The sequence below is a fragment of the Streptomyces composti genome (genome assembly GCF_012034205.1).
Classification (GTDB): Bacteria; Actinomycetota; Actinomycetes; order Streptomycetales; family Streptomycetaceae; genus Streptomyces; species Streptomyces composti.
In genome coordinates this window covers 1-54,082 of record NZ_JAATEM010000023.1, presented here as the reverse complement: position 1 = coordinate 54,082, position 54,082 = coordinate 1, and the positions used below count along the sequence as shown (strand labels likewise).

Below are 54,082 nucleotides of genomic sequence, written 5' to 3'. Positions count from 1 at the left end.
TTATGGGCGTCCGGCGGTGATGTCCGGGCGTCCGGACGGCGGCTGACGACCGGTCGGGCGCCCCGATGTTCTTCTCAGGCGCCCGGTGGTCCGCTCATACGCCCGATGGTCTCAGGCGCCCGACGGTCCGCTCAGGCGCCGATGTTCTTGAGTGCCTCCCGCACCGACAGCGGCGCGAGCCGGTCCCGGTGCTCCGTGACGAAGGCGCGCACCGCGTCCGGGTCGGTCTTGGCGTACTCGCGCAGACACCAGCCGACGGCCTTGCGGATGAAGAAGTCGGGGTGGCCGGCCTGGCGCAGGCAGTAGCCGAAGAGCCGTTCGGTGTCGGTGCGCTCCTTGTAGCGCAGCTGGTGGAGCAGGGCGGTGCGAGCGAGCCACAGGTCGTCGTCACCCGCCCACTCGTCCATGACGTCCTTGAGCCCGGCGTCGGCGGCGACCAGCGCGCCGACGACATGGGCGGCGAGCAGGTCGACGGTGTCCCACCAGGGGTCGGTGGTGATCAGATGCCGTACGACGGGCAGGAACCCGGAGGAGCAGTGGCGCACCTGGCGGCGCAGCCAGTCCACCGCGAAGTACCGGTACTCCCGCTCGGGCAGCTCCCAGCAGCGCAGGGCGATCGCGGTGCAGTCGGTCTCGTCGGGCCGGGGCAGCCCCCGCACCACGGTCCGGTCCAGGGCTCGGCGGACCGGTGAGCTCAGCCCCAGGAAGGGTGAGACGTCCTTCATGTAGGCCCGCATCGCCACCGCCCGCTCCGGGTCGGCGGCCGGCACGTAGGCGGCGGTGAGCCGCTCCAGCACGGTGTCCGCGAGCGGGCTGGCCGGAATGCGCGGCGTGCGCTTCCCTGTGACACCCATGAGACGCAGACTACGGCGATCACAGACATATGTCGGTTAGTGTCACCGGATGCTCGATGCCACCACCCGCTCTGGCGGCACCGCCACGGCCTCTCCCCGGGCCGCGGCCACGACAGCGACCACGGCGGCGCAGCTCGCCGTCCCCGAGGGCACGCTCGCCGCGCCTCCTCCTGCGCCCTTCGCCGCGCGCTGCGGCAGAGCTCTGTTCTCGCCCTGGTCACGGCTGGCCCTGCTGGTCGTGCTGCTGGCCTCCGCCGCGGCGACGGTGCTGGTCTTCGAGCCGCAGAGACTGCTGACCAACGGCTGGCCGCCGCATCTGTCCGGAGCGGCGGCCGTGGTGGCCTACGCAGTGGCCTACGGCGCCTGCACGGTGGCGTTCGTGCCGCGCCCGCTGCTGAACCTGGGGGCCGGCGCCCTGTTCGGCACCCAGCTGGGACTGGGTGCGGCGCTGGCGGGCACCGTGCTCGGCGCGGGGATCGCCTTCTGTCTGGGGCGGGCGCTCGGCCAGGACGCGCTGCGCCCGCTGCTGCGCGGGCGGCTGATGACGGCGGCGGACCATCAGTTCAGCCGGCACGGCTTCCGGTCGATGCTGGCCACCCGGCTGTTTCCGGGCGTCCCCTTCGCGGCGGCCAACTACTGCGCCTCGGTCTCCCGGATGGGCCTGACGCCCTTTCTGCTGGCGACGGCGCTCGGCTCGATCCCGAACACCGCCGCCTATGTCGTCGCCGGCGCCCGCGCCTCGGCGCCGACCTCGCCCGCTTTTCTGATCGCGCTGGCCTGCATCGCCGTGCCGGCCATGGCCGGTGCCGTGGTGGCCTGGCGCAAGCGGCACCGGCTGCGCGGTCACTGAGGACGGGTGTCCCGGACCGGTCGGCCGTGCGGGCTCACCGGCCGGCCGTCCGGGGTCCGCTCGTCACACCGACTCGAGGATCATCGCGTTGGCCAGTCCGCCGGCCTCGCACATGGTCTGCAGGCCGTAGCGGGCGCCGCGTTCGCGCATCGCGTGGACCAGGGTGGTGGTGAGCCGGGTGCCGCTGGCGCCCAGCGGATGGCCGAGCGCGATCGCGCCGCCGTGCACGTTGACCTTGGCGAGATCGGCGCCGGTCTCCTGCTGCCAGGCGAGGACGACGCTGGCGAACGCCTCGTTGACCTCGAACAGGTCGATGTCGTCGATGGTCAGGCCGGCGCGGCGCAGGACCTTCTCGGTGGCCGGGACGACGCCGGTGAGCATCAGCAGCGGGTCGGAGCCGGTGACGGCGAAGCTGTGCAGCCGGGCCAGCGGGCGCAGGCCGAGGCGGGCGGCGGTCTCGCTGGAGGTGATCAGCACGGCGGAGGCGCCGTCGTTGACGGGGCTGGCGTTGCCCGCGGTGACGTTCCACTCGATCTGCGGGAAGCGCTCGGCGAACGCCGGGTCGTGGTAGGCGGGCCTGAGACCGGCCAGGACCTCCGGTCCGGTGTCCGGACGGACGCTCTCGTCGCGGGTCAGACCTTCGAGCGGTGCGACCTCGGCGTCGAACAGGCCGGTGTCCCAGGCCGTCGTCGCCTTGCGGTGCGAGGAGACGGCGAAGGCGTCCATCCGCTCCCGGGTGAGGGACCACTTGGCGGCGATCAGCTCGGCGCTGATGCCCTGCGGGACCAGGCCCTCGGGGTAGCGCTCGGCGACACCGGGGCCGAAGGGGTCGGCCCCGGCCGGCACGTTGGACCACATCGGGACCCGGCTCATCGACTCCACGCCGCAGGCGACGACCAGGTCGTACGCCCCCGAGATGACGCCCTGGGCGGCGAAGTGCACGGCCTGCTGGGAGGAGCCGCACTGGCGGTCCACGGTGGTGGCCGGCACCGACTCGGGGAAGCCGGCCGACAGGACGGCGTAGCGGGTGGTGTTCATGGCCTGCTCGCCGACCTGGTCGACGGTGCCGCCGATCACGTCGTCGATCAGTCCGGGGTCGATCCCGGACCGCTCGACGAGGGCGCGCAGGGTGTGGGCGAGGAGTTCGACGGGGTGGACGTGGGCGAGGGCGCCGTTGGGCTTGCCCTTGCCGATCGGGGTGCGTACGGCTTCGACGACGACTGCGTCACGCATGGTGCGGGCCTCCTTGGCCGTCCGGGCGGTGACCGCGGCGATCCGGCATGTGGCGATCCGGCGATTACCAGTGAGTAGGAAATCTGGATCCACCATAACCGGGTGGGTTGGAAAATCCAACCCTCACCTAGACTTGCTGCCATGGCCGCCTCCAAGGAACCGCGCCCCTGCTCGATCGCCGACGCGCTCGCCCTGGTCGGCGAGAAGTACTCCCTGCTCGTGCTGCGCGAGGTGTGCCTCGGCAACGGGCGGTTCGATCAGCTCGCGCGCAACATCGGTGCGCCGCGCGACATCCTGGCCACGCGCCTGAAGCGGCTGGTGGAGGCCGGGATCCTGACCAAACGGCTCTACAGCGAGCGCCCGCAGCGCTTCGAGTACCGGCCCACCGCGGCGGGTATCGAGCTGGAGCCGGTGCTGATGACGCTGATGGACTGGGGCAACCGCCATCTGCGGCCGGACGGCGACCGGCCGATGGTGCTCGAGCACAGCTGCGGCGAGGATCTGGTCCCGGTCGTCACCTGCCGGGCCTGCGGCGAGCCGGTGCGCCACGAGGATCTGACGCCCCGTCCGCAGGCACCCGGCTGGACGGTGAGCGGCCCGACGGCGGCCTGAACCACGGGGCCCCGGCCCGGGCCCGCCCGCCCGGCCTGCCCTTCATCCGCGCGCCCCGGTCCCCCGTTCACCCGCCGTTCACGTCGCCGGCACCCGCCGGACGACGCCGCCCGGGCCGCCGTACCGGGGTTGTTCACCTCGGGGCGCTACGCTGCCCCCGGCACGCCCGATCATCAGTCACCGCGCGAGCGGCAGTCCGGTGTGCCCGTCGCCCGTTCCACGACCGGCACTTGGACTCCGCTACCTCATGTCTTGGTTTGAATCCCTCATCCTCGGACTCGTCCAGGGGCTGACCGAGTTCCTCCCCATCTCCTCCAGCGCGCATCTGCGGCTGACCGCCGCCTTCTCGGGCTGGGAGGACCCCGGCGCCGCCTTCACCGCGATCACCCAGATCGGCACGGAGACGGCGGTGCTGATCTACTTCCGCAAGGACATCGGGCGCATCCTGTCCGCCTGGACGCGGTCGCTGACGGACCAGCAGATGCGGCGGGACGACGACGCGAGAATGGGCTGGCTGGTCATCGTCGGCTCCATCCCCATCGGCGTGCTGGGCGTGACGCTCAAGGACCAGATCGAGGGCCCGTTCCGCGATCTGCGGCTCACCGCCGCCATGCTGATCGGCATGGGCGTCGTCCTCGGTGTCGCCGACCGGCTGGCGGCGCGGGACGAGAACGGGGGCCGGCACCGCGCGGCCAAGCAGCGCAAGGAGCTGACCGACCTGACCGTCAGGGACGGTCTGATCTACGGCGTCTGCCAGGCCATGGCGCTGGTCCCCGGCGTCTCACGCTCGGGCGCCACCATCAGCGGCGGGCTGTTCATGGGCTACCGGCGCGAGGCCGCGGCCCGCTACTCGTTCCTGCTGGCGATCCCGGCGGTGCTGGCCTCCGGCCTGTTCGAACTGAAGGACGCGGCCGGGAACGGCCATGTCTCCTGGGGTCCCACCGTGTTCGCCACGGTGATCGCCTTCGGCACCGGGTACCTGGTGATCGCCTGGTTCATGAAGTTCATCGCCACGAAGAGCTTCATGCCCTTCGTCTGGTACCGCATCGCCCTGGGAATCGTCATCCTCGTGCTGGTCGGCACGGGTGCGCTGAGCCCCGACGCGGGCGAACCGGCGCACTGACCGGACGTTTACGGGCCGGTGACCGTCCGGTAGCGCAGTGTCAGTGCCTGGCCCTAGGCTGGTCCGCATGTCCCCCGAATTAACGACCCCTGGTTCCGTGCGGCCCGCTGCCGAGGTCAACGAGCAGATACGCGCGCTGTGGCTGCGGGCGGGCGGCTCGCTGTCCCCGCAGGAGCGGGCGGAGTACGAGCACCTGGTGATCGAGTGGGCGGCGGCGATCCGCAACCGGGTCGTCGAGGTCGCCTGACCGCCCGCGCGGCCGGGCGCTCATCGTCCGCCGGCCACCCGCAGCACCGCCCCCGTGGTGTACGAGGCCTCCGGTGACAGCAGCCAGGCGACCGCGGCGGCGATCTCGTCGGCCCGCCCCGCGCGGCGCAGCGGCACCGTGGCGCCCATCGTCCGCGCCCGGTCCGGTGCGCCCATCGCGGCGTGCATCTCGGTGTCGATGACGCCCGGCGCGACCGCGTTGACGCGGATCCCGTCCGGCCCCAGCTCCTTGGCCAGCCCCACCGTGAGCGCGTCCACGGCCGCCTTGGTCGCCGCGTAGTGCACGTACTCACCCGGGCTGCCGATGGTGGCGGCCCCGGAGGAGATGTTGACGATCACGCCCGCGCCCCTGGGCGTCATCAGCTGGGCGGCCCGCCGTGCACACAGCAGCGCCCCGACCAGGTTGACGTCCACGACCCGGCGCAGCGTGCCGGTGTCGACGTCGGCGAGCCGGCCCAGCGGCCCGGTCACCGCGGCGTTGTTCACCAGCCCCGTCACCGGCCCCAGCTTGCTCTCGGCCTCGTCGAACAGCCGGTCCACATCCGCCTCGACCGAGGTGTCGCCCTGGACCGCGACCGCCCGCACCCCGGCCGCCCGCGCCTCGACCACCACCTTCTGTGCCGCGTCCGGGTCCCGGACGTACCCGACGACCACGTCGTGCCCCTCGGCCGCGAGCCGCTTGCAGATGGCGGCCCCGATCCCCCGGCTCCCCCCGGTGACCACGGTGACAAGACGCTTCATGACTTCCTCCAGGCGACGCGGCACGTCATCTCAGGCTCGCAGATGACCGGGCACCTCGTCGCTTCGGGGCCGCTCGCCCGGAGCCGGGGTCCCGGCACGTAGCTTCGCACGCTGTCACGCGCCCGTGCCGGGCCCCTCCCCGCGCGCCGCCTTCTCCTGGGCCTCGAGAAGGTCCTCACCGTGCTCGGCCGCCCATCGCCCGAGCGCCGCCATCGGTCCCTCCACCAGGCTCTGCCCCAGGCCGGTCAGGGCGTAGTCGACGCGTGGCGGCCTGTCCGCGCGCGCATGTCGTTCGATCAGTCCGTTCGCCAGCAGACGGCGCAGGGCGTCGGTGAGCACCTTGTCGCTGATGCCGCCGATCGCCGCGCGCAGTTCGCGGCGCCGCCGTGGTCCGGTGCGCAGGGCCGCCAGGACGACCGGATCCCACATGTGGGCGAAGAGATCGGTGGCGGCTCGCAGACGGCAGTCGGCGACGAGCTCGTAGCAGTGGGCGTCGTGAGTCATCTCGCCCCCCATCATCGCGCCGCGGTCGCGCACCGATCGGTGCGCGTCGCCCTCTCTACCGTGACTGCGCAACCTGCCCCTACGGAGAGGACACCGGCAGATGCGCATAGGGATTCTGGGCACGGGAACGATGGCGGCGGCCCTGGGTGAGGGCTGGGTACGCGCCGGGCACGACGTGGCGATCGGCGGACGGTCGCGCAGCAGGGCGGAGAAACTCGCCGGGCGGTTGGGTCGCGAAGTGCTCGCCGTCCCGCCCCGCGAGGCGATCACCGGGCGGGACGCGGTACTCCTGGCCGTGACCTGGAACGGCGTGGCGGAGATGCTGGATTCGGTCGGCGCGCCCGACGGCACGCTCGACGGGGTGACGCTGATCGATCCCACGAACGCCGTCGCGCACGGCGCGGGCACGCTGCTCACCGGCCAGGGCGAATCGGCGGCAGGCCGGATCGCCCGGCTCGCTCCGGGAGCCCGGGTCGTGAAGGCGTTCCACCTCTTCCCTGCCGAGCAGTGGACGTACCCGCGCGGTGAGAAGCCCCGCGTGACGGTGGCCATGTGCGGCGACGACCCGGCGGCACTGAGCGTCGTCGGCGAGCTGGTCCGCGACGTCGGTGGAGTGCCGGCGGTCCTGGGACCGCTGAGCCGCGCCCGCCAGCTGGAGGAGGCGGCCGGATTCGTGATCGGTCTGGCCTTCTCGGGCGTGGACCCCGCCTCCGCCGTTCCTCACGTCCCGGCCGCCGGCGGTCGTGCCGGCTCACCCCGGACGACCGGCGACAGCGCCGCCGGACGGTGACGGAGCGACCTGTGCGGGCGGCGTGCCCCTCGAACCCGGGGACGCAGCCCTCTTGGCTCCGGGCCCGGGATGGCCAACACTGTGCCGATGACGCAGCGTGTGGAGCTCGCGACCGTGAGGGACCGGCTGGCCGTGGACGAGCTGGTGACCGAGTACGCGGTGGCCGTGGACGACGGGGACTGGGCGGCCTACCGAGGACTGTTCACCGAGAGCGGGCGGGCGGACTACCGCTCGGCCGGCGGTGTGGAGGGCGACGCCGGTGCGGTGGCCGCCTGGCTGGCGGAGAGCCTCGCGGCGTTTCCGCTGCGCCAGCATCTGATCGTCAACCGGCGGGTGCGGTTCGGGATCTGGGAGCACGACACCGGGGACACCGCGCAGGTGCAGGCCGACTACGTCACCCCGATGGGGACCGGCACGGGCGGCGACGGCGTCCCGGCCGCGCCCGGCTTCGTGTGCGGCGGCCGGTACGCGTTCGGCATGGTGCGCACCCGGGACGGCTGGCGGCTGAGCGAGGTGGTCGTGCGGGAGAAGTGGCGGAGCCTTCCCGGCCGGCGGGCCGCCGGTGTGGTCGACTGAGCGCACCCCCGCTGATCGAGGCGCTCTGTCGCGGATCACCGCCGGGACGCACACTGGAGGCAGCTCGGGGTAGAGAGGCGCCTATGAAGACGCTCGGCCAGTGGCTGGCTTCCCCGTGGCGGCGTGCGGTCGCCGCCACGCTCGCGGGCGCCCTGCCCGTCCTGGCGTTCCCCGCTCCGGGTCTGTGGTGGTTCGCCTATGTGGCACTGGTGCCGTGGATCCTGCTCGGCCGCGGCGCGCCCACCGGCCGACGGGCGCTGCGGGACGGCTGGTGGGGCGGCTTCGGCTTCATGCTGGCGATGCACCACTGGCTGCTGCCGAATCTGCACGTCTTCACCTTCGTCCTCGCAGCGCTGCTGGGCGCGCTGTGGGCGCCGTGGGGCTGGCTGGTGCGCCGGCTCCTCGGCGGCGTGCCGCCGGGGCGGTCGGTGGCCGCCGCGATGCTCGTGCTTCCCTCGGCCTGGCTGGCGATCGAACTGGTGCGGTCCTGGCAGGGGCTCGGCGGCCCGTGGGGGGTGCTGGGTGCCGGCCAGTGGCAGGTGGAGCCGGCGCTGCGGCTGGCGTCGGTGGGCGGGATATGGCTGCCGAGCTTCCTGATCGTGGCGGTGAACGTGGCCGTGGCCGTGCTGGTGGCCCGGCGCGGGGCGTGGATGCCGGCGGTGGCGGGGCTGGCGCTGGTCGCGGTCGCCGTGTCCGCCGCGTGGGTGTGGTCGCCCCGTCCCGGCACCGACGGCCATGTGTCGGTGGCCGTGGTGCAGCCGGGCGTGGTCACGGCGGGCGCCGAGGTCCGGTTCGCCCGCGAGGAGCGCCTCACCCGTGAGCTGGCCGGCCGGGACGTGGACCTGATCGTCTGGGGCGAGAGCAGCGTCGGCTTCGACCTGGCCGCCCGCCCAGACCTGGCGCGCCGCCTGGCCGCGCTGTCCCGGGAGACGGGCGCGGAGATCCTGGTCAACGTGGACGCGCGGCGGGTCGACCGGCCCGGCATCTACAAGAGTTCGGTGCTCGTCGGGCCGCGGGGACTCACCGGGGACCGCTACGACAAGATGCGCCTCGTCCCGTTCGGCGAGTACATCCCGGCCCGTTCCCTGCTGGGCTGGGCGACCTCCGTCGGCAAGGCGGCGGGCGAGGACCGGATGCGGGGCACCCGGCAGGTGGTGATGGAGTCGGGCGGCGGGCTGCGGTTCGGGCCGATGGTGTGCTTCGAGACCGCCTTCCCCGACATGAGCCGCAGCCTCGCCGCGGACGGCGCCGACCTGCTGCTCGCGCAGTCCTCCACGTCGACGTTCCAGCAGAGCTGGGCGCCCGAGCAGCACGCCTCGCTGGCCGCGCTGCGGGCCGCGGAGACCGGCCGCCCCATGGTGCACGCCACCCTCACCGGTGTCTCGGCCGTGTACGGGCCGAGCGGGCAGCGCATCGGCCCGTGGCTGGGCACGGACGCGAGCACCACCCAGGTGTACGAGGTTCCGCTGGCCCACGGCACCACGCCCTATGTGCGCCTCGGCGACTGGCCGCCGCGGGTGGCCCTGCTGATCCTGGCGTCCTGGGCCGTGACCGCGGCCGTGGTACCTCTCAGGCGGACGGCTCCTGCACCGCCCGGACCACACGCTCGCACAGCTCATGGGTGGCCAGCGCGTCCCGGGCGCTGAGCAGCTTGCCCGCACGCACCGTGTCCAGGAAGGCCAGCACCGCCTGCTCGATGCCCCGCTGCCGGGCCACCGGCACCCAGTCGCCGCGGCGCCGCACGGTCGGCTGGCCCTTGTGGTCGATCACCTCGGCGAGGTTGACCACCTGACGCTTGGTGTCCTGGCCGGACACCTCGAGGATCTCCTCCGACGAGCCGCTGAGCCGGTTCATCACCCCGAGGGCGGTGAAGCCGTCCCCGGCGAGCTGGAGCACCACGTGGTGCAGCAGCCCGTCCACGACGCGGGACCGCACGGTCATGTCGTCGACCGGTCCGGGGACGAGGAAGCGCAGGGTGTCGACGACATGGATGAAGTCGTCGAGGATCATGGTCCGCGGCTCCTCGGGGAGCCCGACCCGGTTCTTCTGCATCACGATCAGCTCGCGCGGATGGTCCGCACACTGCGTGTAGCCGGGGGCGTAGCGCCGGTTGAAGCCGACGGCGAGGCTCACCCCGCGCTCCTCGGCGAGCCGCACCAGCCGCTCGGAGTCGGCGAGTTCGTAGGCGAGCGGCTTGTCCACGTAGGTGGGCACGCCCGCCTCGAGCAGCCTGGTCACGATCTGCGGGTGCACGGCGGTCGGCGTGTGCACGAAGGCGGCGTCGAGGCCTGCCGCGAGCAGGGAGTCGAGGCCGGCATGGCGCTGCCCGTCCGGCAGGTGCAGGCTGTCGGCGACCCGGGTGAGGGTCTCGGGCGTGCGCGTCTGCAGGTGCAGTTCGACGCCCGGCTGGAATCCGAGGACCGGGAGATAGGCCTTCTGCGCGATGTCGCCGAGTCCGATGCAGCCGACCTTCACTGGGTGGTCTCCTCTACGGGGGTTCGTCCGGATCACGGGCGGATCCGGGGCAGGACTTTCCCTGCCCGGCCACACTGATCGCCGGGACGCCGCCGGTCAAGGGCGTCCCCGGGGCGGCTGCCAGTCGGCGATGCCGTCGAATCCGCGCAGGAACAGGGCCGGCCCGGCCTTGGAGAGCAGGGCGAGTGCGGTGTCGCGCACGGCGACGCCGGTCCTGCTGCTCATCAGGTTCAGGCGGGCGACCCGGGCGGCCTTGCGGGCGATGTCCATGGTGCGGGGCAGCCGGGCGGCGGTGTAGGCGGCCAGGTCGTCGTGGTGGTGGGCGAGGGTGACGGCGTCCTCGATGGCCTGGTTGCCGCCCTGGCCGAGGGTCGGCGCCATGGCGTGCGCGGCGTCGCCGAGCAGGGCGACCCGGCCGCGGTGGTAGGCGGGCAGCGGCTCGGTGATGTGGTGGACGTCGTGCCGCAGCACGTCCTCGGGACGGGCGGCGGCCAGGACGGCGGGGATCGGGTCGTGCCAGTCGCCGTAGCGGCGCAGCAGTTCGGCCCGCTCGTCGTCGGGGGCGCGCTCGCCGGCCGGTGCGAGGGCGGCGGCGTAGGCGTAGATCCGGCCGTCCTCGAGGGGGTGGGTGCCCCAGAGGCGGCCGCGGCCCCAGGTCTCGTGCGAGGCGAAGTCGGCGCCGGGCAGCGGGATCACGATTCGCCAGGTGGTGAAGCCCGTGTAGACCGGGCCCGGATGGTCGGGGAAGAGCGTCCGGCGCACCGCCGAGTGGATGCCGTCGGCGGCCACCACGAGGTCGGCCGTCAGCTCTCCTTCGGGTGTCTTGATCCGGGCCGGACGGGAGGGGTCGCCGGGCTCCCCGGGGTCGACGAGGTGCGCGGCGGCGGAGGTGCGCACGGCGTGCGGCGGGAGCTGACCGGCCAGGTGGTCGATGAGGGTGGCCCGATGCAGCAGGACCAGGGGCCCGCCGAAGCGCTTCTCGGCGGCGGCCGCGCTGGACCGGGACAGCCAGCGGCCGCCGGGCGCGCGCAGTCCGCCGTCGCCCTGCCAGGCGGACAGGGCGCGGATCCGGTCGCCCAGCCCGATGACGTCCAGGGCGCGCAGCGCGTTGGGGGCCAGGGAGATGGCCGCCCCGACCGGCTGCAGCGAGCCGGCCCGTTCCAGGACCGTGACCTCCGCCCCGCGCCGGTGCAGGGCCGCGGCGGCGGTGAGACCGCCGATGCCTCCGCCGATCACCACGGCTCGTGTCACGTCAGTCATGGCGCCTCCTGACCCCGACGCGCTCACTACATCTGTAGTGGCGGTATGCCTCGACTGTACTACAGGCGTAGTGCGACGGGTAGGTTGACCACCATGTCCGTACGCTCCGCCGGCAGCGCCCGCGCCGATCTCGTCGCCGACACCGCCCTCGCCCTGCTCGCCGAGCGCGGCATGCGCGGGCTGACCCACCGGGCGGTGGACGTGGCGGCCGGACTGCCGCAGGGCTCCACCTCGAACGTGGCCCGCACTCGTCAGGCGCTGCTCGAGCTGGCCGTGCGCCGGCTCGCCGACCGGGAGGCACGGGTGCTCGCGCTGCACGAGATGCCCGACCCGGCAGCCGGGACGCAGTCCCTGGTGGACGCCCTGGCGCTCGCCACCCACCGGGCGCTGACCCGCAACCGCGAACTCACCCTGGCCCGCTACGAACTGGCCCTGGAGGCGACCCGCCGCCCGGAGCTGCGCGCCTACTTCGACGCGGCCGGGGCCCGCTTCCGCGACCAGGTCGTCGCGCTGGTCACGGCGCTGGGTTCCACCGACCCCCAGCGGCACGCGCTGTCGCTGATCGCCTGGGCGGACGGGCTGATGTTCTCCTGCGTGGCCGGGTCCTACAGCGCCCGCGTGCCCGACCTCGCCGCCTTGCGGGAGAGCCTGCGGGAGCTGCTTGCGGGGATGACCGGGAGCTGAGCCTCCGGCGCCGATCACGCCGGCGGGTCCGAGAGCGGCCGCGAAGGCTCACACGCTCGCACCCGGTTCCGGAAAACGCCCGGAGAGGCGGGGTCGGTGCCGGGAGAGTCCCTCCATGACGACCGAGCGCCGCATACCCGCCGCCCATGCCGACGAACGCATCACGCTGGAGGGCTGGCTGGACTTCCGCCGCCGCACCCTCGGCTGGAAGTGCGAGGGCCTGGCCGACGAGCAGCTGCGCACGGCATCCGTGCCGCCCTCCGGGCTGTCCCTGCTGGGGCTGGTGCGGCACATGGCGGAGGTGGAGCGGATCTGGTTCCGCAAGGTGCTGGTGGACGACGACCCGGGTCCGCTCCGCTTCAGCGAGGCCGACCCGGACGGCGAGTTCCACCTCACGGAAGCGGACACCTGGGAGCAGGCGAACGCGTCCTGGCAGGGTGAGATCGCTGTCGCCCGGCGCAACGCGGCGGGCTTCGCCCTGGACGAGACGTCCAGGGCCGCAACAGACACGCGGGCGGCCCGGTCAGCCTGCGCTGGATCTGCACCCACATGACCGAGGAGTACGCGCGGCACAACGGCCACGCCGACCTGATCCGCGAACGGCTGGACGGCACCACCGGCGACTGACCGTCACCCCGGAGGACCGGCGGGGCCTCCGTCCGGGGGCGGAGATCACCCGTGCGGGGCATCCTGCGCCCGTCCGCCCCGCGCCGGGCCGCGGGAACCAGCAGAGTGACGCGGGTGCATCGAACGACGACCGCAGCGGCGCTCGCAGTGACCGTGGCCCTGTCGGCCCTGACCGGCTGTGTCACGGTGCAGCGTCCCGCCGCACCCGGACCTGCGGCCCCCTCCCAGCCACCGGCGGCCCCATCCGACGGGCGCGCCGGACCCCAGGTCGTGCAGGCACCGGCCCGTGAGGCCCTGGAGATCGCCGGCCCCTCCAGCCGCCCCGCCGAGGATCCCGCCTCCCCGTCCTCCCGCGGCACCCCGGCCGGGCCCGCGCCGGCGGGCCCGGCCCCGTCCGGCGATCACCCCCGGCAGCGGCCCCGCGCCACCCCTCGTCCGGCCCAGTCCTCCCCCCGTCCGCCGGTCGGCCTCTCCGGCCTCCCGGAACAGGTTCGCCGGGACCTGCGCGGTACCCCCGACCTCTGCGGCCTGGGCAAGCGCTACGGCGGTTGGCGCGCGGACAGCCCGGAGGCGGTCATCTGCCAAAACGCCTACGGCAGATAGGCGCGGCCAGCGGTGTCAGAGGCGCTGCCGGGGCGGCCCGACCGGCCCGCCGCCCCCGCCCTCACCGTCCGCCCCGCCCTCACCCTCTCCGAGCCGCAGTTCCAGGCGCCGGATGGCGCTGCGCACGCCCGCGCCGTAGCGGTCGTCGGCGAGGGTGCGGGCCGCCGTGCGGGCGCGGTGCAGGTGGGCGCGGGCTGCGTCGGGGCGGCCGAGGCGGGCGTAGTCGGCGGCGAGGTCCAGGTGCAGGGCCGGGTAGAGGGCGCGCACGGCGGCGGCTTGCTCGCCGGCGGTGGTGCGCCCGCCGCCCGCCTCCTCGGCCGCCGTCAGCGCCCGCAGGTCCCAGGCCAGTTCGGCCTCCGGGTCGTCCTGGGTGTCGGCGAGGCAGCGGGCCAGGGTGCAGCGGTGCACCGGATCGCCGTGCTCGCCCAGTTCGGTCCACAGGCCGAGCAGCCGGTGCCGGGCCTCCTCCCGGTCCCCGGCGTGGTGCAGCATCACGACCTGGCCGATCCGTGTCAGCAGGTTCTCCGCCGCCACCTGCCGCTGTCCTTCGGCCACCGCGCCCTCCGCACCGCTCGCCCGCTGTCCGCTGTCCGCTGTCCGCTGTCCGCTGTCCGCTGTCCGCTGTCCGCTCCGACGCTAACGGCAGCGGACGGCGATGCAGGTCAACCGCACCGTGAGGGCTGGGCCGAATGATCACGCACGCGGTACCGGAGCCGGCCTCCCGCACCCCGGAGCGGCGGCCGGGCCCGGGCCGGCGGCAGCCGCTCAGCCGAGGTTCGGGATGGTCCAGTCGATCGGTTCGTGGCCCTGCGCGGCGACCGCCTCGTTGATCCGGCTGAAGGGGCGCGAGCCGAAGAACTTCTTCGCCGACAGCGGTGAGGGGTGCGCCCCCTTGACCACCACGTGCCGCGTCTGGTCGATCAGCGGCAGCTTCTTCTGCGCGTAGTTGCCCCACAGGACGAACACCGCCGGGTCGGGCCGGGAGGCCACCGCGCGGATCACCGCGTCGGTGAACCTCTCCCAGCCGCGGCCCTTGTGCGAGTTCGCCTCGCCCGCGCGCACCGTGAGCACCGCGTTGAGCAGCAGCACGCCCTGCTCGGCCCACGGCATCAGATAGCCGTTGTCCGGGACCGGCGTGCCCAGATCGGCGTTGAGCTCCTTGTAGATGTTCCGCAGCGACGGGGGGATCTTCACCCCGGGGCGGACCGAGAAGCACAGGCCGTGCCCCTGGCCCTCCCCGTGGTACGGGTCCTGTCCGAGGATCAGGACCTTGACCTTGTCGTACGGCGTGGCGTCCAGCGCCGCGAAGACCTCCTCGCGGGGCGGGTAGACGGGACCCTTCGCCCGCTCCTCCTCGACGAACTCGGTCAGCTCCTTGAAGTAGGGCTGCTGCAGCTCGTCGCCCAGAACCCCGCGCCAGGACTCGGGCAGCATGGCGATGTCGGTCACGTCAACGTCCTCACGGTCGTGGTCACTTGCAGGTCTCAGAACCTACCGGTGACCACTGACACCGCGCCCCGCGAACGCGCCCCGGCGGGCGGCCCCCGCGAACGGGGTCACCCGCTCTACCAGCTGGTCTTCCGGGACAGCTCCCACAGGGTCATGATCGTGGACGGGTCCAGGGACCGCTCGGCGCCCGAGATGTCCCGGCTCACCGCCAGGTACTGCCGGCCCTGCCACAGCGGCAGCAGACGGACGTCGTCCACCAGGATCTGCTGGGCCTCCTCGAACTGCTTCACCACGTTGCCGCGGTCGCTCTCCCTGCGGGAGGTGGGCAGCAGCTTCTCGGTGATCTCGGTGGCCTCGTACGGGGTGCCCAGCGCGTTCTGCTCGCCCACGAACGGGGCGATGTAGTTGTCCGCGTCCGGGAAGTCCGGGAACCAGCCACGGCCGAACACCGGGTACTCGCCCTTCTGGTAGCCGGTGACGTACGTCTTCCACGGCCGGCTCTTGAGCGTGATCTTGAACAGGCCGGAGGAGTCCAGCTGCCGCTTCAGCTCCTTGAACAGCAGGGCCGTCTCCGAGCCGTAGCGGTCGGTGGTGTACCAGAAAGTGAGCGGCACCGGTTCGGTGATGCCGGCCTCGGTGAGGATCTGCCGCGCCTTGTCGACGCTCGGGTCGCCGAAGTCGTCGAAGAAGCCGGTCGTGTGGCCCGTCACGCCCTTGGGAACCATGGAGTACAGCGGGTCGACGGTGTCCTTGTAGACCTTGTGCGCGATGGCCCCGCGGTCCACGACCTGGGCGATGGCCTGGCGGACCGCCTTCTTGCCGACCCAGGGGTGCTTGGGGTTGAACACCAGGTAGCTGATGTCGGCACCGGTGCCCTCGACCAGCTGGAGCTCCTCCTCCTTGGAGGTCTTGCCCTGCAGCTCTATGACGTCGGAGGCGGCCAGACCGCGGTCGGTGAGGTCGATCTCGTCGTCCCGGAGTGCCTTGACCATCGAGGCGGAGTCCTGGAAGTAGCGGATCGTCACCGCGCTGTTCTTGTGCTCCGCGTAGCCCTTGTACTTGTCGTTGCGCACGAGTTGGGCCCGCTTGCCCTCCTCGTAGGCCTCGAGCTTGTACGGCCCGGAGCCGACGATGCTCTGCTCCTTGCGGAGGCTGTTGGCCGGGTAGGCCTTCGGGGAGACGATCGCCATGGCGGGCGTGGAGAGCACGAACGGGAAGGTGGCGTCGGACTGGTTGAGGTGGAAGACGACCTCGCGCTCGTTCGGCGCCTGCACCCGGTCGAGGCTGGTCAGCAGACCGGCCGGGCCACCGTTGACGTTGATCTTGCGGATCCGGTCGATGGAGTGCTTGACCGCCTTGGCGTCGAGGGGGGTGCCGTCCGAGAACTGGAGGCCCTCACGCATCTCGCAGCGGAAGACGCGGTTGGAGTTGTCGGTGAACTCGCAGTTCTCCGCGGCGTCCGGCTTGGGTGTGGACGAGCCGACGGGGTAGCTCAGCAGGGTCTGATAGATGTTGCGGAACAGTTCCCAGGAGCCGTCCCAGGAGGCGGCAGGATCCAGCGTGCTGGGGGCACTGGTCGTTCCGACAACGATCGGTCCCTCGTCCTCCGGGGTGTCGGACGACAGGACGCCACAGCCGGCGACCAGCGCCGATATGGACGCGATGGCCGCCACGCGCCGCAGGCATCGGTTCCGGTTGAACACGCGCACGCTCCTCGATCTGCCATACCAAGGGTCGGCAGACCTTACCGCAGTGTTCCGCCTGGTGGCTGCACTCTGTACGGCCCTTGAGACGAGACGCCCGATGACTACGTTGTCAAAGGCCCTGTGCGGCTCCGATACACCGGCACGGACGCCGTTTTCGTCAAGGGCGTCCGTGCCGGGAGCGCGCCGACGCCGGCACCCGCGGTACCGGCGTCGGCACATGAGGTGCCGTCCTGCTCAGGCGACACCCGCGTTCAGGAAGATGCCACCGTCGACCACCAGGGTCTGGCCGGTGACCCAGTCCGACTGCTCCGAGGTGAGGAAGGCCGCGGCGCCCCCGATGTCGGAGGGCACGCCCAGCCGGCCCAGCGGGTAGGCCGCGGCGGCCTCCGCCTCCCGGCCCTCGTAGAGCGCCTGGGCGAACTTGGTCTTGACCACGGCGGGGGCGATCGCGTTGACCCGCACCTTGGGCGCGAACTCGTGCGCCAGCTGGACGGTCAGGTTGATCATCGCGGCCTTGCTGACGCCGTAGGCGCCGATGAAGGGCGAGGGCGCCAGGCCCGCGATGGAGGCGATGTTGACGATCGCGCCGCCGTTGTCCTTCTGCCAGGCGTGCCAGGTGCGCTGGGCGAAGCCGAGGGCCGAGATCACATTGGTCTCGAACACCTTGCGGGCCACGTTCAGGTCGAGGTCGGCGATCGGCCCGAACACCGGGTTGGTCCCGGCGTTGTTGACCAGGAAGTCGACCCGGCCGAAGGTCTCCATGGTGCGCTCGACGGCGGTGGCCTGGTGCTGCTCGTCGTGCGCCTTGCCGACGACGTACATCGCGCGGTCGGCGCCGAGCCGCTCGACCGCCTCCTTGAGGGTGTCCTCGTTGCGTCCGGTGATGCAGACCCGGTCACCGCGGGCGACGAGGGCCTCGGCGACGCCGTAGCCGATGCCCCGGCTGGCGCCGGTGACCAGGGCGACCTTGCCCGAGAGTTCCACTGAAGTCATGTTCCGGTCTTCCTAGTCGAGGGGTCCGCCGGCCACGTACAGCACCTGGCCGGAGACGAATCCTGCCGCGTCGCCGGTGAAGAACGCGATCGCGTTGGCGACGTCCTCGGGCTCGCCGACACGGGCGACGGGGATCTGGGTGGCGGCGGCGGCCTTGAAGTCCTCGAAGCCCATGCCGACCCGGTCCGCGGTGGCCTTGGTCATCTCGGTGGCGATGAAGCCGGGGGCGACGGCGTTGGCGGTGACGCCGAACTTGCCCAGCTCCTTGGCGAGGGTCTTGGTGAAGCCCTGCAGACCGGCCTTGGCGGCGGAGTAGTTGACCTGGCCGCGGTTGCCGAGCGCGGAGGAGGACGACAGGTTGACGATCCGGCCGAAGCCGGCGTCCACCATGTGCTTCTGGCAGGCCCGCGACATCAGGAAGGCGCCGCGCAGGTGCACGTTCATGACGGTGTCCCAGTCGGAGACGCTCATCTTGAACAGCAGGTTGTCGCGCAGCACGCCGGCGTTGTTCACCAGGATGGTGGGGGCGCCGAGCTCCTCGGTGATCCGCGCGACGGCGGCCTCGACCTGCGCCTCGTCGGAGACGTCGCAGCCCACGGCGACGGCCTTGCCGCCGGCGGCGGTGATCTTCTCGACGGTGTCCTTGCACGCGGCCTCGTCGAGGTCGAGCACGGCGACCGCGCGGCCCTCGGCGGCCAGTCGTACGGCGGTGGCGGCGCCGATTCCGCGCGCGGCGCCGGTGACGACCGCGACCCGCTGCTCAGTGGTGGACATTGCTGCTTCTCCTCGCCCTTGGGATGCGGCTCCTGCGGCCGCCACCCGTGGGTGAGCGACCGCTTAGTACCTTCAGCAGACGTGACGCTAGAAGCCCTGGCACCCGGTGTCAACGGCACACCCGCGTCTGTGATCCATTCCCCGCCGCCTCCGCCACGACCCGGCCGCGCTTCCGCGTCGGCCCGGCCGGCCATCCGGTCCGCCGCGACCGCACTCCTTCTCGGCCGGGCCCACTGCTCGCTTCGCCCCGCACCGGCCGGGACGCGGGGCGGCTCGCGCCCCGGGCGACCGCGGGCACCCGATCGGCCTACGGCTGCGCGCCTGGGCGCCGGGCCGCCCCTAGCGTCGAGACGCGAGCCACCCGCAAGGGGAAAGGAGGCGCGTCATGCGTCGTCGCACCGGTGCCCTGGGCACGCTGACCGTGCTCGCCGCGGCCCTGCCCCTGGCCGGTACCGCGTACGCCGGTCCCGATCTGGACCTGGACTGCCGTGACTTCCGCTGGCAGGAGGACGCCCAGCTCGTGCTCGACGCGGACCGGAGTGATCCGCACCGGCTGGACGAGGACGACGACGGCATCGCCTGCGAGGTGCTCCCCCGCCGCTTCGACCAGGGCGACGCCTCCTCCACGAGCCGCCCCCGGCCCGGCACCCCGACGCCCGCTCCGGTCACCACGTCCCCTGCCTCCGCCTCGCCGAGCACTCCCCCTGTCTCGCCCACCCCATCGCCCGCGCCGACGCGCACCGCGCCCCCCGCCACGGCGACCGCGGCCACCGGCAGCGCTCCCGCCGCGCCGCCCACGACGGCGAGGCCCTCCCCGCCGCGGGGCGTCGCGGGCGGACTGGGCGGCGCGTCGGACACCGGACCTGCCGCCTGGGAGGTGGCGGTCGGCGCCGTGTTCGCGGCGGGCGCGGCCGCGGCGGGCGGCTACCTGATCAGGCGCCGCCGCGCCTGACGCCGGGCACGGCACGACGGCGGCAGGCACCGCACGAGCACGCCGGGCCCCGCAGGAATACCCCGGCCATCGCACCAGTCACTGCACCAGCACCCGCAGGAGCCGCTCCGTCTCGGCCGCCGGGTCGGCGGTGAGGCCGGTGTGGACGGGGCCGGGCTGGACGACGGTGGAGCGGGGCGCGATCAGCCAGCGGAAGCGCCGTCCGGCGTCGTCCCGCGCCGCCTGGCCCGCCGCGTCGCCGCCCGCGCACACCTGCTCGGCGGCCCGCAGCGCGGCCCGCACCCCGGCCAGGTCCACGTCCGGGTCGAGGGCCAGCAGCCTGGCCTCGTCGAGATGGGTGCGGGCGGCGACGAAGCCCAGGGGCCGGCAGTACACCAGCACCCCGGCGTTGATGCACTCGCCGCGTTCGATACGCGGGACGACGCGCAGCACGGCGTACTCGTAGACATGGCGGTCGCCCGCCTGACGCTCGCTCATCGGTCGCCTCCGAGTCCCTGGATGCGCTGGTGGACGGTGGGGGCGCGGTCGAGCAGCGGCCGGGCGTAGGCGCGGCGCAGCTCGTCGGGAGTGCCGAAGCCCGGCTCGCCGGTCAGCCAGGCGTCGGGGATCTCGGCGGTGACCTCGGCGAGCAGGTCCTCGGTGACCTGGGGGGCGAGGTCGGCCGCGGCGGACGCCACGTCGGGGGCGAAGGGCCGCAGGGCGTGGTCGGCGGCGTCGTAGGGGCGGGCGGCCGAGGTGGCGGCGCCGGGCCAGTTGTGCTGCCAGATCATGGTCGCGCCGTGGTCGACGAGCCACAGCTCGCCGCGCCAGCGCAGCAGATTGGGGTTGCGCCAGGAGCGGTCCACATTGCCCACCAGGGCGTCGAACCAGACGATCCGCCCGGCTTCCTCGGCGCTCACCTCGAAGGCCAGCGGGTCGAACCCGAGCGCCCCGGAGAGGAAGTCCATGCCGAGGTTGGTGCCGCCGCTGGACTTGAGCAGCTGCTGCACCTGCTCGTCCGGTTCGCCGAGACCGAGCACGGGATCGACCTCGACGGTCACCAGGCGCGGCACCCGCAGGCCCAGCCGGCGGGCGAGTTCCGCGCAGACCACCTCGGCCACCAGGGTCTTGCGGCCCTGTCCCGCGCCGGTGAACTTCAGGACGTAGGTGCCGAGGTCGTCGGCCTCGATCAGTCCCGGCAGCGAGCCACCCTCGCGCAGCGGCGCGATGTACCGGGTGGCGATGACTTCCTTGAGCATCGCCCCAGGCTACTGGCGTGTCCTCGCAGGCCGGGCACGCCCGGGCCGCGGAGCGTGCGCGCGCGGCGAAGAGCCCCGCCGGCCTCCCCGTTGATCCCGGCCGGCCACCCCGTCCGTCCCGGATGGCCTCCCCCTCCGTCCCGGATGGCCTCCCCGTCGCTCCCGGCCGGCCGGCCGGGTGCGGCAGCTCGTGAACAGGGCGGACCCGCGGGCCGTACCTGAGACCGGATCGCGAACCCGACCGGAAGGAAGTCCCCGGCATGACCAGCGCATCGCAGCAGCCCGCAACGGGACCGGCGCGTCGGACCGTCGTGGCGGCGGTCGGAGCGGCGGGTCTCACCGCCGCGCTGACCGCGTGCTCCGGCTCGGACGACGGCGGTTCCACCTCGGTGGACGCCGGCTCGGACGGCAACGGCGGCGGGGGTTCGGGCGGGGGCGATGCTGCCGCCGGCGGGGCCGCCCTGGCGTCCACCGCGGACATCCCCGAGGGCGGCGGCAAGGTCTTCGCCGACGAGAAAGTGGTGGTGACGCAGCCGAAAGCGGGCGAGTTCAAGGCGTTCTCGGCGACCTGCACCCATCAGGGCTGCATGGTCAGGACCGTCGCCGACGGGGTCATCCACTGCCCCTGTCACAACAGCGAGTTCTCCGTCGCCGACGGCAGTGTGCAGGGCGGTCCCGCGCCCAAGCCGCTGCCCGCCGTGGAGATCACCGTGAACGGGGACTCCATCACGCTGGCCTGAGCAGGTCGGTGCCGGACCGTACGGCACCGACGGGCGCGGGTGCCCGCGGGGCCGGGCTCGTCGGGCCGGCCAGGTGGGTGAGCAGTTCGCCGGTGGTCGTCAGGGTGGCGACCAGGGCGAGGGTGTGACGGATCAGGGCGCGGGCGCAGTCGGCGGGCACGCCCGCGATGGCGTCCGTGGGGACGACCATGGCGTATCCGAAATCCACCGCGTCGAACACGGCGTGGGGCACGGCCACAGTGGCCGAGACACCGGTCACGATCAGGGTGTGGCGGCCGAGGTTGCGCAGCAGTGCGTCGGCCTCGGTGCCCTGGATCGGCGAGAGCCCGTGCAGCCGCCGCACCACCAGGTCCTCGTCGGTGACCTCGATCGGCGCGGCGACGCGGACGGCGGCGCTGCCGGTCGGCTGCCGCACCGGAAGAGGTTCGGCGGCGTGGAACAGCCGGGCGTTGCGGCCGGCGCCCCGCCCGTCCGGGCGGCGTTCGGCGAGGGCGTGCAGCGCCTGGACGCCGCGTGCGTGCGCGGCGGCGAGGCGGGCGATGGTGCCGAGGGCGCCGGAGGAGCGGGCCTCCTCGGCGAGTTCGGGCAGCGCACTGCCCGCTCCGACGGCGCCCTCCTGGCACTCGACGGTGAGCAGCGCGGTGCCGGCCGCGTCGAGCGGGTGGCCGAGCCGGGTGTGCGACGGCACGGTTCCCCCTGGGCGTCGGCGGGTGGGCGGGGTGAGGTTGGTCACGATTGCGCGCGGAAGAAAGACATCTCATCCTTCTCTGACGTGATGTCAGAAGATCATCTCTGGCACGACGTGGGAGCAGGACGGGAACCAGAGGGGGACGTATGGCCGCCACGCAGCGCCGGGGCCGGAAGATCATGATGACGCCCGGTGAGCTGGACGAGTTCCTCACCACTCAGCGGACCTGCCGGGTCGCCACGGTGTCCGCGGACGGCATGCCGCATGTCAGCGCCCTGTGGTTCGTGTGGGACGGCTCCTCGCTGTGGCTGTACTCGGTGGTGCGGAGCAAGCGGTGGGCGCAGCTGCGCCGGGATCCGCGGGTGGCGGTCGTGGTGGACACCGGGGAGGAGTACGAGGAGCTGCGCGGGGTGGAGCTGTCGGGCCGGGTGGAGTTCGTGGGCGAGATCCCGCGCACCGGCGAGCTGTGCGCCGAACTCGATGTCCCCGAGACGCTGTTCGCCCGCAAGAACTTCGGGCTGGACGAGATGCCGCACGACGGCCGGCACGCCTGGCTGCGCCTGACCCCCGAGAAGATCGTGTCCTGGGACTTCAGAAAGCTGGGCGCGGTGCGGTAGCCCGCCTCACCCGGCCTTCCTGCCCGCCTCCTGGAGCCCGTGCACGGCGGCCCGGATCGACGGGCGGCGGTCGGCGTCCGCGCGCCAGACGACGAAGATGTGCCGGACCACCCGCTGCTTCAGCGGCACGGTGACGACGCCGTCCGGTACCGGATGGCGCCCGAGCACCGGGGCGATGCACACGCCCAGACCCGCGGAGACCAGGGCGAGCTGGGTGTGGCTCTCGGCGGCGCGGTGGCCGATGACGGGCTCGACGCCCCTGGAGCGCAGGGTGAACATCAGCCACTCGTGGCAGAACTCGCCCTCGCCCCAGGTGATCCACTCGTCCTCGGCGAGTTCGGCGAGGTCGATCTCGTCGCGTCCGGCGAGCCGGTGGCCGGCGGGGAGGGCGACGTCGGCCGGGTCGTCGAGGACGGGCGCCTTGACCAGCCCGTCGGGCAGCGGCATCGGCTTGTTGTACCAGTCGAGGACCACCGCCAGGTCCAGATCGCCCCGCACCACTCCGGCGATGCCCTGCTCCGGCTCCAGTTCGCGGGAGCGCACCCGGAGCGCCGGATGCTCCTCGCGCAGGGCGGCGAGGGCGAGCGGGAACAGTCCGCGGGCGGCGGTGGGGAACGCCGAGATGCGCAGTTCGCCGGCGACCTGTCCGCGCTGCGCCTCCAGATCGGCCTGGGCCAGCTCGACCTGGGAGAGGATGCGCGTGGCGTGCTCGGCGAGCAGCCGTCCGGCATCGGTGAGCCGGACGCCGCGGCCGTGCTTGGCGAGCAGCCGCTGCCCCGCCTCTCGCTCCAGCTTGGCCAGTTGCTGGGAGACGGCGGAGGTCGTGATGTGCAGTGCCGCGGCGGCGCCGCTGACCGACCCGTGCCGGGCGAGGGCGTCGAGGGTGCGCAGGCGCTCCAGATTCAACATGTAAGCGATGCTACGAGATATCACGCGGAAATTCTCGATTGTGCTACGAGATTCCGTCCCTCATCGTGGAGGCCATGAGCAGCCTCTCCCCGTCCACCACCACCGCCGCGCCGGGTGCGGCGCAGCAGGCACCCGTGCCGTCCTCCCCCCGCCCCCGCCTGGACTGGCGGCTGCGGTTCGGCGCGCTGTCCCTGATCTGGGGCTTCAGCTTTCTGCTCATCAAGGTCGGCACCCACGGCTACGCGCCGTTCCAGGTCACCCTGGGGCGGCTGGCGTTCGGCACGGCGGTGCTGGCGGTCGCGATGGCGGTGCGCAGGGAGCGGCTGCCGCGCGGGCTGCGCACCTGGGGTCACCTGGCGGTGGCCGGCTTCTTCCTGAACGCGCTGCCGTTCTCCCTGTTCGCCTTCGCCGAGCTGACGATCCCGTCCACCCTGGCGGGCATCTGCAATGCGACGTCGCCCCTGTGGGGCATGGCGCTGTCCCTGGTCGCCCTGTCCGAGGACCGGCCGACCCGGCTGCGGGTGGCGGGGCTGGGCGTCGGCTTCCTCGGCGTGCTGACGGTGCTGGGCGCCTGGCAGGGCTTCCACGGCCTGGACGCGCGCGGCACGGCGATGGCCCTGCTGGCCTCGCTCAGCTACCCGGTGGGCTGGATCTACGTACGCCGCACCCTGGCGGGCAGCAGCCACTCCCATCTGTCCCTCACCGGCGGCCAGCTGCTGCTCGCCACGGTCCAGCTGGCGGTGGTCACGCCGCTGTTCACCAGCGTCCCGGCCGAGTTCGCGGTCGTGCCGCTGCTGGCGGTCGCCGCCCTCGGCACGCTCGGCACCGGCCTCGCCGTGCTCATCCAGTACGGCCTGGTCGCCGAGGTCGGCCCCACCACGGGGCAGATGGTCACGTACTTCGTCCCGGTGATCGCCGCCGCGGCGGGCATCGTCGTCCTCGGCGAGACCCTGACCTGGTCCACTCCGGTGGGCGCGGCGATCGTGCTCGCGGGAGCCGCCCTCACCCAGGTGAGGCCGAAGCGAGGGGCGTAGCGGCCGGTCCCGGGACGGCGCACCGGTCCCGGGACGGCGCATCGGGCCGTGCGGGATGTCAGACGTACGTCCTCGGGGCCTCACCCGTCCCCGACAGGGCGCCCGCGACCGCCTCGGCCAGCGGCTCGATGTCGTCCTCGGTCAGCGTCGAGACGGTGATGCGGACACCGGGCGGGGCGCTCATCCGGAAGCGGGCGCCGGGGGCCACCGCCCAGCCGGCGTGCAGCAGGCGGGCCACCGCGCCGGTCTCGTCCGTGACGGGCACCCAGACGTTCATGCCGCTGCGGCCGTGCGCCGTGATCCCGCGCCGGGCCAGCGCGTCGATCAGCGCTTCCCGGCGCCGGGTGTAGGAGGCCGCCACCGCCCGGGGGTCGACCGCGCGGGCGGTGCGCAGCCCCACCAGGGCGCGCTGCAGCAGGAGACTGACCCAGCCGGGCCCGAGCCGCTGCCGGCCCCGCACCAGGTCCACCGTCACCGGGTCGCCGGTGAGCACGGCCAGCCGCAGATCGGGCCCGTAGGCCTTGGCGGCGGAGCGGACGAAGGCCCAGCTGCGGGTCGCTCCGGCGAGCGGGTGCAGCGGCAGTCCGGCGATGTGGTGCCCGTGGTCGTCCTCGATCAGCAGCGTCCCCGGGTGTTCGGCGAGCACGGATCGCAGGGCGCGGGCGCGCGCCTCGCTCAGGGCGGCGCCGGTCGGGTTCTGCGCCCGGTCGGTGACGACCAGGGCCCGCGCGCCGCCCGCCAGGGCCCGCCGTACGTCCTCGGGCAGCGGCCCCTCGTCGTCCACGCCCACGGGGACCACGCGCATCCCCAGCGCCGGTACCAGGTCCAGAACGCTGCGCCAGCCCGGGTCCTCGACGGCGACCGCGTCTCCCGGCCTGAGATGGGCGGCGAGGACCCGTTCGAGGGCGTCGAGCGCCCCGGAGGTGACGGCGACGGGGCCGTCCGGCACTCCGTCGGCGTCCAGCTCGGCGCGGGCCAGCCGGGCCAGTTCCGGCTCCACGGGCGCGTGCCCGTACAGCACCGGCTCCCTGTCGCCCCGGGCCGCCGCGGCGGCGAGGGCCTCGGCGAGCGGCGGCAGCAGCGCCGGGTCCGGATTGCCGTCGGAGACGTCCCGCACCCCCTCCGGAACCTCCACCCGGATGAAGTCGCGGCCGGTGGTGGCCGGTCTGGGCCGCACCCGGCTGCCGCGCCGGCCCGAGGTCTCGATCACCCCGCGCTCGCGCAGCGTCCGGTACGCGGCTGCCACCGTGTTGGGATTCACCCCGAGCTCCTGGGCCAAGTCCCTCAGAGGCGGCAGCAGTTGGCCCGGCTGCAGTGCCCCCTCGCGCACCCCGCGCTCGATGCTCGCGGAGATCTCCGCTGCACGCCGGCCCTCGATCCGATACTCTCCTAGCACAAAGCCGATTATGCACTAGTACAATGGAGAACGCGATGCAGGGGACGCAGCCGCCGCCCGAGCAGACCGCCGCCAGCTATCCGCGCACCGAGCGCACGGTCCCCACCCGCTCTCCCGACCGCGCCTCCTACCACAGGGAATTGGTGCACTCGATACTCGACGAGGGCTACGTCTGCCATCTCGGCTTCGTCCGCGACGGCGCCCCGGTGGTGCTCCCCACGCTCTACGCGCGGGTGGGCGAATGTCTCTACGTGCACGGATCGACGGGTTCGCGCCCGCTGCGCGCCGTCGGCCAGGCCGCCCCCGGCCTGCCGGTCTGCCTGACCGTCACCCATGTCGACGGCCTGGTGCTGGCACGCTCGGCCTTCCACCACTCGGTCAACTACCGCTCCGTTGTGGTGCACGGCCCCGCCCGGGACGTCACCGACCCCGAGGAGAAGCGGCGGGCCCTCGACGCCCTGGTGGACCACGTGGTGCCGGGCCGTGCCGCCGACACCCGCCCGGCGAACAAGAAGGAGCTGGCGGCCACCGCGGTGATCCGCCTCGACCTGAACGAGGTCTCCGCCAAACTGCGCACCGGCGGCGTCAATGACGAGCCGGAGGACCTGGGCCTGCCCCACTGGGCCGGTGTCGTCCCGGTGCGCAAGGGCTACGGCACACCGATCGCCGACCCGGATCTCGCACCGGGCACCGGGCTCCCGCAGTACCTGCGGGAGCTGTGACAGCGCCGGAAGAAGTCGCCATACGGGCGTGCGGGGCCTTCCCTCCCGGCGGGGGGGAAGGCCCCGTCCCGTTCAGGGGCCGCCGAGGCAGCCGCCATCCCCGCTGAGGGGCCGGCGGGACAGCCCCGGTCCCGGTCAGACCGGCAGCGCGTCCGCCGCCTCCGCCCGCGCCCGTCCGCGCGCTCCGCGCGCCTCGCTCATCGCCAGACCCGCGACCGAGCCCAGCATCAGCAGCGTGCCGGCCAGGGTCGTCACGGTGAGCCGCTCCCCGAGCAGGGTGACCGCGAGCACCGCCGCGCTCACCGGCTCGAGCAGCATGATCACGGAGACCGTGGCGGACCGGACGACGGCCGCACCGGCGAAGTAGAGGCCGTAGGCGAGGGCCGTGGGGACGGTCGCGATGTAGGCGATCAGTCCTGCCAGCAGGGCGGGGTCCTCGGCATGCGGCAGCAGGCCCTCGGCCGCCGCGAACGGCAGCAGCAGCACGCTGGTGACGGCGAAGGCGTCCACGGTCGTCCCGGAGGCGTCCGTCCGGCCGTCGCGGCCCCACCAGCGGGTGAGCAGGGTCATCGCCGAGTACCCGGCGGCGGACAGCAGCGCCAGGAGCACGCCCCAGGCGTCCACCGTGGCCTCTCCCCCGCCGAGCACGAGCACCACGAGGCCGAGCAGCGCACCGGCCACCGCGGCGGCTCCGGTGCCTCCCAGCCGCTCTCCGAGGAGCGCCCGCGCGCCCAGCGCGATGAGCACGGGCCCGGCGCCGAGGGTGACCACGGTGGCGACGGCGAGGCCAGTGGCGGAGACGGCGGCGAAGTAGGCGGTCTGGAATACGGCGAGCCCGGCGCCCGTGGCCGCGGCGCGCAGCGCACGGCGCCGCAGCGGCTCGGGTCCGGCGGTCCGGGCGCGCAGCAGCAGGCGGGCCGCGAACAGCAGTACGAGGCCGGCCGCGCAGCGCCAGAAGGACAGGGCGACGGGCCCCATGTCACCGGCCCGGTAGGCCAGGGAGGCGGCGGCGCCCGCGGTGCCCCAGGCGGCACCGGCGACGATCAGATAGAGCAGGCCACGCCCGACGGGCAGGGCCGGGGAAGCGACGTTCGACACGTGTTCTCTCCGCAGCAGCGCGCACCCGCCCGGGCGGGCGGAGCGCGGACGTTCGGAAGGATGCCGCGAGGACGAGCCGGATCAGCGCTCGGCAGGAGCACCGGCTCGGCGGGATCCACGGACCGCTTCTGCGGGCAGCACCGCCGGACCCGGCGAGCTGCCGGGCCTGGGGACGGAAGCGCCCGCCTCAGGCGGCCGGAGGCGGAAGAACAAGTGCGCGCGCGTGCATGATCGGCACCTTAGGCCGCCTTCCCCGGAGCGGACAACTCCCGTTCGGGTCCGCCACCGGCCACCGGCTGTACCGAGCCCTTGGCCGGCGTGGAGGACTGGGCGATGAAGGCGCCCGCCAGTACGACCGCGCCGCCGAAGATCTGCGGTGCCGACAGATGCTCACCGAGCAGGATCCAGGCCAGTACGGTCGCGATGACCGCCTCCAGGCAGGCCACCACGCCGGCGACCTGGGGCGAGAGGCGGCGCACCGCCAGCACGCCGGTGACATAGGCGATCACCGTGGCGAGCAGAACGATCCAGGCCAGCAGCGCGAACGCGGCGACCGGGGTGCCGTTCATCTCCGCGCTTCCCGCGAGCACCGCCCAGTCCATCGACCAGGGGCGGGCGACCACGGTGAGCACGGCGGCGCCGGTCAGCAGCCCGTAGGCGATCACGCCGAGCGGGTCGGGTGCCTCGTCCCCGGCGTCGCCGCCCCGGTCGGAGAGGACGAAGTAGCCGACCTGGCAGCAGGCGGCACCGAGCGCGAGCAGCAGCCCGAGCGCGTCGAAGCCGAGCCCGGCCCACACCTCCACGACACAGGCGAGCCCGCCGACCGCCAGCACCACGCCGACCGCGGCGGCTCGGGTCACCGGCCTGCGCTGCACGTACCGCACCCAGCCGAGCACCAGGGCGGGCGCCAGGTACTCGACCAGCAGCGCCACGCCGACGGGGATCCGGGAGATGGCGGCGAAGTAGCAGGCCTGCACCCCGGCGACGGCGAACAGCCCGAACCCGGCGAGCAGTCCGGGACGGCTGCGCAGCAACCCCCGGTGGCGCACCGCCAGCGGCAGCATGACGAGGGCGCCGCCGGCCACCCTGAGCCATACGACGTGGAGCGGGTCGAGTCCCGCCTCGATCAGCGGCTTGGCCGCGACACCGGATCCCCCGAAGGCCACCGCGGACAGCAGAGCGAGGCCGAGGCCCATGCCCTTGCCGCGACGGCTCCGGGTACTGACAGACGTATGCACCGGGCCATGATGACAGGCGACGACAGGAGCGTCACCCCCCATGACACCTGTCTCACGGGCTGGACGGCAGGGTGAGCGGTGGCGGAGGGGAGCGCGGAAGCGTCCGGCAGCCGCCACGCCCCGGACGCCGGTGCGGTCACCAGGAGGCCGGGTCCTGACGCCCCACGGGCCACCCTCCGCCGGGCGACGCCTCCACCTGGCGGTCCGGGCCGTCCAGCGTCTCGACGCGGGTGTGGACGTCGCGCGGGTCGAGGCCGGCTCGCTGCAGGACTTCGACGGCCCGCGCCTGGGGGTCGGTGACCAGCGCCGCGAGCAGGTCCACGCCCCGGGCCACGGCCTCGCCACGGCGCCGGGCGCGCTCCCGGGCGTGCTCCATGCAGGCGGCGGCCAGCGGCGAGAAGCCCTCGGCCTCCGTCACCACGGGTATGCCGCCGGAGTCCTCCACCCCGCCGCGCCAGCGCAGTCCGTATCCGATGCTGCGCTGGACCAGGTAGCCGAGCAGCCGGGCGATCCCGGGACCTTCACCGAAGACGGCCCGGACCTCGGCGTCGCTCTCGAGCAGCGAGTGCAGCAGATGGGCGGTGTCGATCTGCCGGTCCCCGTCCCGGAGCACCCGGCGGCGGGCACCGGCGACGGCCGCTGCAAGCTCCGCGCTGAGCCTGGCATCGCTGTCCGCGCTCCGGCCGGACCGCTCCTGCGGTTCCCGGTCGGACTGGCGTGGGATACGGGGTTGCACGTTCCCACCTCATCAGCGTCACGGCGTCCGGTCATCCCCGACGGGAAGCATTCCGGCGTCCCACAGGAAGCTGACCCGGCCGCCCGGCATCTCCTCCTTGCGAATGAGATCAGGCCGTTCTCCCCCGAGGGGCGCGCGCCGCCTTGCGCCGCGCCCCCGAAGGCAACCCACGGGCCGTGCCACTGGTCCAACCGGATCATGGAGAGCAGCTGCTGGCTGGTGGCCCTGCCCGCGGTGGACGGCAGACAGTACGTCTATCGCGTGCACGCTCCCGAGGACGCGCTGCTCGCCGACCTGTTCTGGGAGGCGTGGCACTGCCACGACGAGGGCCCCCACCCCCGCGCGTGGGACGTCTTCGACGCGGCGGTCATACGCCGCATGCGCTGACGCCCCGGCGCCCTTCTGCCGCAACGGCGCAGCGCCCCGCACACCGGGCGTGTGCGAGGCGCCGGGCCGGCGTCCTCCCTCGCGGGTGCCGGTCCGTCAGTGCTCGTCGGCGAGGATCAGATACAGCTTCTTGCGGGCCTCGTCGATGACGGCGAGGGCCTTCTCGCGCTGCTCCTTGCTGCCGGTCTTCCAGACCTGCCCGAAGGCCTCCATCAGGCCGAAGCCGGCCTGGCGGATCTCGTTCAGCGCCTCCCAGTCGACCCCGCGCGAGGCCTCCTCCCAGGGAGCCTCGGGGCCCTCCTCGGCGGCCGCCCGGCCCTCCTCGGTGAGCGAGAACAGCCGCTTGCCGCCCCCGCCCTCGGTCTCGCTGGTGATCAGCCCCTCGTCCTCCAGCAGCTGGAGGGTCGGGTACACCGAGCCGGGGCTGGGCTTCCAGGCCCCTCCGCTGCGCTCGGCGATCTCCTGGATCATCTCGTAGCCGTGCATGGGCCGGTCCTTCAGCAGGGCGAGGATCGAGGCCCGCACATCACCGCGCCGTGCCCTTCCCCTCGGTCCGCCGCGCCCTCGTCCGCCCCAGGGGCCGTGCCCGAACCCCGGACCGAAGGGCGGCCCACCGGGGCCACCGGGCCCGAAGGGCCCGAACGCCGCGCGCAGCCGCTCGGCGTCTCCCGGGAAACCGCCGCGCCGCCCGCCGGGACCGCACCCGTGCTCGTGACCGTGCGTACGCATCGCCATCACACTCCATTCCATCGTTGATCTGTCGCGATACTTCAACGATATATCGGCAACACTCGCACGACAAGACCGTCCGAGTGTTCGGCCCTCCAACGGCAGGGGGTGGCGGAACGCGGTCACCGGTCCCCAGAACCGGGCCAGATGCCGGGAATTGGCCTTGGCCCGGGGCTTTGTGCGGCCCCTACGGTCGGGGCATGCGGATCCGAATCGTCGATGCCTTCGCCGACCGTCCCTTTGCCGGCAACCCCGCCGGGGTGCTGCTCCTCGACGCCTTCCCGGACGACGCCTGGCTGCAGAACGTCGCCCTGGAGGTGAACCACGCCGAGACCGCGTTCGCCCATCCGCTCCCCGCGGGCGGTGAGGCCGACTGGGCGCTGCGCTGGTTCACCCCCGCCACCGAGGTCGCCCTGTGCGGCCATGCCACGCTCGCCACCGCCCACGTCCTGCGGTCCACCGGCGCCCATGAGGGGCCGGTGCGGTTCGCCACCCGCAGCGGGGTGCTGATCGCCACCCCCGAGGAGGACGGGTCGGTCACCCTCGACTTCCCCACGGCACCGCTCACGCCCGTCGACATGCCCGAGGGGCTGGTGAAGGCCCTGGGCGCCGAGCCGCGGGCCGCGTACGACACCGGGCCGCAGGTCGGGGACCTGCTCGTGGAGCTGGCGGCCGAGGAGGAGATCCACGCGCTGCGGCCCGACCTCAAGGGCCTGTGCGAGCACTCCGAGCGCGGCATCATCGCCACCGCCCGCGCCGCGGACCCGGCGGGCGGCTACGACTATGTCTCCCGCTGCTTCTTCCCCGACGTCGGCATCGACGAGGACCCGGTCACCGGCAGCGCGCACACCGCGCTGGCCCCGTACTGGTCGGAGCGGCTCGGGCGCACCGACCTCACCGGCCTGCAGGCCTCGGCCCGCTCCGGCCGCGTGCGCACCCGGCAGCACGGCGAACGCACCCTGCTGAGCGGCCGGGCGGTGACCGTCATCGACGGGGAGCTGCTGGTCTGACCGCCGGGTCCGCGCGGGGGCGCCTCCCGCGCGCCCCCGCTCCGGTCACGCCGTCGGCAGCCAGTCGACCTTCCCGGCCAGCAGCGCGTACCCGACGAACGCCCCGATGTCGAGCAGCGTGTGCGCCGCCACCAGCGGACCCACCCGGCCCCAGCGGCGGTACAGCCAGACGAAGACCACGCCCATCACCATGTTGCCGATGAAACCGCCGATGCCCTGGTAGAGGTGGTACGAGCCGCGCAGCACGGAGCTCGCCGCCAGCGCGGCCCCCGGCGACCAGCCGAGCTGCCCGAGCCGGCGCAGCAGATAGCCGACGACGATGACCTCCTCGACGATCGCGTTCTCCGCCGCCGAGAGGATCAGCACCGGGAACTTCCACCACACGCCCGGCAGCGCCTCGGGCACCACGGTGAGGTTGAAGCCGAGGCCACGCGCGGCCAGGTAGAAGGCGATGCCGGTGCTGCCGATCACGGCCGCGATCACGGCGCCGCGCGCCAGGTCGGACCAGGGGCGGGTGCGGTCGAAGCCGAGGGTGCGCAGCCCTTCGCCCTCCCGCATCAGGAAGTGGGCGACCAGCGCGACCGGCACCAGGGCGGTGGCGATGCCGAACAGCTGCCAGGCCAGGTCGAGCCAGGGACGGCCGGGCGCGGCCGAGGCGTTGAGGGTGGCCGCCTGGTCCTTCAGGCCTCCCGGTCTGGTGACCGAGCCGATGAAGCTGATCAGTGCGGACACGCCGCTCGCGCCGAGGGACAGCGCCAGCACCAGCAGCATCTCGCTGCGCAGCACCGTCCGGGTCAGCCCTGCCCGGGCATGGGGATCGGCCGCCCCCGGGCCTGCCTCCGCCTGCACACCTGCCTCCACTTCACCGACCGCTTTGATCAGGTCCGATCAGTATGAGGGGCGCGGCTGCGGGTGCGCCGACGGGCGGGGCAGCGGGACACCGGTCGGACCGGTGCCGCCGTTCAGGCCGGGAACGCAGGTCGCGCGAGCGCGGCCGGGCCCGGGACGCGGTCAGGCCGTCGGGACCGGCTCCGGCAGACCGATCGGCCAGGTGTGAACGGGGTCGCCCTGCTCCATCAGGGCCCGGTACCGGCGGGTGGTGGCGGCGAGGGCGGCGTCCCTGGGCAGCCCCTGCTCCAGGGCCCGGTGGAAGGTGGCCGCCTGCCAGCTCGCGCCGTTGGTGCGGCGCCGGCAGCGCTCCTCGATCACCCCGAGGTACAGGTCCCGGTCAGCCGGTTCGATGCCCCAGGCGTCCAGCCCGGCCTCGGCCAGCGGCAGCAGCTCGTCCCGGACCAGGGCGACCGCGTCGACCTCGGTGGTGCCGCCGTAGCGCCCGCGCCGGGGCCAGGTGAAACGGGCGTCGATGCCGTGCTTGCAGGCGGCGTCGAAGTTGGCGGCGGCCGCCTCGAAGGGCAGCCGGGACCACACCGGGCGGCTCTCCTCGGCGAGGGCGCGGACCACTCCGTAGTAGAAGGCCGCATTCGCCACGACGTCGGTGACGGTGGGCCCGGCGGGCAGCACGCGGTTCTCCACCCGCAGATGGGGGACGCCGTCGGCGACGCCGTAGACGGGACGGTTCCAGCGGTAGATCGTGCCGTTGTGCAGGACCAGCTCGGCGAGCGACGGTGCGCGGCCCTCGCCCAGCGCCTCCAGGGGGTCCTCGTCGTCGCAGATCGGCAGCAGGGCCGGGAAGTAGCGCAGGTTCTCCTCGAAGAGGTCGAACGCGGAGGTGATCCACCGCTCCCCGAACCAGGTCCGCGGCCGCACGCCCTGCGCCTGCAGTTCGGGCGGGCGGGTGTCGGTGGACTGCTGGAACAGCGGCGGCCTGGACTCGCGCCACAGCTCACGGCCGAACAGGAACGGGGAGTTGGCGCCGACCGCGATCTGCGCGGCGGCCACCGCCTGCGCCGCGTTCCACACGTCGGGGAAGCGGGCCGGGGTGACCTGCAGATGCAGCTGCACGGAGGTGCAGGCGGCCTCGGGGGCGATGGACTTCGAGGTGCAGCGCAGGTGCTCCACACCGTCGATGTCGAGACTGAAGTCCTCTCCGCGGGCGGCCACGATCTGATCGTTGAGCAGGGTGTAGCGGTCCACGTCGGAGAGGTTCGAGGAGACCAGATCGTCCCGGTCGAGCGTCGGCAGAATGCCGATCATCACGATTCCGGCGTCCACCTCACGGGCTTTCCGGTCGGCATAGGCGAGAGAGGTCCGCAGTTCCTCGGCGAGCCGGTCGAATACCCGCCCCTCGAGCCGGTGGGGGGCGATGTTGACTTCCAGATTGAACATGGCGAGTTCTGTCTGGAAGTCCCGGCTGGCGATGCGTTCGAGCACCTGGGCATTCAGCATTCTCGGCATGCCGTCGGCACCCGCGAGATTCAATTCGATCTCCAGCCCCATGAGGTTCTTGGGGCGGTCGAACCGCTTCTCCGCCAGGAGTCGCTCCAAGCCCGTCAGACACCTGCGGAGCTTGTCGCGGTAGCGCTGGCGATCGGACAGGTCGAACTGACCTGCCGCGACCTTCTCCCCCATCGAAGCGTCCTTCCCTGCGGGCGGGCCGTCACACGGCCGCCGGGTCCCGGTCCACAAGCAAGGATGCCCAGCGGATGCGATCGATAACGTCCCGCCCGGTGCCGCCCGCCGCTACCCTGGTCGATATGACCAGCGGCACATCCACGAGGCAAGCCGCGGAACGGGTGTTACGGGCCGGTTGACAACTCGTGAAAAACGCCGACGGCAATTGGCCGTCCGCCGGTCCGGTGTTTTCCGAGGTCATGCGTGTGCCCCTGGCCCGGAATCGGGATGAATGTTGCGTCTCATCGACCTGAAGTACCCTTGTGCGCCGCTTCAAGAGCAGCTAGGCGAAACACAGTCTGAACACGTGTCGTATAAACTTCCTGCACAAGGCAGAAGGTTGGCGCCCACGGTCGAGTGATCCAGCCGCGAGGCGTTGTTCGTAAGGCCTCACCCCCGCCTCGCGCTCCGACTCCCGGCCCCTGCCTTTCTGACCTTCGCGAGCAGACAGCGACGTCCGCAACGCCCCACCACGCCACGCCCTCGCGCCACCGTGCCTTCGAATGAGAGGCGACCCACCATGCCGCTGCATGTCCCCCAGGCTCCCGCGCCCGCACTGCGTTCCGTCCTGACCGCGCTCTCCTCCCCCACCGCGGTCCGCGAGGCCCGGACACCGTCCCTGCCGGCCGCGCAGGGACCGCTCACGCCCGAGCTGCCGCTGCCCGTGCACGTGCTCGACCGGATCACCGCCGAGGGCGTCTCCGCGACCCGGCTGGCCGGCTGGCGCTTCCTGATCCGCGGCGGCGAGCGGGCGGTGGCCGCCGCGGACGCGGTGCTCACCCCCGACGGCTGGACCTTCTCCCGGTTCTTCGAGGGCCCGTACATCGCCTCCACCGAGCTGGCGGTGCGCCAGGCCGAGGCCATGGCGCAGCCGTATCAGCCCCGGCTGCTGTCGGTGCCCGGCCTGTACATGCTGACCCTCTGGCTGCACGGCGACACGGCGGCGGACGGCGCCACCGGCCACCCGGCCGCCACCGATCTGCTCGTCCCGCTCGCCCCGGCGCCGCCCGGCATCGCCGCACACCGCCCGCACCGGGTCGCCGAGCTCCTGCCGGTGCTGACCCTGCGCGTGACGCCCACCCGCCTGCTCGGATCCCCGGCCTGACCACGGCTGCACGCCTCGGGACGCTCTGTGCACGGCTGGGTGCGCAGAGCGTCCCGCGGGGCCGGACTAGCCCTATCCGGTCACCGAGAACCACCCGAAGTGACAGTGCAGTTGGGCTGAACCGTCCGCGCGGGTGACACGTCATGAACTGGTGAGGGGCGGTGCCGCGAAATGCCTGCGGAAAACCGTCCATGGGGCAACACTGGTTCCGACCGACTTATCACAACGGGGGGCGGCCATGAACGACGCTTCAAGCCGCGCAACTGACACGACAGCCGACCCACAGGTCACCACAGAGCGAGAGAACCCAGCCATGTGCCAGCACCAGCCACCGTGCCCCTCAGCAGACTCCGCCGACCGGGAATCCGCCCGTCTCGTGGCGCACCACCCGGAGCAGGGCTGGAGCCTGCTGTGCAACGGTGTCGTGCTCTTCGAGGACACCGGTGAACTCCTGCCCGACGGCAGGATCATCGCGCCACAGCGTCCGCGGAGCACCGCCCAGGTGATGACCACCGCCTGAGCGACCCCGCCCGGGGACCACGAGGGGCCGGCCCGCATCAGCTTCATGCGGACCGGCCCCGACGCGTGTCAGGCCCTCTTCACTCACCGTGACGCGACCGCCGGGAAGCGGTGACGGCACGGCTGCGGGCGCTTCGGGGAAGCCCGGTCACCCCTTCGTCGCGCCCGCGGTGAGACCGCCGACGAGCTGCCGCTCGGCCACCGAGTAGAAGGCCAGCGCGGGAACCATGGCCAGCACCAGATAGGCGAACACCCGCGCGGTGTCCGCCGAGTACTGCCCCTGGAACTGCTGCACGCCGATCGGGATGGTCCACCAGGTGGACTCGGTGAACACCAGCAGCGGCAGGAAGAAGTTGTTCCAGCTGGTGACCACGGCGAGCACCGAGACCGTGCCCAGGGCCGGCCTGGCCATCGGTAGCAGGACCCGCCAGAAGAAGCCGAAAGGACCGCAGCCGTCGAGCGTGGCCGCCTCCTCCAGCTCCCCGGGGATCTGCCGGAAGAAGCCCCGCAGGATGATGATGGTCATCGGCAGCCCGAAGGCGGCCTGCGGAAGGATCACCCCCAGCGGGTTGTCCAGCAGGCCCATGGCGCGCAGCAGCAGGAACAGCGGCAGCGCGGCCACCGCGAACGGGAACATCAGCCCCATGGTGAACAGGGTGAACAGCACCTCCCGCCCCCGGAAGGCGAATCGCGCGAAGGAGAACGCGGCCAGTGCCGACACCGCGACCACCAGCAGCGCCGTGGCGATCGCGATGAAGGTGCTGTTGCCGACCAGCCGCCAGAAGTCCGTGGAGGCCAGGATGCCGGAGTAGTTGGAACCCACCCACGGGTCGGGCAGCCCGACGGGGTTGCGGGAGAGCTGGTCGGTGGACTTGAAGCCGGAGAGCACGGCGTACAGCAGCGGTACCGCCATGACCGCGCCCACCACGATCAGCACCACGTGCAGCGGCAGCGACCGCAGGAAGCGGCTGCGCGGGGACCGGGGCCCGCCCCGGGTGTCAGGGCTGCGCTTCCCCACGGACTTGTCCGTGGGCCTCTTCGCAGACTTCTCTGCGAGGGTCACTTCACACCTCCGCGCATGGTCGTGGTGGCACCCTCCAGGTCCCGGCGCAGGACGAACCGCTGGTAGGCGAGGGCGAAGACGAGGCTGATGCCGAACATGACCACGCTGATCGCGCTGGCGTAGCCGACCTGGTAGCGCTTGAAGCCGTACTGGAACATGGTCACGGCCATCGTCTCGGAATGGTGGTCGGGTCCGCCCTGGGTGATCACCCATACCAGGTCGAACAGCTGGATGGCCCCGATCACCGACAGGAACACGCTGATCCTGATCGTCGGCGCGAGCAGCGGCAGGGTGACATTGCGGAAGCGCTGCCAGGGCCCCGCCCCGTCGATCAGCGCGGCCTCGGTCAGCTCCTTCGGCACGGCCTGGAGCCCGGCCAGGTAGAGCATCATGTGGAAGCCGAAGTACTTCCAGGTCATCACCAGGAACAGCGTCGCCATCACCATGTCGGGGTCGGCGAACCATTCACCGCCCAGCCCCTCCAGGCCCACCTTGCCGAGGAGCTGGTCGGCGAGCCCGTCGCCGGGCGCGAAGATCATGGCGAACAGCACACCGGTGATCGCCTCGGACAGCACGTACGGGGCGAAGAACAGCATCCGGTACACCGCCCGGCCGCGCATGCGCTGATTGAGCATCACGGCCAGGGCGAGCGCGAACGGCAGCTGCAGCGCCAGCGACAGCGCGACCAGCAGGAAGCACCGCCACAGGTCGCCCAGGAACACCGGGTCCTTGAACAGCCGGGTGAAGTTCTCGCCGCCGATGTAGTCGGACGGCATGCCGAAGCCGCCCCAGCGGAAGAAGGCTGCGTAGCCGGCGAACAGGATCGGCAGCAGCACCAGCGCGGCGAACAGCAGCAGCGCGGGCACCTGGAAGCCGACGGCGGTGAGCCAGTTCCGGGTGCGCTGCCGCCGGCGCCCGCGCACCGCGGAGCGGGGCGAGGGCGGCGGGTCGGTCCGGGTGCCGGTCTTCTCCACCGGCGGGAACGTGGAGGTCATCGACGGCTACTGCTCTTCCTTCGCGGTCTTCGTGATCGACTGGGCGACCTGCTCGGGGGACTTGGACCCGGCGATCAGCGCGCCCACCGAGTCGTTGATCTCCTGGCCGAGGGCGGGGGCATAGGCCTGGTCGAGGTAGAGCTGGAAGCCGGTGGCGCTCTTGAGCTGCTTCTGCACGGCCTGGAGATTGCGGTCGGTCAGCGCCTCCTCGGCCGCGGGGACCACCGGCAGGACGCCGGTCTTCTTCACCAGTTCGCGGTCCGTGGTCTCGGAGGCGAAGAACTTCAGGAAGTCGACGGCGGCCTGCGGTGCGCCGCGCCGCAGCGCGTGTCCCCCGCCTCCGCCGAACACCTCGGTGATGCTGCCCTTTCCGCCCTCGACCGCGGGGAAGGGGAAGAAGCCGAGGTCGTCGCCGAGCCCCTTGCCCGCGTCGGACTGCACCACCGGCGCCCACTGCCCCATGAGCTCCATCGCCGCCCTGCCGTTGCCGACGGTGGCGGCCTGGCCGGTGGGCGTGGAGTAGGAGGCGCCCAGGAAGCCCTTCTGGAACGGCTGCAGAGCCACGAGCTCCTTCAAGTGCTCGCCGGCTTCCACGAATCCGGGGCCGGTGAAGTCCTTCTCCTCGTTGGCCTTGGCGAGGGCGTCGATGCCGGCCGTGCGCATCGCCAGGTACGCCCAGTAGTACATGGCGGTCCAGGTCTCCTTGCCAGCCAGGGCGAGCGGGGTGACGCCGGCGGACTTCAGCTTGCGCACGGCGTCGAGGAATCCGTTCCAGGTGGTGGGCGGCTCACCGATGCCGGCCTTCTTGAAGAGCGCCTTGTTGTACCAGAAGCCGACCATCCCGATGTCGAAGGGGATGCCGTAGAGCTTGTCGTCCAGCAGGTAGGGCTCCTTGGCGACGGGCAGCAGGCCCTCGGAGAAGTCCTTGGTGCGGTCGGTGAGGTCCTCGACCAGCCCGGCGTCGACCTGCTGCTTGAGCACACCGCCGCCCCAGGTGTGGAAGATGTCCGGCAGCTTCCCGGAGGAGGTCAGCGCGGTCATCTTCGCCTTGTAGGCGTCGTTCTCGAGCTGGACGATCTTTATCTTGACCTTGGGGTTCTGCGCCTCGAACTTCTTGGCCAGGGCGGCCCAGACGGTCTTGGTGGGCTCGGTGGTGGAGATGTTCCACCACTCGATCGTGGTCGTCCCCGACGACCCTCCGTCCGAGTCGCCGCCGCAGCCGCTCAGTGCGGTGATACCCAGACCGGCCGCGGCGGAGGCCGCCAGGAAGCCGCGGCGGGACAGTGCCGGGTCGCCCATGTCATGCGCTCCTTGAGGGTAGGGGGCGGCTGTCCGTGCACCCGCCCCGCTGTCGAAAGTTTCGGTCGAGATCCAGAAACATGCGTTGTTGCCGCACCCTAGAGACAGCCACCAAAGGGTGGCAAGACCTTGTGCAGGGCAAATCTGCGGCCAGCGGGACTCGCATCCGCCAGGTCGCAGCCCCGAGCGGACGAAACTTTCGGATCTTCGAGCGAACGTTCCGGACGCCTCGGGCGGTGCAGCCCGTCACCGGACCGGTACCGGGCCGCCACCGGTTCCCCGCGGCCTATCGTGATCGGCATGCAGTCCTACACGATCGGCCAGGCAGCGCGGCTGCTCGGCGTCAGCCCGGACACGGCCCGTCGCTGGGCCGACGCCGGGCGCCTCACCACCCACCGCGACGAGAACGGCCGACGCCTGATCGACGGGCGCGACCTGGCCGCCTTCTCGGTCGAACTCGCCCGCTCGACCGCCGCCGAGGAGGGCACCTCCTACACCTCGGCCCGCAACGCCTTCCCCGGCATCGTCACCGCGATCAAGCTCGGTGACGTCGCCGCCCAGGTGGAGATCCAGGCCGGCCCGCACCGGCTGGTCTCCCTGCTGACCCGGGAGGCGGTCGAGGACCTGGGCCTGGAGGTCGGTATGGAGGCCACGGCCCGTGTGAAGTCGACAAACGTCCATATCGACCGCGCATGACCGGCCTCCGGCCGGTCCGGACGTGAAATGGGGCTCCGCCCCGGCCGTGCGGCCGGGGCGGAGCCCCTTTCACTGTTCTCGGACGCCGGTCGTCAGTCCTCGTACGCGTCCAGCGGAGGGCAGGAGCAGACCAGGTTGCGGTCGCCGTAGGCCTGGTCGATCCGGCGCACCGGCGGCCAGTACTTGTCGGCGGCGCTCACCTCGCCCGGGAAGACGGCCTCCTCGCGGCTGTAGGGGTGGTCCCACTCGCCGCCGAGCATGGACGCCGTGTGCGGTGCGTTGCGCAGCGGGTTGTCGTCCGCGGGCCACTCGCCGGAGCCGACCTTCTCGATCTCGGCACGGATCGCGATCATCGCCTCGCAGAACCGGTCGAGCTCGGTGAGGTCCTCGGACTCGGTCGGCTCGATCATCAGCGTGCCGGCCACCGGGAACGACATGGTCGGCGCGTGGAAGCCGTAGTCGATCAGGCGCTTGGCCACGTCGTCCACGGTCACGCCGGTCGCCTTGGTCAGCGGGCGCAGGTCGATGATGCACTCGTGCGCGACCAGCCCGCCGGGGCCGGTGTAGAGCACCGGGTAGTGCGGCTCGAGACGCTTGGCGATGTAGTTGGCGCCGAGGACGGCGACCTGGGTGGCGCGCTTGAGGGCCTCGCCGCCCATGAGCCGGACGTACGCCCAGGAGATGGGCAGGATGCTCGCCGATCCCCACGGCGCCGCGGAGACCGGCCCGACCCCGGTCTCCGGCCCGGCCTCGGGCTGGAGCGGGTGGTTGGGCAGGTACGGGGCCAGGTGGGCGCGCACGCCGACCGGGCCGACGCCGGGACCGCCGCCACCGTGCGGGATGCAGAAGGTCTTGTGCAGGTTCAGGTGCGAGACGTCGCCGCCGAAGTGGCCGGGCTTGGCCAGGCCGACCAGGGCGTTGAGGTTGGCGCCGTCGACGTACACCTGGCCGCCGGCCTCGTGCACCTGGGCGCAGATGTCGGCGACGTGCTCCTCGAAGACGCCGTGCGTCGACGGGTAGGTGATCATCAGCACCGCCAGCTGGTCACGGTACTGCTCGATCTTGGCGCGCAGGTCCTCGACGTCGACCTCACCGTTGTCGGCGGTCTTGACGACGACGACCTTCATTCCGGCCATCACGGCGCTGGCGGCGTTGGTGCCGTGCGCGGAGGACGGGATGAGGCAGATGGTGCGCTGCTCCTCGCCGTTGGCGCGGTGGTAGCCGCGGACGGCGAGCAGACCGGCCAGCTCGCCCTGGGACCCGGCGTTGGGCTGGAGGGACACCTTGTCGTAGCCGGTGACCTCGGCGAGGCGCTCCTCCAGTTCGCGGATGAGGGTGAGGTAGCCCTCGGCCTGCTCGGCGGGCGCGAAGGGGTGCAGCGCGCCGAACTCGGGCCAGGTGACCGCCTCCATCTCGGTGGTGGCGTTGAGCTTCATGGTGCAGGAGCCCAGCGGGATCATGCCGCGGTCCAGCGCGTAGTCGCGGTCCGCGAGGCGGCGCAGGTAGCGCAGCATCGCGGTCTCGGAGCGGTGCTGGTGGAAGACCGGGTGGGTCAGGTACTCGTCGGTGCGCAGCAGGGCGTCCGGCAGCGCGTCCGAGACGCCGGCGTCCAGCGCCTCGACGTCGCCCTCGGTGCCGAAGGCGCGCCAGACGGCGGCGAGCTGGGCCCGGCCGGTGGTCTCGTCGCACGCGATGGAGACGTGGTCGGCGTCGACCTGACGCAGGTTGACCCCGTTGTCGCGGGCGGCCGCGACGATCTCGGCGGCCCGGCCCGGGACCCGTACGGTGAGGGTGTCGAAGTAGGCGCCGTGCACGATCTCGGCGCCGGCGGCGCGCAGGCCCTCGGCGAGAACGGCCGCGTAGCGGTGGGTGCGCCGCGCGATGGTGCGCAGGCCCTCGGGACCGTGGTACACGGCGTACATGCCGGCCATCACGGCGAGCAGCACCTGGGCGGTGCAGATGTTGCTGGTGGCCTTCTCGCGGCGGATGTGCTGCTCACGGGTCTGCAGCGCCAGCCGGTAGGCCTTGTTGCCGTCCGCGTCCACGGAGACGCCGACGAGGCGCCCTGGGAGGCTGCGGGCCATCTTCTCCCGGACGGCCATGTAGCCGGCGTGCGGCCCGCCGAAGCCCATCGGCACGCCGAAGCGCTGGGTCGTGCCGACGGCGATGTCCGCGCCCAGCTCGCCGGGGGACTTCAGCAGGGTGAGCGCCAGCAGGTCGGCGGCGACGGTGACGAGCGCGCCGAGCTCGTGCGCCTGGTCGATCACCGGCTTGATGTCGCGTACGGCTCCGGAGGCTCCGGGGTACTGGATGAGCACGCCGTTGATCTCGCGCTCGGCGATCCCGGCGGGGATGCCCTCGCTGAGGTCGGCGACGACGACCTCCACGCCGGTCGGTTCGGCGCGGGTCTGGATCACGGCGATGGTCTGCGGCAGCGCGTCCGCGTCGACCAGGAACAGGCCCTTCTTGTTCTTGCCCATGCGCCGGGACAGCGCCATCGCCTCGGCAGCGGCGGTGCCCTCGTCGAGCAGGGAGGCCCCGGAGGTCGGCAGGCCGGTGAGGTCGGCGACCATGGTCTGGAAGTTCAGCAGCGCCTCGAGCCGACCCTGCGAGATCTCCGGCTGGTAGGGCGTGTAGGCCGTGTACCAGGCGGGGTTCTCCATCACGTTCCGCAGGATCACGGGCGGGGTGAAGGTCCCGTAGTAGCCGAGCCCGATCATGGAGTCGAGGACCTGGTTGCGGTCGGCCAGCGAGCGCAGCTCGGCCAGCACCTCGGCCTCGGTGCGGGCGCCCGGCAGGTCCAGCGCGCCGGCGTTCTTGATCACATCCGGCACCGCGGCGGCGGTCAGCTCGTCGAGCGAGCCGTAGCCGACCTGGGCGAGCATCTTGGCCCGGGCCTCGTGGTCGGGGCCGATGTGGCGCTGCTCGAAGGGCGTTCCCTGTTCGAGCTCGGAGAGCGGAGTGCGGTGGGCGGTCATTGCGGAGGCCTCCTGGTCTGACGACCTTCGAGGGGCACCACGGCGCGGGTGCCCGGACGGCCTCCCCCTCTGTCATCTCGACCTGAGAGCTTCACCGGATCGCCGTAAGGGACCCGGCTTTCACCGTCGGTGAGAGCGGAAGCCGTGACACCCGCCCTGCTTTCCAGAGTGACCTCGTCCGTGCGGTACGTGGGCCTGAGAGATTCCGGGGAGGATTTGCTCCTTCGGCGCCTCCAGTGGGGCCTGGAGGACTCTCCCGCACGGGGTCAGCAGCCGTCTGCCAGCGTACCAGCGAGGGCAAGGCCGGGCCCTGGCCGGGAACCTCCGAGTGGCCGCTGCACCGTTTGTGCCTTTTTGTAGTACTTACGGATGAGTTTTGCGACCAGTGGAGGGGTGGCCCGTGGACACCGACATCGATCCGCGCAACCTGATCGGCCGCAAGGCGTTCGACCGCGACGGAAACCGCATCGGCACGGTCGACGAGGTGTATCTCGACGACGCCACCGGCGTACCCGAGTGGGCGGCGATACGCACCGGCCTGTTCAGCAGGGACGCGTTCGTTCCCCTGGAACCGAGCGAGCTGATCGACGGCGCCCTCCACGTGCCCTACGACCGCGCCCTGATCAAGGACGCCCCCGACTTCGGCGTGGGCCGTCACCTCTCCCCGGAGCAGGAGCTCCAGCTCTACCACCACTACGGACTGGACGTCGCCGCCCCGCCCCCGCTCCGTGACCGCGACTTCGGCAAACTCGCCGGCAAGGACAAGCAGGCCTGACGCTCCCGCCGTCCCGCCCCGGCAACCTCCGAGGCCGGCTCCGCCGCCGTTTCACCGGGTGGCGCCGCACCCCCGTGCGACGTCGTCCCGGCGGGCGCCGTCTTGTCATCCGGCGCGGCGCCCGCGGGCGCCGCGCCGTCGTCCGTTCCCGCGTCGTCCGGACGCCAGGTCCTCGCTGTCGAGGAGGCGGGGGACGCTCCCGAGGAGGCGGGGGACGCTCCTCGGGGCACCAGCGGCAGCGGGTCCGCCGGCTCGAGGGCCGGGTCGTCGATGCGGAAGGTGCGGACGCGGCCCGGGGGTGAGTCCGGGGTCTCGAAGCGCACGGTGACGCGGCCGAGGCCGCTGCCCTGGACCCAGCCGTGTCCGTACTCGGCGTGGTGCACGTCGTGGCCCGCGGCCCAGCTGCGCTCGGGGGGTGCCGGTGCCTCCTCGGCCGGCTCGGCCGTCGGTTCGCCGGTGTCCGGCGACTCCTCCTCGCGCTCTCCCGCTGCCTGTGCGAAGAGGTCCTCCTGGGTGAAGTCGGCCAGTCCGCTCACGCCGACGCCGAGCAGCCGGACCCCGCCCGTGGTCTCCACGGAGTCCAGCAGGCGCGCCGCCGCCTCCCGCACCACGGCCGGGTCGTCCGTGGGGCCGCGCAGTGTCTCGGACCGGGTGAGCGTGGAGAAGTCGTAGCGGCGCACCTTGAGCACGATCGTCCGGCCGGACAGCCCGGCCGCGCGTAGCCTGCGCACGCACCGGTCGGCGAGCCGGCGCACCTCCATCGCCACCCGCACCCGGTCGTGGATGTCCACGTCGTAGGTGTCCTCCACGGACACCGACTTGGTCTCCCGCTCGGCCACCACCGGCCGCTCGTCGCGCGCCAGCGCCATCGCGTGGAGCGACTGTCCGTGCGCCTTGCCGAGCAGCCGCACCAGCTCGTCCTCACCGGCCTCGGCCAGCTCGCCGACCGTGTGGATGCCGGCGCGGCGCAGATGGTCACCGGTGGCCGGGCCCACCCCGGGAAGCGTACGCACGGGCAGAGGGGCCAGCAGCTCCCGCTCGGTTCCGGGCTCGATCACGGCCAGGCCGTCCGGCTTGGCGTGCTCGGACGCGATCTTGGCGAGCATCTTGGAGGCCGCGAGCCCCACCGACCCGGTCAGCCCGGTGACCTCCCGGATGTCCGCGCGCAGCTTGGCGCCTGCCAGCCGCGCCGAACGCTCGTCCCAGGCCGTCCCGCCGGCCTCCAGGTCCACGAACGCCTCGTCCAGGCTCAGCGGCTCCACCAGCGGCGAAAGAGCCCGCAGCAGCTCCATGACCTGTTCGCTGATCGACCGGTAGAAGGCGAACCGCGGCACCAGATACGCCGCGTGCGGGGCGAGCCTCCGCGCCTGCGCCATGGGCATCGCGGAGTGCACGCCGAAGACCCGGGCCTCGTAGGAGCAGGTGGCGACCACCCCACGCGGTCCCAGCCCGCCCACGATCACGGCCTTACCGCGCAGGCTCGGCTTGGACGCCTGCTCCACCGAGGCGAAGAAGGCATCCATGTCGAGATGCAGGATCGTAGGCGCGGACCTCACGTCTTTGATGCTGCCCTACGCCACTGACAACCGCCTCAGACCGCGCGGTTGCGGCGGCGGGCCAGCTCGTCGGCCGGGTTGTGGCCGATCAGCGTCTCGCCGGTGTCGATGCGCTCCCCGTGCAGCTGGGACAGGGCGCTCTCGACGTCCCGCCACACCACGCCCACGGCGATCCCGAAGATGCCCTGACCGCCCTGCAGCAGGGCGTGCACCTCGTCCGGCGACGTGCACTCGTAGACCGTCGCGCCGTCGCTCATCAGCGTCATCCGCTCAAGGTCGCGGAAGCCGCGCTCACGCAGATGCTGCACGGCGGTGCGGATGTTCTGCAGCGAGACCCCGGTGTCCAGGAACCGCTTGACGATCTTCAGGACGACGACATCCCGGAAGCTGTAGAGCCGCTGGGTGCCCGACCCGTAAGCCGGTCGCACACTCGGCTCGACCAGCCCTGTGCGGGCCCAGTAGTCGAGCTGCCGGTAGGTGATGCCGGCCGCGGCGCAGGCCGTGGGCCCTCGATAGCCGATCTGCTCGGACGCCATGGACGCAGCCCCTCCGCTGTCCGGCACGGGTGTCGGCCGCTGCGGAGCGCGGGCGGCGGTACCGCTCTGGGCCGGATAGCCCATGCTCGAACGCAGCCGGGAGCCGGGAGGAGGATACGGCCCACCCGCCCCGAGGCTGCGCCCGGGGGCACCTCCCGCCGTACCGTCGCCGCTGCTTCTCACGCCGACCTCCGTCCTTGACCTGCCTCCTCGACGGTAGGCAGTCACCAAGGGTGCGTCAACGATCGCCACACTCGGCACGCCGAGTGATAATCACCCTAAGAGTGGTTTCCCGTGCCCGTCCGCCGGGAAAGGGTAGCCGAATGGCCTCTGGCGGGGCGGTCGGTCACTGGCTGCTGGTCCCGAAGTCCTCCGGCGAGATCTGGTCCAGGAACTCGCGGAACTTCTCGACCTCGTCCTCCTGTTCGTCGGGGATGGCGATGCCGGCGTCGTCGAGCACCGTGTCACTGCCGTAGATCGGCGTCCCGGTACGCAGCGCCAGCGCTATGGCGTCGGACGGGCGGGCGCTCACCTCCACCCCGCTCGCGAAGACCAGCTCCGCGTAGAAGACGCCCTCACGCAGATCCGTGATGCGCACTTCCGTGAGCTCCTGGCCCACGGCCTCGAGCACGTCCTTGAACAGGTCGTGGGTCAGCGGCCGTGCGGGAGCCATGCCCTGCTGGGCGAAGGCGATGGCCGTCGCCTCCCCCGGTCCGATCCAGATGGGGAGGTAGCGGTCCCCTCCCACTTCACGCAGCAGCACGATCGGTTGGTTGGAGGGCATTTCGACCCGGACACCTACGACATCGAGCTCGTTCACACAGCAACCCTAGGCCGTGCCCGGGACGTTTGGGTAGTCGGACCGGGATCGGGTGGCGGATCCGGCGTCACAGGATTCCCGGTCAGGGCTGACGGACGCCGAGCGCCGTCCGCACCAGCGCCGCGTGCAGCTTCACCGTCAGCCCGGCCAGCTCCTTGGTACGGGCCTCGGCACGGGCCCTGGTCTGCGGGTTGCGGTGCCGTCTGAGCGGGGCGACGACCTGCTCCACCAGACCGGCCTCCCGGTCCGCGGCCGCCTTCATGGCCCTGAGGTGACGCGGCTCGATACCGTGCCGCCCCAGTTCGCCGACCAGCTCGGCGATGGTGACCGCCTCGGCGTCGTAGACGCCGTCCTCCACCTGGGTGAGCAGCCCGTACGACTCCCACTCGGCGAGCGTCCGCTCGTCGATGCCGGCCGCCGCGAGCAGCTGCTCCCGGCCGATACGGGCCGCGACGGGCCCGTCCGCCGTGGACTCGACGGCGCTGTGCACGTCCCGCCGGCCGCCCACCGCGGGCAGCCGTACCGCCTCGCCGCGCTCCATCGCCGCCAGATGCTCCCGGATCACCTTCAGCGGCAGATACATGTCCCGCTGCATCCTGAGCACCAGGCCGAGGCGCTCGACATCGGCGGCGCTGAACTTGCGGTATCCCGACGGGGTCCGCCGCGGCTCGACCAGCCCCTCCGACTCCAGGAAGCGGATCTTGGAGATGGTGACCTCGGGGAACTCCTCGCGCAGCACGTTCAGCACCGTGCCGATGCTCATCAGTCCGGTGTCCGGTGCGGCGGTGCCGTGCCCGGCACCGCCGCTCGGTGTATGAGGCATGAACCTTCCCTCGGTCCCCGGTCGGCGTCCGGGGAGGGTCAGTAGCCCCGCTGGCTCGTGTAGAAGACCAGCCGGTACTTGCCGATCTGCACCTCGTCGCCGTTGGACAGGGCGACCTGGTCGATCCGCTCGCGGTTGACATAGGTGCCGTTCAGGCTGCCCACGTCCGCGACGGTGAAGGAACCGTCCGGGCCCCGGCGGAACTCCACGTGCCGACGGGAGACGGTCACGTCGTCCAGGAAGATGTCGCTCTGCGGATGACGGCCGGCCGTGGTCAGGTCGCCGTCGAGCAGGAAGCGGCTGCCCGCGTTCGGCCCGCGGCGCACCACCAGCAGCGCCGACCCCATGGGCAGGGCGTCCACGGCCGCCTGCGCCTCGGGAGAGAGCGCCGGCACCTGCGTCTGCCCGGTCGTCTCGGCGTCGTAGGCCTCGATACCGGAGATGGAGATGGTGGACGTCGTCTCGGAGGACCGCTCCGGCGTGACACCGGGCCTCAGCGGGGCGCCGCAATTGGAGCAGAAGCGGCTGTTCTCCGCATTGCGGTTACCGCACCTCGTACACACCAGGGCCGACATGGACGGATCCTCCTGCCGCGGCTGCCCACCAGGGACTTGGGACGCGTACGGGTCCGAAAAGTCTCCACCCGTACCTGAGGTTGACGGTTGTCCGAAACCTATGCCGCCCTGCTGGGCGGGGTCAACCGACGGCGCGCCCTGGCCGCCGACCTCGTCCCGGAACAGCGGACGCTGCCCTTCCGCCTCGGACTGTGCGCGGTGCTGAGAGGTGGCGTCGCCGCTGCCCTCTCGCGCGCTCTTGCCGAACAACTTCGCAAACAACTTCACGGGCGATTCCCCTTGACCGAAACAGACCCGCCCGTGGGGCAGGACGAACCCTGACTGAACACTCTGGCCGACCCGGACATCCTCACAACGTCCGTATCCACCAGACAGTTTCCACCACGCACCAGCCAATCGGTGCGCCGACCCCCCGCAACCTCATGCCCGCGCCGGACGCCCCCCGCATACCCCCCGTTCACTGCGAGGACGACCGAGCGTAGTCAGGCCGCTTCGCCGCTCGCAAGGCATCCACGACGATCTTGGTCGACCGTTCCACGGCTACGGTGGCCTGTTCCTTCTCGAGAGTCTGCACCACGCCTCCGGGAATGTTGAGAGCCGGCTCCAGGTCCTGCGGCTTGCCGATGACCTTGAAACGATAGGGGGCGTTGATCTTGTTCCCGTCGACGCTCACTCCGTTGCCCGAATCCGCGAGGTAGGTCCCGGCGACGACCCGCACGCCGTTCACCTGGATCGCCTCGGCCCCGGCGGCGCGCAGCTCCTGGATGGCGTCGAGCAGCATGTCCGCCTCGACCGTCCCCTTCGTGTCCTCGATGGTCATCGTGATGCCCGGGCCCTGAGCCGCCACGGTGCCCGCCAGCACGCCGAGTTGCCGTTCCTTCTCGATCGTCTGCCTGCGGGCCTCCTCGGCCTGGTCGGAGCTGTTCTCCAGCTCGTCGCGCTGCTTCTCGAGCCCTTGCTTCTCGTCCTCTAGACGCTGGGTGCGGTCGTCGAGTTCATCGAGAATGCGCACCAGATCCTCCTGGCGGGCACCGCGCAGGGCGCTGTCGGTCTCGCTGTTGGAGGCCACCTGGACGGCCAGGCCGAAGCCGAGGCCGAACAGCAGCAGCGCCACGATGAGTTGGGCCCGGGTGACGCGCGGCGGCCACAGCCCGTTGATCAGCCGCTGCCGCCCGGTGAGCTCCGGCGCGGCAGCGGAGCCGGACTCCCGCCGGTCGCCCGCCTGCCCCGCGGGGTGCGCCGCGCCCGCCTCGGCCCCGGTCTTGCCGCCGGCTCTCGCCTCTCCCGGCACCTCCTCCGGCAGCTCCTTGCGCAGCCCGCCCGCCCGCGCCGCCGGGGGCGCGGCCTTCGGCCGGCCGCCGCCCGCCCGCCCGGGCGCCCCCTGCTCGCGTGCGCCGCCGTGCTCCGGCCCGCCGGGCTGCTCGGGCCCGCGCTCGCGCTCGTCGTCCTGCTCGCTCATCGGCCTCACGCCCGGAACACGTGCCGGCGGATCGCCGCGGCGTTGGAGAAGATGCGGATGCCGAGGACCACCACGACACCGGTGGACAGCTGCGCGCCCACGCCCAGCTTGTCGCCGAGGAACACGATCAGCGCGGCCACGACCACGTTGGACAGGAACGACACCACGAAGACCTTGTCGTCGAATATCCCGTCGAGCATGGCCCGGAAGCCGCCGAAGACGGCGTCCAGCGCCGCCACCACGGCGATCGGGAGATACGGCTCGACGGCGGCAGGAACCTCGGGCCGGACCAACAGGCCGGCCACGACTCCCACGACGAGGCCCAGTACGGCGATCACGATGTGCCCTTCTCGGTTTCGGATATCGGCTGTGCGGTGCGCACGATGACGCTGGGTGCGGCGGGCAGCCGGAGGTCGTCCTCGACGGAGAGGGCGGTCCGGATGCCGTAGTTCTCCTGCAGGGCGTGCAGATACAGCCCGTCCGCGCTGTTCTGGAACCGGTCGCTGAGATTCCGGCCGTTCCCCACCGCCAGCACCGTGTACGGCGGCACCAGCGGCCTGTTGTCGACCAGTATCGCGTCGCCCGCCGCCCTGATCGCCGACAGGGCCGTGAGCCGCTGTCCGTTGATCGCGACGGCCTCTGCGCCGGACTCCCACAGCCCGTTGATCACGCGCTGCATGTCACGGTCGCGGACCCGGCCCGTGTCGGAGAACCCGGAGGTGGAACGGGGGTCACCGTCACCGCCCGCGCTCGCGTCCCTGGCGTCGTCGACCACGAGCTTCACTCCGGGCCCGTGCACCGGCGTGGCGCCGGACAGGATGCCGACCAGTTCGGACCGGTCACCGCTGCCGCCGTGCCCGATCGCCTCGCGCTGCCGGGCGCTGACCTCCTCCCGCAGTTCGTCGACGCTCTTCTCCAGCCGGTCGGCGACCGCGGTCTCCCGGTCGATCCGGTCGATCAGCTCCTCGCGCTCCTTGGCGACGACGGGTGCGGCCACCCGTGCCTGCGCCGCTCCCACGGTCACCACCAGGGCGGCCAGCACCAGACCCGCGGCGAGCCCCAGCTTGGCCCTCAGCGTCCTCGGCAGGCCCCCCTCCCCCTCGGCCCTCTTCCGGGCGGCGGCCTCGGCGTAGCCGTCGTCGAGACTGTGGTCCATGACGTTGGTGAGCAACGACATCGACGCATCCGGGCGCGGCGGCCGCTGGGGAGTGCTCCGAACGGGGGGTTGCTGCGGCATGCCGCACATCGTCGCACGCCGCGCCCACTGTCTTCGAACGACCCTGCCCGTGTGCCGGGCGACCCCCTGTCGGGGCACGCCCGGCACACGGGCCCGGTCGGTTTCAGGGTCCTTCAGGGTTCGCCGTCACCGGCCCGCGCTGTCCACCACCGCCGACCACTCGTCGAGCAGCGCCTGCGCGGAGGCGTCGTCGGGCCCCTCGGCCCACAGGTGCGTGACCGCCTCGGCCGGGTCGGGCAGCACCATCACCCAGCGGCCGTCGGCCTCGACCACCCGCACGCCGTCGGTGGTGTCCACATGGCGGTCGCCGGCCGCCTCGACGACCCGGCGCATCACCAGGCCCTTGACCGCCCACGGGGTCGCCAGGTCCCGCTTGATCACATGCGCCCGCGGGATGCGCGCGTCGATCTGGCTGAGAGTCAGCTGCGTGCGCGCGACCAGGCCGATCAGCCGGACGAAGGCCGCGGTGCCGTCGTAGACACTGCTGAACTCGGGGACGATGAAGCCGCCCTTACCGTCACCGCCGAAAATGGTGCCGTCCTCGCGGCCGACGCGGGTGAGGTCGTCCGGCGAGGTCGTCGTCCACTCGACCTGGGTGCCGTGATACGCGGCCACCTGCTCGGCGATCCGGGTGGTGGTCACCGGGAGCGCCACCCGGCCACTGCGCCGCTCGGCCGCGATCAGGTCCAGCATCACCAGCAGGGCACGGTCGTCCTCGATGATCCGGCCCTTCTCGTCGACCAGCGAGAGCCGCTCGCCGACCGGGTCGAAGCGCACACCGAACGCGGCGCCCGAGGAGGCCACGATCTCCCCGAGCCGGACCAGTCCCGAACGCCGCTGGTCGGCCGTCTCGGTCGGCCGGGACTCGTCCAGTCCGGGGTTGATGGTCAGCGAGTCCACCCCGAGCTTGCCGAGCAGGCTCGGCAGCACCAGACCGGCGCTTCCGTTGGAGGCGTCCACGACGACCTTCAGCCCGGACTCGGCGATCCCGGTGATGTCGACATTGCGCAGCAGCGAGCCGGTGTACGAGTCGAAGACGCTGGACGGGAAGTGCAGGTCGCCGATCTCGCCGGGGAAGGCACGCCGGTACTCCTGGCGTGCGAACACGCGGTCCAGCTTGCGCTGGCTGGCCTGGGAGAGGTCGGCGCCGTTGCCGTCGAAGAACATGATGTCGACGGAGTCCGGCACACCGGGCGTGGTCCGGATCATGATGCCGCCGGCGCTGCCCCGCGCGGTCTGCTGCCGGGCCACGGGCAGCGGCACGTTCTCCAGGTCGCGCACGTCGATGGCGCTGGCCTGCAGCGCGGAGATGACGGCCCGCTTGAGCGCGCGGGCACCGCGGGAGTGGTCGCGGGCGGTGGTGACCGTCGAGCCCTTCTTGAGGGTCGTCGCATAGGCACCGGCCAGCCGCACGGCCAGCTCGGGGGTGATCTCGACGTTGAGGATGCCGGAGACGCCGCGGGCGCCGAAGAGATGCGCCTGGCCTCTGGACTCCCAGATGACCGAGGTGTTGACGAAGGCACCGGCCTCGATGGTCTTGAACGGGTAGACCCGCACATTGCCCTGGACGATCGATTCCTCACCGATCAGGCACTCGTCACCGATGACCGCGCCGTCCTCGATCCGGGCCGCCCGCATGACGTCGGTGTTCTTGCCGAGCACACAGCCGCGGAGGTTGCTGTGCGGCCCGACATAGACGTTGTCGTGCACGACGGCCTTGTGCAGGAAGGCACCGCTCTTGACGACGACGTTGGAGCCGATGACGGTGTGCTCGCGGATCTCCGCGCCGGCCTCGACCTTGGCGTAGTCGCCGATGTAGAGCGGTCCGCGCAGCACTGCGTCGGGGTGCACCTCGGCGCCTTCGGCCACCCAGACGCCCGGGGAGATCTCGAAGCCGTCGATGTCGACGTCGACCTTGCCCTCGAGGACGTCGGCCTGCGCCTTCACATAGCTCTCGTGGGTGCCGACGTCCTCCCAGTAGCCCTCGGCGACATAGCCGTAGATCGGCTTGCCTTCCTTCATCAGCTGCGGGAAGACATCGCCGGACCAGTCGACGGGCACATCGGGCTCGACATAGTCGAAGACCTCGGGCTCCATCACATAGATGCCGGTGTTCACGGTGTCGGAGAACACCTGGCCCCAGGTGGGCTTCTCCAGGAAGCGCTCGACCTTTCCGTCCTCGTCCACGATGGTGATGCCGAACTCCAGGGGATTCGGCACGCGGGTCAGGCAGACCGTGACCATCGCGCCCTTTTCCTTGTGGAAATTGATGAGCTCGGTCAGGTCGAAGTCGGTCAGTGCATCGCCGGAGATGACGAGAAAGGCATCGTCCTTGAGGGCCTCCTCGGCATTCTTGACGCTTCCTGCGGTGCCGAGTGGCTTCTCCTCATTGGCATAGGTGAGCTCCATGCCGAGCTCTTCGCCGTCACCGAAGTAGTTCTTGACGAGTGACGCCAGGAATTGGACGGTCACAACGGTTTCGTTGAGCCCATGCTTTTTGAGCAGCCGCAGAACATGCTCCATGATCGGCCGATTGGCCACCGGCAGGAGCGGCTTGGGCATGCTTGAGGTCATGGGGCGCAGGCGCGTGCCTTCGCCCCCGGCCATCACAACGGCCTTCATGTCGGAAGCGTCCTCCTCGAAGAGACGACGAGTCTGGCCGACTTCACCCACCAGGATTGTCCCGCACAGTTTTCAGGCGGGCGACCGCACCGACATGCGCGTGCCTATCAGCGGGTTCTTTCGGCCATGGCGTCCGCCCGGACCAGTCGGCGGACTTGCACCACGTAGAGGACTCCTGCCCACCAATACAGGGTTGTACCCCATCCGGCGAACGCCCATCCGAAAATAGCAGCGAGTGACGCGATCCAGCCACTTCCGTCACTGAGCAGGAGCAGCGGGAAGGCATACATCAAGTTGAACGTGGCGGCCTTGCCGAGGAAGTTCACCTGCGGCGGCGGATAGCCGTGACGCCGGAGGATACCCACCATCACCAGCAGAACCAGCTCTCGCGCCAGCAGCACACAGGTCAGCCACAGCGGCAGAATCTCGCGCCAGGTGAGACCGACCAGGGTCGAGAGTATGTAGAGCCGGTCGGCTGCGGGATCGAGCAGCCGGCCCAGACTGCTGATCTGATTCCAGCGCCTGGCGAGCTTGCCGTCCAGATAGTCGGTGACACCGCTGAGGGCCAGGACGAGCAGCGCCCAGCCGTCACTCTTCGGACCGCCGAACTCGGGCCGCAGGATGAGCCACAGGAACAGGGGCACGCCGACGAGCCTCGCCATGCTGAGGATGTTCGGGATGGTGAGGACACGGTCCGTCTGGACGCGAGTCTCCTGGACCTCCACCCGGGGGCCTCCTGTGGGGGAACGAGCCAACGATGCTCCCTGACCTTACATCAACGCAGAAAAGCTCCGGCTCTCGGGCTGTACGCCCAAGAGCCGGAGCTGCAAAAGGAGTT

General features: G+C 72.2%; 56 protein-coding genes, 1 pseudogene and 1 riboswitch. Of the genes and pseudogenes, 21 read left to right on the top strand and 36 right to left on the bottom strand.

What is annotated here, in order from left to right:
* Positions 1-131: 131 nt before the first annotated feature.
* Positions 132-854, bottom strand: a complete 723-nt coding sequence (locus HCJ93_RS19545) for a DNA alkylation repair protein (protein WP_167997028.1) — start codon at positions 852-854, stop codon at positions 132-134.
* A gap of 49 nt (positions 855-903) precedes the next feature.
* Here HCJ93_RS19545 and HCJ93_RS19540 point away from each other — a divergent pair, with 49 nt between their 5' ends.
* Positions 904-1,704, top strand: coding sequence for a TVP38/TMEM64 family protein (locus HCJ93_RS19540; protein WP_167997027.1), 801 nt, complete (start codon positions 904-906; stop codon positions 1,702-1,704).
* Between the two features lie 63 nt (positions 1,705-1,767).
* Here the strand turns inward: HCJ93_RS19540 and HCJ93_RS19535 are convergent, their stop codons facing one another.
* Positions 1,768-2,937 carry a thiolase family protein gene (locus tag HCJ93_RS19535; RefSeq protein WP_167997026.1) on the bottom strand — a complete coding sequence of 390 codons (1,170 nt, stop codon included), beginning with the start codon at positions 2,935-2,937 and terminating at the stop codon, positions 1,768-1,770.
* 141 nt (positions 2,938-3,078) lie between these two features.
* Between HCJ93_RS19535 and HCJ93_RS19530 the strand changes: the two genes are divergently transcribed.
* The 3 genes from HCJ93_RS19530 to HCJ93_RS19520 all read left to right on the top strand — a co-directional run bounded on the left by HCJ93_RS19530 (position 3,079) and on the right by HCJ93_RS19520 (position 4,919).
* Positions 3,079-3,549, top strand: coding sequence for a winged helix-turn-helix transcriptional regulator (locus HCJ93_RS19530; protein WP_167997025.1), 471 nt, complete (start codon positions 3,079-3,081; stop codon positions 3,547-3,549).
* A 247-nt stretch (positions 3,550-3,796) separates the two neighbouring features.
* Positions 3,797-4,672, top strand: a complete 876-nt coding sequence (locus HCJ93_RS19525; RefSeq protein WP_167997024.1) for an undecaprenyl-diphosphate phosphatase — start codon at positions 3,797-3,799, stop codon at positions 4,670-4,672.
* Positions 4,673-4,739: 67 nt separating this feature from the next.
* Positions 4,740-4,919: a hypothetical protein gene (locus HCJ93_RS19520; RefSeq protein WP_167997023.1), complete on the top strand. Its 180-nt coding sequence runs from the start codon at positions 4,740-4,742 to the stop codon at positions 4,917-4,919.
* Positions 4,920-4,939: 20 nt separating this feature from the next.
* On the opposite strand, the gene HCJ93_RS19515 is transcribed toward HCJ93_RS19520, so the two are convergent.
* Positions 4,940-5,680 (bottom strand): SDR family NAD(P)-dependent oxidoreductase, encoded by a 741-nt coding sequence (locus HCJ93_RS19515; RefSeq protein WP_167997022.1) that lies wholly within the window; start codon positions 5,678-5,680, stop codon positions 4,940-4,942.
* 114 nt (positions 5,681-5,794) lie between these two features.
* A complete protein-coding gene (locus tag HCJ93_RS19510) occupies positions 5,795-6,184 on the bottom strand; it encodes a winged helix-turn-helix transcriptional regulator (protein WP_206317655.1) in 390 nt (129 codons plus the stop codon).
* A gap of 100 nt (positions 6,185-6,284) precedes the next feature.
* On the opposite strand from HCJ93_RS19510, the gene HCJ93_RS19505 reads away from it, so the two are divergent.
* The 3 genes from HCJ93_RS19505 to lnt all read left to right on the top strand — a co-directional run bounded on the left by HCJ93_RS19505 (position 6,285) and on the right by lnt (position 9,196).
* Complete coding sequence (locus tag HCJ93_RS19505) at positions 6,285-6,974, top strand: NADPH-dependent F420 reductase (RefSeq protein ID WP_167997020.1); 690 nt, start codon at positions 6,285-6,287, stop codon at positions 6,972-6,974.
* A gap of 87 nt (positions 6,975-7,061) precedes the next feature.
* Positions 7,062-7,550, top strand: a complete 489-nt coding sequence (locus HCJ93_RS19500) for a nuclear transport factor 2 family protein (protein ID WP_167997019.1) — start codon at positions 7,062-7,064, stop codon at positions 7,548-7,550.
* 83 nt (positions 7,551-7,633) lie between these two features.
* Positions 7,634-9,196, top strand: coding sequence for an apolipoprotein N-acyltransferase (gene lnt / locus HCJ93_RS19495; protein WP_167997018.1), 1,563 nt, complete (start codon positions 7,634-7,636; stop codon positions 9,194-9,196).
* Here the strand turns inward: lnt and HCJ93_RS19490 are convergent.
* Together HCJ93_RS19490 and HCJ93_RS19485 are read right to left on the bottom strand one after the other, a co-directional pair.
* On the bottom strand, positions 9,120-10,025 hold the full coding sequence (locus HCJ93_RS19490) for a Gfo/Idh/MocA family protein (protein ID WP_167997017.1): 906 nt from the start codon (positions 10,023-10,025) through the stop codon (positions 9,120-9,122). The two genes, lnt and HCJ93_RS19490, sit on opposite strands and share 77 nt — an antisense overlap.
* Positions 10,026-10,121: 96 nt before the next feature.
* Positions 10,122-11,285 (bottom strand): FAD-dependent monooxygenase, encoded by a 1,164-nt coding sequence (locus HCJ93_RS19485; RefSeq protein WP_167997016.1) that lies wholly within the window; start codon positions 11,283-11,285, stop codon positions 10,122-10,124.
* Positions 11,286-11,378: 93 nt separating this feature from the next.
* Here HCJ93_RS19485 and HCJ93_RS19480 point away from each other — a divergent pair, with 93 nt between their 5' ends.
* The 3 genes and pseudogenes from HCJ93_RS19480 (at position 11,379) to HCJ93_RS19470 (ending at position 13,199) form a co-directional block, all read left to right on the top strand.
* Positions 11,379-11,969: a TetR/AcrR family transcriptional regulator gene (locus HCJ93_RS19480; protein ID WP_167997015.1), complete on the top strand. Its 591-nt coding sequence runs from the start codon at positions 11,379-11,381 to the stop codon at positions 11,967-11,969.
* 115 nt (positions 11,970-12,084) lie between these two features.
* Positions 12,085-12,596 (top strand): annotated as a pseudogene (locus HCJ93_RS19475) (DinB family protein).
* A 114-nt stretch (positions 12,597-12,710) separates the two neighbouring features.
* On the top strand, positions 12,711-13,199 hold the full coding sequence (locus HCJ93_RS19470; RefSeq protein ID WP_309141455.1) for a hypothetical protein: 489 nt from the start codon (positions 12,711-12,713) through the stop codon (positions 13,197-13,199).
* Positions 13,200-13,214: 15 nt separating this feature from the next.
* On the opposite strand, the gene HCJ93_RS19465 is transcribed toward HCJ93_RS19470, so the two are convergent.
* The 5 genes from HCJ93_RS19465 to fabG all read right to left on the bottom strand — a co-directional run bounded on the left by HCJ93_RS19465 (position 13,215) and on the right by fabG (position 18,121).
* Complete coding sequence (locus tag HCJ93_RS19465) at positions 13,215-13,754, bottom strand: hypothetical protein (RefSeq protein ID WP_167997013.1); 540 nt, start codon at positions 13,752-13,754, stop codon at positions 13,215-13,217.
* 210 nt (positions 13,755-13,964) lie between these two features.
* Positions 13,965-14,648, bottom strand: a complete 684-nt coding sequence (ung, locus tag HCJ93_RS19460) for a uracil-DNA glycosylase (protein WP_167997012.1) — start codon at positions 14,646-14,648, stop codon at positions 13,965-13,967.
* 116 nt (positions 14,649-14,764) lie between these two features.
* Complete coding sequence (locus HCJ93_RS19455; RefSeq protein WP_167997011.1) at positions 14,765-16,351, bottom strand: ABC transporter substrate-binding protein; 1,587 nt, start codon at positions 16,349-16,351, stop codon at positions 14,765-14,767.
* A 237-nt stretch (positions 16,352-16,588) separates the two neighbouring features.
* Positions 16,589-17,347 (bottom strand): SDR family oxidoreductase, encoded by a 759-nt coding sequence (locus HCJ93_RS19450; protein ID WP_167997010.1) that lies wholly within the window; start codon positions 17,345-17,347, stop codon positions 16,589-16,591.
* Between the two features lie 12 nt (positions 17,348-17,359).
* The gene (gene fabG / locus HCJ93_RS19445; protein WP_167997009.1) at positions 17,360-18,121 is read right to left on the bottom strand and encodes a 3-oxoacyl-ACP reductase FabG; all 762 of its coding nucleotides are present in this window, start codon (positions 18,119-18,121) and stop codon (positions 17,360-17,362) included.
* A 385-nt stretch (positions 18,122-18,506) separates the two neighbouring features.
* On the opposite strand from fabG, the gene HCJ93_RS19440 reads away from it, so the two are divergent.
* Complete coding sequence (locus HCJ93_RS19440) at positions 18,507-19,073, top strand: excalibur calcium-binding domain-containing protein (RefSeq protein WP_167997008.1); 567 nt, start codon at positions 18,507-18,509, stop codon at positions 19,071-19,073.
* 78 nt (positions 19,074-19,151) lie between these two features.
* Here HCJ93_RS19440 and HCJ93_RS19435 read toward each other — a convergent pair whose 3' ends face one another.
* Complete coding sequence (locus HCJ93_RS19435; RefSeq protein ID WP_167997007.1) at positions 19,152-19,550, bottom strand: DUF3037 domain-containing protein; 399 nt, start codon at positions 19,548-19,550, stop codon at positions 19,152-19,154.
* A complete protein-coding gene (locus HCJ93_RS19430) occupies positions 19,547-20,311 on the bottom strand; it encodes a HipA family kinase (protein ID WP_167997006.1) in 765 nt (254 codons plus the stop codon). The genes HCJ93_RS19435 and HCJ93_RS19430 overlap by 4 nt, the downstream gene beginning before the upstream one ends.
* A 260-nt stretch (positions 20,312-20,571) precedes the next feature.
* On the opposite strand from HCJ93_RS19430, the gene HCJ93_RS19425 reads away from it, so the two are divergent.
* Complete coding sequence (locus HCJ93_RS19425; RefSeq protein WP_167997005.1) at positions 20,572-21,051, top strand: Rieske (2Fe-2S) protein; 480 nt, start codon at positions 20,572-20,574, stop codon at positions 21,049-21,051.
* Here HCJ93_RS19425 and HCJ93_RS19420 read toward each other — a convergent pair.
* Positions 21,038-21,739 (bottom strand): cysteine hydrolase family protein, encoded by a 702-nt coding sequence (locus tag HCJ93_RS19420; RefSeq protein WP_167997004.1) that lies wholly within the window; start codon positions 21,737-21,739, stop codon positions 21,038-21,040. The genes HCJ93_RS19425 and HCJ93_RS19420 overlap by 14 nt on opposite strands.
* A 146-nt stretch (positions 21,740-21,885) precedes the next feature.
* Here HCJ93_RS19420 and HCJ93_RS19415 point away from each other — a divergent pair, with 146 nt between their 5' ends.
* Complete coding sequence (locus tag HCJ93_RS19415) at positions 21,886-22,356, top strand: pyridoxamine 5'-phosphate oxidase family protein (RefSeq protein ID WP_167997003.1); 471 nt, start codon at positions 21,886-21,888, stop codon at positions 22,354-22,356.
* A 6-nt stretch (positions 22,357-22,362) separates the two neighbouring features.
* On the opposite strand, the gene HCJ93_RS19410 is transcribed toward HCJ93_RS19415, so the two are convergent.
* Positions 22,363-23,265: a LysR family transcriptional regulator gene (locus HCJ93_RS19410; RefSeq protein WP_167997002.1), complete on the bottom strand. Its 903-nt coding sequence runs from the start codon at positions 23,263-23,265 to the stop codon at positions 22,363-22,365.
* A gap of 74 nt (positions 23,266-23,339) precedes the next feature.
* On the opposite strand from HCJ93_RS19410, the gene HCJ93_RS19405 reads away from it, so the two are divergent.
* Complete coding sequence (locus HCJ93_RS19405) at positions 23,340-24,299, top strand: DMT family transporter (RefSeq protein ID WP_206317654.1); 960 nt, start codon at positions 23,340-23,342, stop codon at positions 24,297-24,299.
* 58 nt (positions 24,300-24,357) lie between these two features.
* On the opposite strand, the gene HCJ93_RS19400 is transcribed toward HCJ93_RS19405, so the two are convergent.
* Positions 24,358-25,695 (bottom strand): aminotransferase class I/II-fold pyridoxal phosphate-dependent enzyme, encoded by a 1,338-nt coding sequence (locus HCJ93_RS19400; protein ID WP_167997000.1) that lies wholly within the window; start codon positions 25,693-25,695, stop codon positions 24,358-24,360.
* A 35-nt stretch (positions 25,696-25,730) separates the two neighbouring features.
* Between HCJ93_RS19400 and HCJ93_RS19395 the strand changes: the two genes are divergently transcribed.
* Entirely contained in the window at positions 25,731-26,417 is a 687-nt protein-coding gene (locus HCJ93_RS19395) for a pyridoxamine 5'-phosphate oxidase family protein (protein WP_167997098.1), read from the top strand.
* A gap of 135 nt (positions 26,418-26,552) precedes the next feature.
* Here the strand turns inward: HCJ93_RS19395 and HCJ93_RS19390 are convergent, their stop codons facing one another.
* From HCJ93_RS19390 to HCJ93_RS19380, 3 genes are all read right to left on the bottom strand, one after another.
* Positions 26,553-27,515: a DMT family transporter gene (locus HCJ93_RS19390; protein WP_167996999.1), complete on the bottom strand. Its 963-nt coding sequence runs from the start codon at positions 27,513-27,515 to the stop codon at positions 26,553-26,555.
* A gap of 239 nt (positions 27,516-27,754) precedes the next feature.
* Positions 27,755-28,711 (bottom strand): EamA family transporter, encoded by a 957-nt coding sequence (locus HCJ93_RS19385; protein WP_206317662.1) that lies wholly within the window; start codon positions 28,709-28,711, stop codon positions 27,755-27,757.
* A gap of 178 nt (positions 28,712-28,889) precedes the next feature.
* The gene (locus tag HCJ93_RS19380) at positions 28,890-29,489 is read right to left on the bottom strand and encodes a Clp protease N-terminal domain-containing protein (RefSeq protein WP_167996997.1); all 600 of its coding nucleotides are present in this window, start codon (positions 29,487-29,489) and stop codon (positions 28,890-28,892) included.
* 198 nt (positions 29,490-29,687) lie between these two features.
* Here HCJ93_RS19380 and HCJ93_RS19375 point away from each other — a divergent pair, with 198 nt between their 5' ends.
* The gene (locus tag HCJ93_RS19375; RefSeq protein WP_167996977.1) at positions 29,688-29,876 is read left to right on the top strand and encodes a hypothetical protein; all 189 of its coding nucleotides are present in this window, start codon (positions 29,688-29,690) and stop codon (positions 29,874-29,876) included.
* Positions 29,877-29,972: 96 nt separating this feature from the next.
* On the opposite strand, the gene HCJ93_RS19370 is transcribed toward HCJ93_RS19375, so the two are convergent.
* Entirely contained in the window at positions 29,973-30,605 is a 633-nt protein-coding gene (locus tag HCJ93_RS19370) for a PadR family transcriptional regulator (protein ID WP_167996996.1), read from the bottom strand.
* Between the two features lie 200 nt (positions 30,606-30,805).
* Between HCJ93_RS19370 and HCJ93_RS19365 the strand changes: the two genes are divergently transcribed.
* Positions 30,806-31,615, top strand: a complete 810-nt coding sequence (locus HCJ93_RS19365; RefSeq protein ID WP_167996995.1) for a PhzF family phenazine biosynthesis protein — start codon at positions 30,806-30,808, stop codon at positions 31,613-31,615.
* A 45-nt stretch (positions 31,616-31,660) separates the two neighbouring features.
* Here the strand turns inward: HCJ93_RS19365 and HCJ93_RS19360 are convergent, their stop codons facing one another.
* Entirely contained in the window at positions 31,661-32,464 is an 804-nt protein-coding gene (locus HCJ93_RS19360; protein WP_167996994.1) for a CPBP family intramembrane glutamic endopeptidase, read from the bottom strand.
* 162 nt (positions 32,465-32,626) lie between these two features.
* A complete protein-coding gene (locus tag HCJ93_RS19355; protein WP_167996993.1) occupies positions 32,627-34,144 on the bottom strand; it encodes a glutamate-cysteine ligase family protein in 1,518 nt (505 codons plus the stop codon).
* A gap of 562 nt (positions 34,145-34,706) precedes the next feature.
* On the opposite strand from HCJ93_RS19355, the gene HCJ93_RS19350 reads away from it, so the two are divergent.
* Together HCJ93_RS19350 and HCJ93_RS19345 are read left to right on the top strand one after the other, a co-directional pair.
* Entirely contained in the window at positions 34,707-35,291 is a 585-nt protein-coding gene (locus tag HCJ93_RS19350) for a hypothetical protein (protein WP_167996992.1), read from the top strand.
* Positions 35,292-35,604: 313 nt separating this feature from the next.
* Positions 35,605-35,811 (top strand): DUF5999 family protein, encoded by a 207-nt coding sequence (locus HCJ93_RS19345; protein WP_167996991.1) that lies wholly within the window; start codon positions 35,605-35,607, stop codon positions 35,809-35,811.
* A gap of 147 nt (positions 35,812-35,958) precedes the next feature.
* On the opposite strand, the gene HCJ93_RS19340 is transcribed toward HCJ93_RS19345, so the two are convergent.
* From HCJ93_RS19340 to HCJ93_RS19330, 3 genes are all read right to left on the bottom strand, one after another.
* The gene (locus HCJ93_RS19340) at positions 35,959-36,723 is read right to left on the bottom strand and encodes a carbohydrate ABC transporter permease (protein ID WP_240967712.1); all 765 of its coding nucleotides are present in this window, start codon (positions 36,721-36,723) and stop codon (positions 35,959-35,961) included.
* 146 nt (positions 36,724-36,869) lie between these two features.
* Positions 36,870-37,868 carry a carbohydrate ABC transporter permease gene (locus tag HCJ93_RS19335; protein ID WP_167996990.1) on the bottom strand — a complete coding sequence of 333 codons (999 nt, stop codon included), beginning with the start codon at positions 37,866-37,868 and terminating at the stop codon, positions 36,870-36,872.
* A gap of 6 nt (positions 37,869-37,874) precedes the next feature.
* Complete coding sequence (locus HCJ93_RS19330) at positions 37,875-39,167, bottom strand: extracellular solute-binding protein (RefSeq protein ID WP_167996989.1); 1,293 nt, start codon at positions 39,165-39,167, stop codon at positions 37,875-37,877.
* 300 nt (positions 39,168-39,467) lie between these two features.
* Between HCJ93_RS19330 and HCJ93_RS19325 the strand changes: the two genes are divergently transcribed.
* Positions 39,468-39,863 (top strand): TOBE domain-containing protein, encoded by a 396-nt coding sequence (locus HCJ93_RS19325; protein WP_167996988.1) that lies wholly within the window; start codon positions 39,468-39,470, stop codon positions 39,861-39,863.
* A 92-nt stretch (positions 39,864-39,955) separates the two neighbouring features.
* Here the strand turns inward: HCJ93_RS19325 and gcvP are convergent, their stop codons facing one another.
* Entirely contained in the window at positions 39,956-42,841 is a 2,886-nt protein-coding gene (gcvP, locus tag HCJ93_RS19320) for an aminomethyl-transferring glycine dehydrogenase (protein WP_167996987.1), read from the bottom strand.
* A gap of 173 nt (positions 42,842-43,014) precedes the next feature.
* Positions 43,015-43,110, bottom strand: a riboswitch (glycine riboswitch).
* Positions 43,111-43,241: 131 nt separating this feature from the next.
* Here gcvP and HCJ93_RS19315 point away from each other — a divergent pair.
* Complete coding sequence (locus tag HCJ93_RS19315) at positions 43,242-43,616, top strand: PRC-barrel domain-containing protein (RefSeq protein ID WP_167996986.1); 375 nt, start codon at positions 43,242-43,244, stop codon at positions 43,614-43,616.
* On the opposite strand, the gene HCJ93_RS19310 is transcribed toward HCJ93_RS19315, so the two are convergent.
* From HCJ93_RS19310 to clsA, 10 genes are all read right to left on the bottom strand, one after another.
* The gene (locus HCJ93_RS19310) at positions 43,535-45,172 is read right to left on the bottom strand and encodes a DNA polymerase IV (RefSeq protein ID WP_167996985.1); all 1,638 of its coding nucleotides are present in this window, start codon (positions 45,170-45,172) and stop codon (positions 43,535-43,537) included. The two genes, HCJ93_RS19315 and HCJ93_RS19310, sit on opposite strands and share 82 nt — an antisense overlap.
* 35 nt (positions 45,173-45,207) lie before the next feature.
* The gene (locus HCJ93_RS19305) at positions 45,208-45,891 is read right to left on the bottom strand and encodes a MerR family transcriptional regulator (RefSeq protein WP_167996984.1); all 684 of its coding nucleotides are present in this window, start codon (positions 45,889-45,891) and stop codon (positions 45,208-45,210) included.
* 163 nt (positions 45,892-46,054) lie between these two features.
* Positions 46,055-46,528 carry a bifunctional nuclease family protein gene (locus tag HCJ93_RS19300; protein WP_026253112.1) on the bottom strand — a complete coding sequence of 158 codons (474 nt, stop codon included), beginning with the start codon at positions 46,526-46,528 and terminating at the stop codon, positions 46,055-46,057.
* Positions 46,529-46,610: 82 nt separating this feature from the next.
* On the bottom strand, positions 46,611-47,351 hold the full coding sequence (gene ftsR / locus HCJ93_RS19295; protein ID WP_167996983.1) for a transcriptional regulator FtsR: 741 nt from the start codon (positions 47,349-47,351) through the stop codon (positions 46,611-46,613).
* Between the two features lie 38 nt (positions 47,352-47,389).
* A complete protein-coding gene (locus HCJ93_RS19290) occupies positions 47,390-48,322 on the bottom strand; it encodes a zinc-ribbon and FHA domain-containing protein (protein WP_167996982.1) in 933 nt (310 codons plus the stop codon).
* A 61-nt stretch (positions 48,323-48,383) separates the two neighbouring features.
* The gene (locus tag HCJ93_RS19285; RefSeq protein ID WP_240967707.1) at positions 48,384-49,385 is read right to left on the bottom strand and encodes a DUF881 domain-containing protein; all 1,002 of its coding nucleotides are present in this window, start codon (positions 49,383-49,385) and stop codon (positions 48,384-48,386) included.
* A gap of 5 nt (positions 49,386-49,390) precedes the next feature.
* Complete coding sequence (locus HCJ93_RS19280; RefSeq protein ID WP_167996981.1) at positions 49,391-49,723, bottom strand: small basic family protein; 333 nt, start codon at positions 49,721-49,723, stop codon at positions 49,391-49,393.
* Positions 49,720-50,631, bottom strand: a complete 912-nt coding sequence (locus HCJ93_RS19275; RefSeq protein WP_206317651.1) for a DUF881 domain-containing protein — start codon at positions 50,629-50,631, stop codon at positions 49,720-49,722. The genes HCJ93_RS19280 and HCJ93_RS19275 overlap by 4 nt, the downstream gene beginning before the upstream one ends.
* Positions 50,632-50,748: 117 nt before the next feature.
* Positions 50,749-53,244: a mannose-1-phosphate guanyltransferase gene (locus tag HCJ93_RS19270; RefSeq protein WP_167996979.1), complete on the bottom strand. Its 2,496-nt coding sequence runs from the start codon at positions 53,242-53,244 to the stop codon at positions 50,749-50,751.
* Positions 53,245-53,351: 107 nt separating this feature from the next.
* Positions 53,352-53,969 (bottom strand): cardiolipin synthase ClsA, encoded by a 618-nt coding sequence (gene clsA / locus HCJ93_RS19265; protein WP_167996978.1) that lies wholly within the window; start codon positions 53,967-53,969, stop codon positions 53,352-53,354.
* Positions 53,970-54,082: the final 113 nt, after the last annotated feature.

What these genes read in the sequence shown, in the direction of transcription:
- HCJ93_RS19505 (WP_167997020.1), top strand. Translation starts at nt 6,285, where the DNA reads ATGCGCATAGGGATTCTGGGCACGGGAACGATGGCGGCGGCCCTGGGT.
- lnt (WP_167997018.1), top strand. Translation starts at nt 7,634, where the DNA reads ATGAAGACGCTCGGCCAGTGGCTGGCTTCCCCGTGGCGGCGTGCGGTC.
- HCJ93_RS19405 (WP_206317654.1), top strand. Translation starts at nt 23,340, where the DNA reads ATGAGCAGCCTCTCCCCGTCCACCACCACCGCCGCGCCGGGTGCGGCG.
- HCJ93_RS19440 (WP_167997008.1), top strand. Translation starts at nt 18,507, where the DNA reads ATGCGTCGTCGCACCGGTGCCCTGGGCACGCTGACCGTGCTCGCCGCG.
- HCJ93_RS19485 (WP_167997016.1), bottom strand. Translation starts at nt 11,285, where the DNA reads ATGACTGACGTGACACGAGCCGTGGTGATCGGCGGAGGCATCGGCGGT.
- HCJ93_RS19535 (WP_167997026.1), bottom strand. Translation starts at nt 2,937, where the DNA reads ATGCGTGACGCAGTCGTCGTCGAAGCCGTACGCACCCCGATCGGCAAG.
- HCJ93_RS19285 (WP_240967707.1), bottom strand. Translation starts at nt 49,385, where the DNA reads ATGAGCGAGCAGGACGACGAGCGCGAGCGCGGGCCCGAGCAGCCCGGC.
- HCJ93_RS19450 (WP_167997010.1), bottom strand. Translation starts at nt 17,347, where the DNA reads ATGACTTCAGTGGAACTCTCGGGCAAGGTCGCCCTGGTCACCGGCGCC.
- HCJ93_RS19525 (WP_167997024.1), top strand. Translation starts at nt 3,797, where the DNA reads ATGTCTTGGTTTGAATCCCTCATCCTCGGACTCGTCCAGGGGCTGACC.
- HCJ93_RS19370 (WP_167996996.1), bottom strand. Translation starts at nt 30,605, where the DNA reads ATGCGTACGCACGGTCACGAGCACGGGTGCGGTCCCGGCGGGCGGCGC.
- HCJ93_RS19430 (WP_167997006.1), bottom strand. Translation starts at nt 20,311, where the DNA reads ATGCTCAAGGAAGTCATCGCCACCCGGTACATCGCGCCGCTGCGCGAG.
- HCJ93_RS19510 (WP_206317655.1), bottom strand. Translation starts at nt 6,184, where the DNA reads ATGACTCACGACGCCCACTGCTACGAGCTCGTCGCCGACTGCCGTCTG.
- HCJ93_RS19365 (WP_167996995.1), top strand. Translation starts at nt 30,806, where the DNA reads ATGCGGATCCGAATCGTCGATGCCTTCGCCGACCGTCCCTTTGCCGGC.
- HCJ93_RS19350 (WP_167996992.1), top strand. Translation starts at nt 34,707, where the DNA reads ATGCCGCTGCATGTCCCCCAGGCTCCCGCGCCCGCACTGCGTTCCGTC.
- HCJ93_RS19375 (WP_167996977.1), top strand. Translation starts at nt 29,688, where the DNA reads ATGGAGAGCAGCTGCTGGCTGGTGGCCCTGCCCGCGGTGGACGGCAGA.
- gcvP (WP_167996987.1), bottom strand. Translation starts at nt 42,841, where the DNA reads ATGACCGCCCACCGCACTCCGCTCTCCGAGCTCGAACAGGGAACGCCC.
- HCJ93_RS19415 (WP_167997003.1), top strand. Translation starts at nt 21,886, where the DNA reads ATGGCCGCCACGCAGCGCCGGGGCCGGAAGATCATGATGACGCCCGGT.
- HCJ93_RS19340 (WP_240967712.1), bottom strand. Translation starts at nt 36,723, where the DNA reads ATGGCGGTACCGCTGCTGTACGCCGTGCTCTCCGGCTTCAAGTCCACC.
- HCJ93_RS19270 (WP_167996979.1), bottom strand. Translation starts at nt 53,244, where the DNA reads ATGAAGGCCGTTGTGATGGCCGGGGGCGAAGGCACGCGCCTGCGCCCC.
- HCJ93_RS19515 (WP_167997022.1), bottom strand. Translation starts at nt 5,680, where the DNA reads ATGAAGCGTCTTGTCACCGTGGTCACCGGGGGGAGCCGGGGGATCGGG.
- HCJ93_RS19355 (WP_167996993.1), bottom strand. Translation starts at nt 34,144, where the DNA reads ATGGGGGAGAAGGTCGCGGCAGGTCAGTTCGACCTGTCCGATCGCCAG.
- HCJ93_RS19480 (WP_167997015.1), top strand. Translation starts at nt 11,379, where the DNA reads ATGTCCGTACGCTCCGCCGGCAGCGCCCGCGCCGATCTCGTCGCCGAC.
- ftsR (WP_167996983.1), bottom strand. Translation starts at nt 47,351, where the DNA reads ATGCCTCATACACCGAGCGGCGGTGCCGGGCACGGCACCGCCGCACCG.
- HCJ93_RS19385 (WP_206317662.1), bottom strand. Translation starts at nt 28,711, where the DNA reads ATGGGCCTCGGCCTCGCTCTGCTGTCCGCGGTGGCCTTCGGGGGATCC.
- HCJ93_RS19410 (WP_167997002.1), bottom strand. Translation starts at nt 23,265, where the DNA reads ATGTTGAATCTGGAGCGCCTGCGCACCCTCGACGCCCTCGCCCGGCAC.
- HCJ93_RS19435 (WP_167997007.1), bottom strand. Translation starts at nt 19,550, where the DNA reads ATGAGCGAGCGTCAGGCGGGCGACCGCCATGTCTACGAGTACGCCGTG.
- HCJ93_RS19530 (WP_167997025.1), top strand. Translation starts at nt 3,079, where the DNA reads ATGGCCGCCTCCAAGGAACCGCGCCCCTGCTCGATCGCCGACGCGCTC.
- HCJ93_RS19545 (WP_167997028.1), bottom strand. Translation starts at nt 854, where the DNA reads ATGGGTGTCACAGGGAAGCGCACGCCGCGCATTCCGGCCAGCCCGCTC.
- HCJ93_RS19275 (WP_206317651.1), bottom strand. Translation starts at nt 50,631, where the DNA reads ATGTGCGGCATGCCGCAGCAACCCCCCGTTCGGAGCACTCCCCAGCGG.
- HCJ93_RS19330 (WP_167996989.1), bottom strand. Translation starts at nt 39,167, where the DNA reads ATGGGCGACCCGGCACTGTCCCGCCGCGGCTTCCTGGCGGCCTCCGCC.
- HCJ93_RS19395 (WP_167997098.1), top strand. Translation starts at nt 25,731, where the DNA reads ATGCAGGGGACGCAGCCGCCGCCCGAGCAGACCGCCGCCAGCTATCCG.
- HCJ93_RS19540 (WP_167997027.1), top strand. Translation starts at nt 904, where the DNA reads ATGCTCGATGCCACCACCCGCTCTGGCGGCACCGCCACGGCCTCTCCC.
- HCJ93_RS19335 (WP_167996990.1), bottom strand. Translation starts at nt 37,868, where the DNA reads ATGACCTCCACGTTCCCGCCGGTGGAGAAGACCGGCACCCGGACCGAC.
- HCJ93_RS19500 (WP_167997019.1), top strand. Translation starts at nt 7,062, where the DNA reads ATGACGCAGCGTGTGGAGCTCGCGACCGTGAGGGACCGGCTGGCCGTG.
- HCJ93_RS19325 (WP_167996988.1), top strand. Translation starts at nt 39,468, where the DNA reads ATGCAGTCCTACACGATCGGCCAGGCAGCGCGGCTGCTCGGCGTCAGC.
- HCJ93_RS19520 (WP_167997023.1), top strand. Translation starts at nt 4,740, where the DNA reads ATGTCCCCCGAATTAACGACCCCTGGTTCCGTGCGGCCCGCTGCCGAG.
- HCJ93_RS19425 (WP_167997005.1), top strand. Translation starts at nt 20,572, where the DNA reads ATGACCAGCGCATCGCAGCAGCCCGCAACGGGACCGGCGCGTCGGACC.
- HCJ93_RS19345 (WP_167996991.1), top strand. Translation starts at nt 35,605, where the DNA reads ATGTGCCAGCACCAGCCACCGTGCCCCTCAGCAGACTCCGCCGACCGG.
- fabG (WP_167997009.1), bottom strand. Translation starts at nt 18,121, where the DNA reads ATGTCCACCACTGAGCAGCGGGTCGCGGTCGTCACCGGCGCCGCGCGC.